Genomic DNA, 55958 nt, shown 5'->3' with positions numbered 1-55958 from the left:
CTGACGATGTTCGAGGAGATCCGGATGGGTGTGCTGGCCTACATGGCCTACCACCAGTCCAACCCGGAGGCCGCCTGGGCCGCGTACGTCGGCCTGGGCCGGTCCGACCCGGTCCTGCTCGGCATCGACGACGAGGCCAAGAACCGCCAGATGGAACACATCATGTCCCGCATCGCCGAGGTCGTCAGCGGGATGCCGGACACCAGCGCGCTGGAAGCGGACGTCGAGCGGGACCTGCGGGTGATCATCCAGGGCTGGCTCGCGTTCACCTTCGAGATCTGCCGGCAGCGGATCATGGACCCCACCACCGACGCCGACCGGCTCGCCGACGCCTGCGCGCACACGCTGCTCGACTCCATCGCCCGGGTGCCGGAGATCCCGGACGAGCTGGCGCACGCGATGGCCACCGCGAGGCTTTGAGAGAGCGCTCGGTAGAGCCGATGTCGGTGCCGGTTGGCACCATGGTTGGGTGAGCACTCGCCCCGATCCGCTAGGCCGGTTCAGCGCGGTCACCCGCGAGTGGTTCACCGGCACCTTCGCCGCCCCGACCACCGCGCAGGCCCAGGCCTGGGACGCGATCGCCGACGGCGACAACACCCTGGTCATCGCGCCGACCGGGTCCGGCAAGACCCTCGCGGCGTTCCTGTGGGCCTTGGACAGCCTCGCCGGCCAGGCCGGGTCGGCCGATCGGCCGGCCGGCACCCGCGTCCTCTACGTGTCCCCGCTCAAGGCGCTGGCGGTCGACGTCGAACGCAACCTGCGCACCCCGCTGGCGGGGCTCACCCGGATCGCCGAGCGGCACGGCCTGCCCCCACCCGGCATCACCGTCGGGGTGCGCTCCGGCGACACCCCGCCCGCGGCCCGCCGCCAGCTCATCGCGCACCCCCCCGACGTGCTGATCACCACCCCGGAATCGCTGTTCCTGATGCTGACCTCGGCGGCGCGCGAAACCCTCGCCGGCGTCCAGACGGTGATCGTCGACGAGATCCACGCCATCGCCGCGGGCAAGCGCGGCGCGCACCTGGCACTGTCCCTGGAGCGGCTGGACGACCTGCGCCACGGCTCTTCCGAAGGGCGGCCCGCTCAGCGCATCGGGCTGTCGGCGACCGTGCGCCCGCCCGAGGAGCTGGCGCGGTTCCTGTCCGGGCAAGCCCGCACGACGATCGTCGCGCCGCCGTCGGCCAAGACCATCGAGCTCACGGTGCAGGTGCCGGTGCCCGACATGGCCAACCTGGCGAACAACACCATCTGGCCCGACGTCGAGGCGCGCCTGGTGGACCTGATCGAGTCGCACGACTCGACCATCGTGTTCGCGAACTCGCGGCGGCTGGCCGAGCGGCTGACCTCCCGGCTCAACGAGATCCACGCCGAACGCGCCGGCGATCTCGGCGCCCGACGTCCCGATGTTGACGTTGGCGATGCCGCAGTCGGATTCGTCCAGGAAACGCTCGGCCTCCCGCAGGTCGGTGGTGAAGATGGCCGACGAAAGCCCCTGCGGCACCCCGTTGTTGAGGGCGATCGCCTCGTCCAGGTCGTCATAGGTCAGCACGTAGAGGATCGGCGCGAACGTCTCGGTGGCCACGATGTCGGTCTGTGCGGGCATGCGGACGACGGCAGGCGCGACGTAGTAGGCGCTGGGGTGGGTGTCGGGAACGCGCCCGCCGCCGAATACCTGGCCGCCGTCGGCGCGCGCCTGATCGCACGCCCCGACCATGTCGCGGTAGGCGGTCTCGTGGATCAGCGGCCCGACGAGCGTGTCCGGCGCCGACGGGTCGCCGATCGCGAGCCGCCCGCACGCCTCGACGACCCGGGCGACCACGTCGTCGGCCACCGACCGGTGCACGATGAGCCGGCGCAGGCTGGTGCAGCGCTGGCCGGCGGTGCCGGCGGCGGCGAACACGATGGCCCGCACGGCCAGGTCGAGGTCGGCCGACGGCGTCACGACGGCCGCGTTGTTGCCGCCCAGCTCCAGCAGGGCCCGCCCGAAGCGCGCGGCGACCCGCGGGCCGACGGCCCGGCCCATGCGCACCGAGCCGGTGGCGGACACCAACGCGATCCGGTCGTCGTCCACCAGCCGTTCGCCGAGGTCGCGCTCGCCCAGGATCAGGCCGCTGACCGCGCCGGGGGCGCCGACGTCCGCGGCGGCCCGGCCGATCAGCGCCTGGCAGGCCAGCGCCGTCAGCGGCGTCAGCTCCGAGGGCTTCCACACGACGGTGTCCCCGCACACCAGCGCCACGGCGGCGTTCCACGCCCACACGGCAACCGGGAAGTTGAACGCGGTGATGACGCCGACCACGCCGAGCGGGTGCCAGGTCTCGAGCAGGCGGTGCCCGGGGCGTTCGGATGCGATGGTGCGGCCGTACAGCTGGCGCGACAGGCCGACCGCGAACTGGCAGACGTCGATCATCTCCTGCACCTCGCCGAGCGCCTCGGAGCCGATCTTGCCCACCTCGACGGTCACCAACGTCGCCAGGTCGTCCTTGTGTTCGGTGAGCAGCTCGCCGAGCCGGGCCACCAGCGCGCCGCGCGCCGGCGCCGGGGTGGCGCGCCACGCCGGGAACGCGCCGGCGGCGTCGCCGATGATCGCCCCGGCCCGTTCGGGCGTGGTGTGGCCGACGGTGAAGAGCATCTCGCCGGTGATCGGCGTGCTGGCCGGCAGCCCGTGCCCGGCCGGGTCGCCGAGCTCCTCGGTGACGCCCATGGCGCCCAGCGCGTGCCGCGCCCGGTGCCGCAACTCCTCGGTGTTCATCGGGATGCCTCCTCGTAGAGCGCGTACGGGTCGCGGACGTCGCGGCCGATGGCGCCGGCCAGCCATTGCGCGTCGTAGCCCGAGTCGTCGGCGGCCGCCCGCGCCCGGGTTTCGCGGTCCAGGTTGGAGCGGAAGATGCCCGCCGCCGACGCCGGCAGGAAGTCCTCGTAGACGATCGGCGCCGACGGGTCGCCGCTGCGATAGTAGGCCAGCCCCTCGGCGGCCATGCCGGCGTCGGTCGGCGGGAAGTACCGGTGCCACACCGACGCCGGGTCGGGCGCGCCCATCGCGGCGTCATAGCGTTCGCGGCCCTTCGGGGTCAGCGCGACGCCGCGCGCCTCGACCTCGCCGAAGCGCACCCGCAGGCTGCCCGCGGTGACGCGGCCGTCGCGGCCGCGAAACAGGCACGGCTCGGCGAGCGCCCGAAAAGAGGTCTGGCGCAACAGGACCGCGGGCCCGCCGGTGCGGGGCGGCCCCTGGATGGCATCGATCATGGTGACCCCGCGCGCGGTCATCCGGCGATACAGCTCGTCGATGTCGAGCACCCGCGGCGTCAGGTGGTTGATGTGGGTGGAGCCCACCCCGGCGATGTCGGCGGCCACCGCCGACACCCGCGACAACTCGTCGTACCACGCCCTGTCGATGGGCTCGCGCGACAGCGCGAACGCCGCCACCGCCGCCGCCACGAAAGCCCCCGCCTCGTCGGCGCCGCAGCCGCCGTCGGCGGCGATGATCCGCGCCCGCGCGAGCAGCGCGGGGTCGAACAGCCGGCGGCGCGCCACGAAGGTCTGCACCCGGGCCCGCAGATCGGGGCCGAAATAGCGCGCGTCCCGGGTGGCCAGCATCGAGACGAACACCCGAAACGGGTTGCGCGCCAGCTCGTTCGCGTCGACGGGGCGAAATGCGGTCGACACCACCGGAATCGGTGACGCGGCGCGGCGCAGGTCGTAGTAGCCCACCGGATACATGCCGAAGGCGGCGAACAGGTCGGCGACGGCGGCCAGTTCGGCCGGGCTGCCCACCCGGATGGCGCCGTGCCGCTCGGCGGTGACCCGGTCCAGCGACCCGAGCCGTTCGGCGCCGGGATGCCGCGCCGCGTAGGCGGCGTTGACCTGCCCGCTCACCTCGACCAGGGTGCGGTACGCGGGCACCTCCGCGCCGTACATCGCGGACAGCCCGGCGGCGAACCGGGCGCGCAGCTGCCAGGGCGCCAGCCGCTCGGTGGGGGGACTCATGGCGCGCCCTCGAATCCGGCTTTGCTGCGATAGTCTCCGCCAATGGTTGACGCGCTCGACGACATTGACCGGACCCTGGTGCGCGAGCTGGTCGCCAACGGGCGCGCAACCCTGGCGGAGCTTGCCGGCAAGGCGGGCCTGTCGGTCTCGGCGGTGCAGTCGCGGGTGCGCCGGCTGGAGTCGCGCGGCGTGGTGACGGGGTATTCCGCGCGGGTCAACCCGGAGGCGGTCGGGCAGCTGCTCTCGGCGTTCGTGGCCATCACTCCCTTGGATCCCTCTCAACCCGATGATGCGCCCGCCCGCCTGGAACACATCGCGGAGATCGAGTCCTGTCATTCGGTGGCCGGCGAGGAGAGCTACGTCCTGCTGGTTCGCGTCGAGTCCGCGCGGGCGCTCGAGGACCTGCTGCAGCGGATCCGCACGGCGGCCGACGTCCAGACCCGGAGCACCATCATCCTCAATACGTTTTACTGTGATCGGCAATACATACCATAATATTTCCTGCTGTTTCGCCAAAGCGCCGTAAAAACTACGATAGGATGGGCGGCATGACGGCCGCCGTTACCGACCGGGTCCAGGAGACGTTGTCGCGCAGCATGCTGGTCGACGGTTTCGACCTGGTGCTGGATCTGGCGCAATCGGCCGGCTCCTACCTGGTCGACGCCCGGGACGGCCGCCGCTACCTAGACATGTTCACGTTCGTCGCCTCGTCGGCGCTGGGCATGAACCACCCGGCGCTGGCCGGCGACGACGTCTTTCGAGCCGAGCTGCTGCAGGCCGCGCTGAACAAGCCGAGCAACCCCGACGTGGCCTCGGCGGCGATGGCCGGCTTCGTCGAGACCTTCGTCCGGGTGCTGGGCGACCCCGCGCTGCCGCACCTGTTCTTCGTCGAGGGCGGTGCGCTGGCGGTGGAGAACGCGCTCAAGGTCGCCTTCGACTGGAAGAGCCGGCACAACGAGGCGCGCGGCATCGACCCGGCGCTGGGCACCCGGGTGCTGCACCTGCGCGGCGCGTTCCACGGCCGCAGCGGCTACACCCTGTCGCTGACCAACACCAAGCCGGTCACCGTGGCCCGCTTCCCGAAGTTCGACTGGCCGCGCATCGACGCGCCGTACCTCCGGCCCGGTCCGGACATGGACGCGCTCGAGGCGGAGTCGCTGCGGCAGGCGCGGGCGGCGTTCGACGCGCACCCGCACGACATCGCGTGCTTCGTGGCCGAACCCATCCAGGGGGAGGGCGGCGACCGCCACTTCCGTCCCGCGTTCTTCGCCGCGATGCGAAGGCTATGCGACGAACGCGACGCCCTGTTGATCTTCGACGAGGTCCAGACCGGCTGCGGGATGACCGGAACCCCTTGGGCCTACCAGCAATTGGGTGTGCGGCCCGATGTGGTGGCGTTCGGCAAGAAGACGCAGGTGTGCGGGATCATGGCCGGCCGCCGGGTCGACGAGATCGCCGAGAACGTGTTCGCCGTCGCCTCCCGGCTCAGCTCGACGTGGGGCGGCAACCTGGCCGACATGGTGCGGGCCCGCCGCATCCTGGAGGTGATCGAGGACGACGGGTTGTTCGAGCGTGCCGCCGAACACGGGCGCTACCTGCTGGGCCGGCTGGTCGAGCTGGCCCACGACTTTCCGGCGCTGGTTCGCGACCCCCGCGGCCGCGGCCTGATGTGCGCGTTCAGCCTGCCGACCGCCGGTGACCGCGAGGAGGTGATCGATCAGCTGTGGCAACGCCGCGTGATCGCGCTGCGCTGCGGGGAGGACGGCGTCCGGTTCCGGCCCGCGCTGACGGTTTCCCGGGCGGAAATCGACGCGCTGGTGTGCGCCCTGAGCGGGGCGTTGACGGCGGTGACGGGGGGCTGACCGGGGTTTACCGTGGATCGGCGCAGGGTATCCAGATTTTCACCATCGTGGCGCGTAACCAATGCGACGCAGCGAACGATGGACAAAGAGCTAATCAGAATCACGACTCGGGGGATCAGGATGCAGACAGCGGATCAGCGGTCGCCCGGTGACCGCCTGGGGCAGGAGGACCGGGAGGTGCACGCCGCCATCCGGTTCGCCGCCCTGGCCGCTGCCGCGGGCATCGGCTTCGTAGTGCTTGCCGCGCTGTGGGTCAGCACGTGTCCCGGCACGGGCGTCGACACGGCGGCCTGCGGCACGCCCCAGCGGACGATGCTGGCCTTGGGCGGTCCCCTGATTTTGCTGGCCGGGGGCGTCTGGGCGTTCCTGCGCACCTACCGGGTATGGAAGGCCAGCGGCACTTGGTGGGGATGGCACGGCGCGGGCTGGTTCCTGCTGACGCTGATGGTGGTGGCGCTGGGCCTGGGAGTTTCGCCGATCGCCGGCCCGGTGCTGGCGCTCTGACCCCCCGCTAGACGCGGGTGTCCCGGGCGCTTTCGGGTCGCGGGGCGGGCCGCCATTGCTCGTCGATGCGGCTCACGCGGCGATGCTCCATGACGAACCACAGCGCCCCGGCGATCGTCCCGAGCACGGCGACCAGCACCGTCGTGGCGATCCACTCGTAGTGGCCGTAGGCGGCCGCGGCCGTGGTGCTGATCATTCCCCCGATGGCCACGAGGAGCAGGATGAACCCGGGCCAGTAGAGGTTGTCCTTCATCGTGAAGCCGGCGTGCGGTTGCGTGGTCCGGTAATGGTCCGTCGGATCGCGATGCCTGTCGCTCATCACCCCTCCTTCGGTGGTTTACGCTGCCGAGCCGGCCGGTTCGCGGACGGACCCCTCGGGCAGCGAGATCGCCCCGATCGTGGTCACCAGCCACACGACGATCGTGGCGGCGAGCCAGGAGGCGGCCCCGCGAATGGTGAGCCCGTGCGTGAACGCCGCGGCCAGGCTCAACGCGACCAGCGTCAGCACCAGGCCGCTGCCCCCGAGGAGCAGCGACGCATAGGCCCGCGGCAACTTCACGATCAGCAACGACAGCCCGGCCTGCGCCGCCGCGAACAACACCACGGCGACGATGAACCCCGACGCCGACACCGAAACACCCGGCACGACCCAGGCCGCCGCCAGCAGGCCGACGGCCCACGACGTCAGAAGCACAACCGCCCGAAGCAGAGCCTGCTTCATGCCCATAAGTGTAGGTCGCGGGGTACGCGGTGTTAAGGCTCCGCCGACGGGGTTATTCGCTGCTGCAAATGGGTATCAGCTGTAAACCATGATGAGTGCCGGAAGGGTTGCGTCAGCGACACCGACATCGATGCCCACTGCCACAACGATCGACATGACTAGCGGCGGCGATTGTGACTAATCGGTTGGAGCCCACGGTCGATGGCGGGCTGCGCGGCAATAGTAATGTCAAGCAGACATTGCCGGGAGACCATATGACCACCGATCCGGGATTGCGCGTGAACAAGCGTCAACGCGGCCACCGCGCCGTCGAACTGCACGTCGCGGCACGCCTCGAGAACCTGGCGATGCTGCGCACGCTGGTGGGTGCGATCGGCACCTTCGAGGACCTGGATTTCGACGCGGTCGCCGACTTGCGGCTCGCCGTCGACGAGGTGTGCACCCGCCTGATCCGCTCGGCCACGCCGGACGCGACGCTGGTCGTCGTCGTCGACCCGCACGACGACGAGCTGGTGGTGGAGGCCTCCGCCGCGTGCGACACCCACGACGTGGTGGCGCCCGGCAGCTTCAGCTGGCATGTCCTGACCTCCCTGGCCGACGAAGTCCAGACCTTCCACGACGGTCGCGAACCCAACGAAACCGGCAGCGTTTTCGGTATCACGCTGACCGCGCGACGGGCGGCCTCTAGCAGGTGACAGCGCGAGCTGCCGGCGGTTCGGTTTCGCGGCCGAACGAGTATGCGGACGTCCCGGACATGTTCCGGGAGTTGGCCGGCGTCGCCCCCGACTCGATGGAGTTCCAGCGCCAGCGGGACAAGATCGTGGAGCGGTGCCTGCCGCTGGCCGACCACATCGCCCGCCGGTTCGAGGGCCGGGGCGAACCGCGCGACGACCTGGTTCAGGTGGCGCGGGTGGGCCTGGTCAACGCGGTCGTGCGCTTCGACGTCGAAACCGGGTCGGACTTCGTCTCGTTCGCGGTGCCCACGATCATGGGCGAGGTCCGCCGCCACTTCCGCGACAACAGCTGGTCGGTCAAGGTCCCGCGGCGCCTGAAGGAACTACACCTGCGGCTGGGCACCGCCACCGCCGACCTGTCCCAGCGGCTCGGCCGGGCGCCCACCGCGACCGAACTCGCCGCCGAGCTCGGCATGGAGCGCGACGAGGTGGTCGAGGGCCTGGTGGCGGGCAGCTCCTACAACACGCTGTCCATCGACACCGGCGGCGGCAGCGACGACGACGACGCCCGCGCCATCGCCGACACCCTGGGCGACGTGGACGCCGGCCTCGACCGCATCGAGGACCGCGAGGCGCTGCGCCCCCTGCTCGAGGCGCTGCCCGAGCGCGAACGAATGGTGTTGGTGCTCAGGTTTTTTGAGTCGATGACGCAGACGCAGATCGCCGAGCGGGTCGGCATCTCACAGATGCACGTGTCCCGACTGCTGGCCAAGTCGCTAACGCGGCTGCGGGACCAGCTGAAGTAACGGCCGGGACCCGTCGCGGTCGGCCCGCGTCGACCTCAGCAGCGGCTCGGCCTGCGGCGTCGTCACCGGCAGGGTGGCGTCGGGGTCGCAGATCCTCAACAACCGCGCCACGGCCGGGCTCGGCACCATGGCCCACTGCACCTGGGCGCCCGAGCACACGACGTTGACTCGGTGCAGCGCCGAAAAGCCAGCGGTGCCAATGAATTCCAGGCCGCGCAGGTCGACGATGATCCGGCGGGCACGCCGGACGCTGCGTTGCGCGTAGACGGCGAGCTGGTCGGCGTTGGCGGCGTCGAGTTCACCGGCGACGGTGATCAGCGCCCCCTGCGCACTCCAGCGGGAGGTGAACTGTGCGGTGCGGCTTTGTTGCCACGATTGAGCCACAGACATGCTTGTCTCCATCATTTGGAGGGTCTTGCTGCGGATGACGCCGGGTGGCTGTGACGCTCGGACGGGGAGTTCGCATCCCGCGTGCCCGACGCGATCCGGGCGGCTGTGAACTCAACCTGACCCGACCCTACCCGGGGCGGGCAGGGTCGGACAACATTTACTTGATCTGGGATTTAATTGATCCCGGATCTATTTGATTTCGGCGAGGACCGTGCCCTGGGTGATGGCCGCGCCGGGCTCGACGGCAAGCCCGGTGATGGTGCCGTCCTTGTGCGCGGTGACCGGGTTTTCCATCTTCATGGCCTCGAGGACCACGACCAGGTCCCCGGCGGCGACCTCCTGGCCCTCCTCGACCGCGACCTTGACCACGGTGCCCTGCATGGGCGCCGTCACCGCGTCACCGGAGGCGGCCACCCCCGCGTGCGATCCGCGCTTGCGTGGCTTGGGCTTCTTGCGGATGACCCCGGCCGGGTCGGCGGAGCCGTTGGCCAGCGCCAAGTCGCCGGGCAACGACACCTCGAGCCGGCGCCCGCCGACCTCGACGACCACCGTCTGGCGGGGCCGCGCGTCCTCCTCGTCGATGGGCTCGCCGCCGGTGAACGGCTCGATGGTGTTGTCCCACTCGGTCTCGATCCAGCGGGTGTGCACCGAGAAACCCTTGTCATCGCCGATGAACGCCGGGTCGGACACCACGGCGCGGTGGAACGGGATGACGGTGGCCAGGCCCTCGACCTCGAACTCGGCCAGGGCGCGCCGCGCGCGCGCCAGCGCCTCGTGGCGGTCGGCGCCGTACACGATCAGCTTGGCCAGCATCGAGTCGAACTGGCCGCCGATCACCGAGCCGCTCTCCACGCCGGAGTCCATCCGCACGCCGGGGCCGGCGGGCGGGTTGAACTTGGTCACCGGGCCGGGGGCGGGCAGGAACCCGCGGCCGGCGTCCTCGCCGTTGATCCGGAACTCGATGGCGTGCCCGCGCGGGGTGGGGTCCTCGGTGATGTCGAGCTTCTCGCCGTTGGCGATCTTGAACTGCTGCAACACCAGGTCGATGCCCGCGGTCTCCTCGGTGACGGGGTGCTCGACCTGCAGGCGAGTGTTGACCTCCAGGAACGAGATCAGGCCGTCCTGGCCGACCAGGTATTCGACGGTCCCGGCGCCGTAGTAGTGCGCCTCCTTGCAGATCCGCTTGGCGGACTCGTGGATCTCCTTGCGCTGGGCGTCGGTCAGGAACGGCGCCGGCGCCTCCTCGACCAGCTTCTGGAAGCGGCGCTGCAGCGAGCAGTCGCGGGTGCCGGCGACGACGACGTTGCCGTGCTGGTCGGCGATCACCTGCGCCTCGACGTGGCGGGGCTTGTCCAGGTAGCGCTCGACGAAGCACTCGCCGCGGCCGAACGCCGCGACGGCCTCGCGGGTGGCCGACTCGAACAGCTCGGGGATCTCCTCGAGGGTGCGGGCGACCTTCATGCCGCGCCCGCCGCCGCCGAAGGCGGCCTTGATCGCGATCGGCACGCCGTACTCCTTGGCGAAGGCCACCACTTCGTCGGCGTCCTTGACCGGGTCGGGGGTGCCGGGCACCAGCGGGGCCTGGGCGCGCGCGGCGATGTGGCGGGCGGTGACCTTGTCGCCGAGGTCGCGGATCGACTGCGGGCTGGGGCCGATCCAGATCAGGCCCGCGTCGATGACCGCCTGCGCGAAGTCGGCGTTCTCGCTCAGGAAGCCGTAGCCGGGGTGGACGGCGTTGGCGCCGGACTTCTCCGCCGCGTCGAGGAGCTTGCCGAAGTCCAGGTAGGACTCCGCGGACGTCTGACCACCGAGGGCGAACGCCTCGTCGGCCAGGCGCACGTGCGGAGCGTCGGCGTCCGGCTCGGCATACACCGCCACGCTGGGCAGGCCCGCGTCGCGGGCCGCGCGGATCACCCGGACGGCGATCTCACCGCGATTGGCGACGAGCACCTTGGCGATCCTCGAGCTGGCGTGATTAGCCACTTCGCCTCCTGTTCGGCTGGACGTCTGTTCGTCTCTAAGAGAATTTCTTACAAGTCTTGTCCGGGGAAGTTTATGCGCCGCGCCGCGGGCGCCGTCACCCGGTCTCCAAATCCGTTCCTGATCAGGCCGTCTCGCGCAATCGCCGCTTGATGCGGGCCAGCATCGCCGACATGCCGCGCAGCCGCAACGGGCTGATCAGAGCGGCCAGGCCCAGCTCGGTGTAGAAGTCCTCGGGCACCGCGAGGATGTCGGCGGCGGGTTGCTCGTCCAGGCCGGCGGCCAGGATCGACGCGAACCCGCGGGTGGTGGGCGCCTCGGCGGGCGCGCTGAAGTGCAGCCGCACCCGGTCGCGGTCGCTGGCGTCGACGTGCAGGAACAGCGGCGACTGGCATTCGGGCACCGGCTCCATCGCCGCCTCTTCGAGGTCGGACGGCAGCGCGGGCAGGTCGTTGGCGAACTCCAGCAGCAGCGTCAGCTTGTCCTGGCCCTGGACTTCGGCGAAGTCGGACACCACCTCAGCAAGCGGGGCGGGCATGCTCATCAGACCGGTACGGCTCCCGGCTGCTCGCCCGCGACGATCGGCACGCGCACGGTGTTGCCCCACTCGGTCCACGATCCGTCGTAGTTGCGGACCCCGGGCTTGCCCAGCAGGTGCGTGAGCACGAACCAGGTGTGGCTGGACCGCTCGCCGATGCGGCAGTACACGACGGTCTTGTCCTCCGGCCGCAGGAAGCCGTAGAGCTCCTCGAGCTCGGCGCGGCTGCGGAAGCGGCCGGTGTCGTCGACGGCCTTCCCCCACGGGATCGACACCGCCGTGGGGATGTGCCCGGCACGCAGCGCCCCCTCCTCGGGGTAGTCGGGCATGTGGGTGCGCTTGCCGGTGTATTCGTCGGGCGAGCGCACGTCGATGAGCGGCTGGGCGCCCAGGATCGCCAGCACGTCGTCCTTGTACGCGCGGATGGGCTCGTCGTTGCGCTGCACGACGGGGTAGCCGCTCGACGTCGTGGTCGGGACGTCCAGCGTGGTGTCGCGGCGCTCGGCCAGCCACAGGTCGCGCCCGCCGTTGAGCAGGCGCACGTCGGGGTGGCCGAACAGCGTGAAGACCCACAGCGCGTACGCCGCCCACCAGTTGCTCTTGTCGCCGTAGATCACCACCGTGTCGTCGCGGGCGATGCCCTTGCGGTCCATCAGCTCGGCGAACTGCTCGCCGTTGATGTAGTCGCGGACCCGCGGATCGTTGAGGTCGGTGTGCCAGTCGATCTTGACCGCGCCGGGAATGTGGCCGACGTCGTAGAGCAGCACGTCCTCGTCGGACTCCACGATCGCCAGGCCCGGGGCACCCATGTTGGCGGACAGCCAGTCGGCGGTGACCAGTCGTTCGGGGTGGGCGTATTCGGTCAGGGACGGGTGAGGATCGGGGGGTAATGACACAACTTCGAGCCTACTCACCGCCGCGCCGCCCACAGCGAGGCCACCGAGAGCCCGGCCCGCTCGAGCAGCGCGCGCAGCAGCGGCAGGCTCACGCCGATCACGTTCGAGGGATCGCCCTCGATGCCCTCGAGGAACCAGCCGCCCAGCCCGTCCAGGGTGAACCCGCCGGCCACCCCCAGGGGTTCGCCGTTGGCGACGTACGCCTGCAGATCCGCTTCCGTCGGCTCGGCGAAATGCACTGTGGTGCAAGCGGATTGGACATCGCGGTGGACGACGCCGCCGTCGCGCAGCCGCACCAGGCAGTGCCCGGTGTGCAGCCGGCCCGACCGCCCGCCCATCAGCCGCCACTGGCGCACCGCGGCGTCGGCCGAGCCGGGCTTGCCGCACAGCCGGCCGTCGATGGCCAGCATCGAATCACAGCCCAGGACAACGCAATCCGCCGCGGTGGTGGCGTCGAGCCGGCCGGCGACGTCGTCGGCCTTGGCCGCGGCCAGCGCGCACACCACGTCGTCCGGCGGGGCGCCGGGCGCCAGGCCCGCGGCGACCAGATCCTCGTCGACGCCGGACACCACGACGGCCGGGTCGACGCCGGCCTGGCGCAGCACCTTGAGGCGGCCGGCCGAGGCCGACCCCAGCACCAGCCGGGTCAATGCCTCATGTGCGTCATTTGCTGCAGGGTTAGCCGCTGGTAGTTCGACATCGCGTAGCGCAGCCGGTCGACCGCGAGCCCCCAGCGGGTGCTCTCGGGCTGGGTGGGCTCGGGGGAGGCGGCGCCCACGCCGCCGAGCACGGCCACCAGCGCGGCCAGCTCGGCGTCGGTGGGATTCCCCTTGAGTACCTGGATGTGCGGCTCGTGCTCGCTCATAGCGGAATGTTCCCGTGCTTCTTCGGCGGCAGGTGGCTGATCTTGCGTTCCAGCAGGCGCAGCGCCGTGCCGATGTAGCCGCGGGTGTACGACGGCGGGATCACCGCGTCGACGTACCCGCGCTCGGCCGCGACGTAGGGGTTGACCAGCGTGTCCTCGTACTCCTGCTGCAACTGCAGCCGTAGCGCGTCGACGTCCTCGCCGTTGCGCGCGGCCTCGGCCAGCTGCTGGCGGTACACGAAGCCGACCGCTCCGGAGGCGCCCATCACCGCGATCTGGGCCGTCGGCCAGGCCAGGTTGACGTCGCAGCCCATGTCCTTGGAGCCCATCACGCAGTAGGCGCCGCCGTAGGCCTTGCGGGTGATGACGGTGATCTTCGGCACGGTCGCCTCGCCGTAGGCGAACAGCAGCTTGGCCCCGCGCCGGATTATGCCGTTGTACTCCTGGCCGGTGCCCGGCAGGAACCCCGGGACGTCGACCAGCATGACGATCGGGATGTTGAAGCAGTCGCAGGTCCGCACGAAGCGGGCCGCCTTCTCCGAGGCGTTGATGTCCAGGCAGCCGGCGAACTGGGTCGGCTGGTTGGCCACGATCCCGACCGGCCGGCCGTCGATGCGGCCGAACCCGACGACGATGTTCTGCGCGTAACCGCCCTGGATCTCCAGGAACTCGTCGTCGTCGAGGATGCGGGTGATCACCTCGTGCATGTCGTAGGGCTGGTTGGGCGAGTCCGGGATCAGGGTGTCCAGCTCGAGGTCCTCCTCGGTGAGGTCCTCCTCGATGGGGCCCGCGGGGGCGGGCTCGGCGTAGCGCGGCGGGTCGGTGGCGTTGTTCGGCGGCAGGTAGCTCAGCAGGTCGCGGACCCAGTCGAAGGCGTCCTGCTCGCCGGAGGCGACGTAGTGCAGCGTGCCCGACTTGGCCATGTGGGTGTGGGCGCCGCCCAGCTCCTCCATGGTGACGTCCTCGCCGGTGACGGTCTTGATGACGTCGGGGCCGGTGATGAACATCTGGCTGGTCTGGTCGACCATGACCACGAAGTCGGTCAGGGCGGGCGAGTAGACGTGGCCGCCCGCGGCCGCGCCCATTATCAGCGAGATCTGCGGGATGACGCCCGAAGCGATGATGTTGTTGCGGAAGATCCGGCTGTACAGGCCCAGCGAGACGACGCCCTCCTGGATGCGCGCGCCGGCGCCGTCGTTGATGCCGATGAGCGGGCGGCCGGTCTTGATCGCCAGCTCCTGCACCTTGACGATCTTCTCGCCGTACACCTCGCCGAGGCTGCCGCCGAACACCGTGGCGTCCTGGCTGAAGATGCACACGTCGCGGCCGTCGATGGTGCCGTAGCCGGTGATCACGCCGTCGCCCAGCGGGCGGTTCTTGTCCAGGCCGAAGTTGGTGCTGCGGTGCTTGGCCAGCGCGTCGAGCTCGACGAACGAGTCCTCGTCGAGCAGGGCCAGGATGCGCTCGCGGGCGGTCAGCTTGCCCTTGGCGTGCACCTTCTCGACGGCCTCTTCGCCGACCGGGTGCAGCGACTCCTCCCGCCGCTTGTGCAGCTCGGCCAGCTTGCCCGCGGTGGTGTGGATGTCGATGGTGTGCTCGGAAGCGGGCTCGGCGGTGTGGTTGGTAACGCTCGTCATGGGACTCGATGGTATCGGCAGTCCTAAGCTGGGCGGTGATGGACCGGGATCAGCTGAGGACGCCGCTGGACGCCGCGGCCTTGCGCGCCGAGCTGATCGGCACCGGGCTGGGCTGGCGCCGGCTCGACGTCGTCGAGCAGACCGGCTCCACCAACGCCGACCTCCTGGCGCGCGCGGCGGCGGGGAACGACGTCGCCGGGGCGGTGCTGATCGCCGAGCACCAGACGGCCGGCCGGGGCCGCCACGGGCGCGGCTGGACGGCCAGCCCGCGGGCCCAGATCACGATGTCGGTGGGCGTCAGCGTCGTCGACGTGCCGACCGAGGGCTGGGGCTGGCTGTCGCTGGCCACCGGGGTGGCGATCGTCGACGCGGTGCTGGCCGTCACCGGGGTGCAGGCCGGCCTCAAGTGGCCCAACGACGTGCTGGCCGGCCCGCCGGAGTCCCCGGGCAAGCTGGCCGGCATCCTCGCCGAGGTGGCCCGCCCGGTGGTGGTGATTGGCTTGGGGCTCAACGTGACTCAGGCCCCCGACGAGGTCGACGGGCCCGGCGCCACGTCGCTGTTCGACCTCGGCGTGCCCGAGCCCGACCGCGGCAGGCTGGTGGGCGCGGTGCTGACCGAGCTGGGCCGGCGGATCGTGGGCTGGCGCGCCGCGCGCGGCGCCGACTGGGCGCTGGCGGCCGACTACCGGGCGCGCAGCCTGACCATCGGGCGCGCGGTGCGCGCGCAGCTGCCGGGCGGCAAGGAGGTCGTCGGCACCGCGACCGCCGTCGACGACCAGGGCCGGCTGTGTCTGGAGGCCGGCGGCCAAACCGTCACGGTTTCCGCCGGTGACGTCGTGCATTTGCGGTAACTTCGGCTCGTGAGCTATCCGGACAACGCCCTGGCCGCCGGCGAGCAGGTCGTCCTGCACCGCCACCCGCACTGGAAGCGCCTGATCTGGCCGGTCGTGGTTCTCGTGCTGGCGACCGCGCTGGCCGCCTTCGGCTCCGGCTACCTCAACTCGACGCACTGGGAGCAGCTCGCCAAGAACGTCCTCTACGGGGTCATCTGGGGGATCTGGCTGGTGATCGTCGGCTGGCTCACGCTCTGGCCGTTCCTGGGCTGGCTGACCACACATTTCGTCGTCACCAACCGCCGGGTGATGTTTCGGCACGGGGTGCTGACCCGCAGCGGGATCGACATCCCGCTGGCGCGCATCAACAGCGTGGAGTTCCGGGACCGCTTGTCGGAGCGCATGTTTCGCACCGGCACGCTGATCATCGAGTCGGCGTCACAAGATCCGTTGGAGTTCTACGACATTCCGCGGCTGCGCGAGGTGCACGCGCTGCTGTATCACGAAGTCTTCGACACCCTGGGTTCCGAGGAGTCGCCGAGCTGACCGAACCGGCTCGCCTTCTTCCGCCAGGACCGCAGCAGGGTGACGTTGCCGCCCTCGAGCTCGTCCTCCAGCACCTCGGCGAAACCGCCTGCGGTAAGCGCGGATTCGATCGCCTTGTCGGGGTTGCGGGCGAACTCCTCGGGGAACACCCAGCGCCGGAACGCCCAGAAGCGGAACGCCATCTGCAACAGGTTGCCGATGATGTAGGCCGAGATGAAGTCGGTGATGTTCTCCAGCGTCAGCGACACCTCGGGCACCCGCAGCTGCAGCACGTAGTGCGAGAACCACAGCGGCGCCATGGACAGCAGCACCCCCACGCCGCTGAAGGCGAAGAACAGCAGCGCCTCGTGGTGGCGCTCGCGGCCGCCGCGGTCGCGGAAGCTCCACTCCCGGTTCAAGACGTAGGAGGCGATCACCGCGACGATGCCCGCGATCACCTTGGCCGTCACCGGCTTGGGTTCGAGGACGGTCAGCTTGAGGGTGTAGAAAATCGCCGAGTCGATGACGAATGTGGTGCCGCCGACGATCGCGAATTTGATCAGCTCGTGATGGCGCAGCAAATACGGCTGAACGGCCTCGGGCAGGCGCGTAATGACGGCATCGGCGAAGGACACAACACGTCAGTGTACGGACGGACGCGAAATCGACGCAAAATGTGTCTCGCCGCGGGCCGTGACACCATGAGGGCCGTGCCCAACACGCGCTCACCGAAGGCCACCCCCGTGGTTGCGATGGTCGGCGGGGGTCAGCTCGCCCGCATGACCCACCAGGCCGCGATCGCCCTGGGCCAGACGCTGCGGGTGCTGGCCACCGCCCCCGACGAGCCGGCCGCGCAGGTCACCCCCGAAGTGGTGATCGGCTCGCACACCGAGCTCGAGGACGTGCGCCGGGTGGCGGCCGGGGCCGACGTGCTCACCTTCGACCACGAGCACGTCCCGTCCGAGCTGCTGGAAAAGCTGGTCGCGGAGGGCGTCAACGTGGCGCCGCCCCCGCACGCCCTGCTGCACGCGCAGGACAAGCTGGTGATGCGGCGGCGGCTGGAGGCGCTGGGCGCACCGGTGCCGCGTTATGCCGGGATAGAGAACCTGGACGAGCTCGACGAGTTCGCCGCGCGGGTGGGCGGCCCCGTCGTGGTCAAGGCGGTCCGCGGCGGCTACGACGGGCGCGGGGTGCGGATGGCCCGCGACCCCTCGCACGCCCGCGAAATCGCGGCCAGCTTCCTGTCCGATGGGGTGCCGGTGATGGCCGAGGAGCTGGTGGACCTGCGCCGCGAACTGTCGGCCCTGGTGGCGCGCTCCCCGTTCGGGCAGGGCGCGGCCTGGCCCGTCGTGGAGACGGTGCAGCGGGACGGGATCTGCGTGCAGGTGATCGCGCCCGCGCCGGACCTGGACGACGACGTGGCCTCCGGGGCCCAGCAGCTGGCGCTGCGGCTGGGCGCCGAGCTCGGTGTCGTCGGCGTGCTGGCGGTCGAGCTGTTCCAGACCACCGACGGCGCGCTGCTGGTCAACGAGCTCGCGATGCGGCCACACAACTCCGGGCACTGGACCATGGACGGGGCGCGCACCAGCCAGTTCGAACAGCACCTGCGCGCGGTGCTGGACTATCCGCTCGGCGACACCGACGCCATCGTGCCGGTGACCGTGATGGCCAACGTGCTGGGCGCGCCGCAGCGCCCGGCGATGAGCGTGGACGAGCGGCTGCACCACCTGTTCGCGCGGATGCCCGACGCCCGGGTTCACCTCTACGGCAAGGAGGAACGGCCCGGCCGCAAGGTCGGGCACGTCAACTTCCTGGGCACCGATCCCGGCGGGCTGGTCCAGCTGCGGGAGCGCGCCGAGCTGGCGGCACACTGGTTGTCACACGGGCAGTGGACGGACGGATGGGATCCACATGGGTGAGCGGGCGCGCGTCGGCGTCATCATGGGCAGCGACAGCGACTGGTCGGTGATGCAAGACGCCGCCGAGGCGCTGGCCGAATTCGACGTCCCGGCCGAGGTCCGGGTGGTCTCGGCGCACCGCACGCCGCAGCTGATGTTCGACTACGCCCGCACGGCGGCCGACCGCGGCCTGCAGGTGATCGTCGCCGGCGCCGGGGGCGCCGCGCACCTGCCCGGAATGGTCGCCTCGGCCACGCCGCTGCCGGTGATCGGGGTGCCGGTGCCGCTGGCCCGGCTGGACGGGCTCGACTCCCTGCTGTCGATCGTGCAGATGCCGGCCGGCGTCCCGGTCGCCACGGTCTCCATCGGCGGCGCCCGCAACGCGGGCCTGCTCGCGGTGCGCATCCTGGCCTCGTCCGACGCGGCGCTGCGGGCGCGGCTCGTCGCCTTCCAAGACCAGCTGGCCGAGAGCGTGCAGGCCAAGGATGCGGCGCTGCAACAGCGCCAGGGTAAAGTTACCGGCGAGTAGCTATAGGAGGCCAAGATGGCTCAGTGGGCCGGAAACCCCACCTTTGATCTGTTCCAGCTGCCCGAGGAGCACCGGGAGCTGCGGGCGGCGATCCGCGCGCTGGCGGAGAAGGAGATCGCGCCCCACGCGGCCGACGTGGACGAGAACGCGCGGTTCCCGCAGGAGGCGCTGGAGGCGCTGAACGCCTCGGGCTTCAACGCCGTGCACGTTCCCGAGGAGTACGGCGGGCAGGGCGCGGACTCGGTCGCCGCGTGCATCGTGATCGAAGAGGTAGCCCGCGTGGACGCGTCGGCCTCGCTGATTCCCGCCGTCAACAAGCTGGGCACCATGGGCCTGATCCTGCGCGGCTCGGAGGAGCTGAAGAAGCAGGTGCTGCCCCAGCTCGCGGAGGGCGGGTTGCTGGCGTCCTACGCGCTGAGTGAGCGGGAGGCCGGCAGCGACGCGGCGTCGATGCGCACCCGGGCCAAGGCCGACGGCGACGACTGGATCCTCAACGGCGCCAAGTGCTGGATCACCAACGGCGGCAAGTCGACCTGGTACACCGTGATGGCGGTGACGGACCCGGACAAGGGCGCCAACGGCATCTCGTCGTTCATGGTGCACTCCGACGACGAGGGCTTCACCGTCGGGCCCAAGGAGAAGAAGCTGGGCATCAAGGGCTCGCCGACCACCGAGCTCTACTTCGAGAACTGCCGCATCCCGGGCGACCGGATCATCGGCGAGCCGGGCACCGGCTTCAAGACCGCGCTGGCCACGCTGGACCACACCCGGCCCACCATCGGCGCGCAGGCCGTCGGCATCGCGCAGGGCGCGGTGGACGCCGCGATCGCCTACACCAAGGACCGCAAGCAGTTCGGCGAGTCGATCAGCAGCTTCCAGGCCGTGCAGTTCATGCTGGCCGACATGGCGATGAAGGTCGAGGCCGCGCGAATGTTGGTGTACCAGGCGGCCGCCCGCGCCGAGCGCGGCGAATCCGACCTCGGCTTCATCTCCGCCGCGTCGAAGTGCTTCGCCTCGGACGTCGCGATGGAGGTGACCACCGACGCCGTGCAGCTGTTCGGCGGCGCCGGCTACACCACCGACTTCCCCGTCGAGCGGATGATGCGCGACGCCAAGATCACCCAGATCTACGAGGGCACCAATCAGATTCAGCGCGTGGTGATGTCGCGGGCGTTGCTGCGCTGACCGCGGGCACCCCATAAGATCGGCAGTTGATGCCCGCTCCCGCCCCCTCCGCCCCGGCGGCGCAGTGGCAGTCGTTGTCGTTGCTGCTGGTCGAGGACGACCGTGCCGACGCGGTGCTGGTGGAGGAGCTGATCGCCGACGCGGTCGTCGACATCCGGGTGACCTGGGCGCAGTCGATGGCGCAGGCGGAACGGGAGCTGGCGGCGGCCCGGCCCGACTGCGTGCTGCTGGACCTGAACCTGCCCGACGCCACCGGGATGGACGCGCTGGACCGCATCGCCAAACGCGACGCCACCGTGCCCGTCGTCGTGTTGACCGGGTTGAACGACGAATACTTCGGGGCGTCGGCGGTCGCGGCCGGCGCGCAGGACTATCTCGTCAAGGGGCGCGTCGAACCCGAGATGCTGCGGCGCGCGCTGCTCTACGCGATCGAGCGCAAGCGGGCCGAGCTGATCGCCGCCGACCTGCGCGCCACCCGGCTGCGGGCGCGCGAGAACGCGCTGCTGGAACGCGGCCTGCTGCCGTCCCCGCTGCTGCTCGACGAGCCCGGCGTCGACATCGTCGCCCGGTACCGCCCGAGCCGCGAGGACGCGCTGTTGTGCGGGGACTTCTACGACGTCGTCCAGACGCCCGACCGCGTCGTGCACGTCCTCATCGGTGACGTGGCCGGCCACGGACCGCACGAGGCGGCGCTGGGCGCGGCGCTGCGCATCGCGTTTCGCGCGCTCACCTTCGCCGGCGTGCACGGTGTCGAGCTGCTGCGGCAACTCGAGCGGGTCCTGCAGTCCGAGCGCACCGGCATAGGCATCTTCGCGACGGTGCTCAGCCTGGAAATCCAGCCCGACGGCACCGGCGTCACCGCCGTCCGCGCGGGCCACCCCGGGATGTTGCTGCACAGCGACGAGGGCGTGGAATGGCTGGAACCGCCGGCCGGGCCGGCGCTGGGCCTGGGCAACGACGACTGGCCGCGGCACGAACTGGAACTGCCCCCGGGTCGGGGGCTGCTGCTGCTGACCGACGGGCTCTTCGAGGGCTACTCCGGGCACGGCCCGCGGCGCCTGGGCGAGGACGGCCTGCTGGCGCTGGCCCGCACGCACGCGCGGCTGCCGGGTCCGCAGTTCGTCGACGCGCTCATCGACGGCGCGCAGGAACTCGCCCAGCCGCGCGGCGGGCTCACCGACGACATCGCGGTGCTGCGCATCGAGCGGACGGCGCGGTGAGCGCCGCCGTCCGCGCGCCGCGCCTGGACCAGCTCACCGTGCGCGGATGGCAGGCGCTGCTGCTGTCCACCATGGGCGTGATGGTGCTGGCGGGCGCCGTGGTCGGGGGGCTGTTGCTGCACCGCACCGACGACATGTCGCGGGGGCTGACCGACGACATCCAGCCCGCGCGGGTGGCGGCGTTTCAGCTGCAGTCGGCGCTGCGCGACCAGGAAACCGGCGTGCGCGGCTACCTGATCACCGCGGACCGGCAGTTCCTCACCCCGTACTACGACGGCCAGCACGCCGAACGGGAGGCGGCCGAAGACATCCGGCGGCGGCTGGGGCAGCGCGCGGACCTGGTGGGCGACCTGGACGCGATCGAGAAGGCCGCGGCGAACTGGCGGGCGAACTATGCCGAGCCGGCGATCGCCAGCGTGGCCCCGGACTCGAGGAACGTCACGAATCGGCCCGCGGCCGAACGGGGCAAAGCCGAATTCGACCATCTGCGAGCGCTTTTCGACCGGCAAAACGCCAGCCTGGCCGCGGCCACCGCGAGCGCGGCCGCCGATCTCCAGGGTATCGATGCCTGGCGGGACAGGGTGCTGGGGGCGATGGTGTTGGTGTTCTTCGCGACCGCCGCCGCGCTCGGCCTGTTGATGCGCGACGCGGTCACCGTGCCGCTGGCGGCGCTGGCCGCGGCGTGCCGGCGGATCACCTTGGGCAGCTTCGGTGAGACCATCGCGGCCCCGAAGCGGCCCAAGGACATTCGGCGCATGGCGATCGACGTGGAGAACATGCGCAAGCGCATCGTCGAGGAGCTCGAGGTATCGCATTCGGCCCGAGCGCTTTTGGACGAGCAGGCGCTCGAATTGCGGCGTTCCAACGCCGAACTCGAGCAGTTCGCCTACGTCGCGTCCCACGACCTGCAGGAGCCGCTGCGCAAGGTCGCCTCGTTCTGCCAGCTGCTCGAAAGGCGCTACGGCGACCAGCTCGACGAGCGCGGGATTGAATACATCGGCTTCGCCGTCGACGGGGCCAAGCGCATGCAGGTGCTGATCAACGACCTGCTCACCTTCTCCCGCGTCGGCCGGCTTTCCACCATGCAGACCGAGGTCGATCTCGGCACGGCGCTGGACGCCGGCCTGGCCAACCTCGCCGCCGCCATCGAGGAGGCGGACGCCGAGATCGTGGGGCCCGGCCAGCCGCTGCCGCGGATCATCGGCGATCCGACGCTGCTGACCATGCTGTGGCAGAACCTGATCGGCAACGCGGTGAAGTTCCGGCACAAGGACCGCAGGCCCCGCGTCGCCATCGCCTGCGAACGGCGCACCGGCGATCACGATGACGAGTGGCTATTGTCCGTGTCGGACAACGGGATCGGCATCGGGGAAGAGTTCGCCGAGAAGGTCTTCGTGATCTTCCAGCGGCTGCACGGCCGGGAGGTGTACTCGGGAACGGGCGTCGGCCTGGCGCTGTGCAAGAAGATCGTCGAGCAGCACGGCGGCACCATCTGGGTCGACACGACCTACACCGACGGGACCAGGCTGCAGTTCACCCTGCCCGTTACCACTTCGGAAGGAGCCCGCGATGACGTCGTCGCCGACGGAGGGTAGAGCGATCGAAATCCTGCTCGTCGAGGACGACCCGGGCGACGAGCTGATCACCCGAGAAGCGTTCGAGCACAACAAGCTCAAGAACAACCTGCACGTGGCGCACGACGGGGAGGAGGGGCTTGACTTCCTCTACCGCCGCGGCCAGTTCGCGGACGCGCCGCGCCCGGATCTCATCCTGCTCGACCTGAACCTGCCCAAATACGACGGCCGCCAGCTGCTGGAGAAGGTCAAGTCCGACCCGGACCTGGCCCGCATCCCGGTCGTCGTGCTCACCACCTCCTCGGCGGAGGAGGACATCCTGCGCAGCTACCAGCTGCACGCCAACGCCTACGTCACCAAGCCGGTGGACCTCGACCAGTTCATGAGCGCCGTCCGCCAGATCGACGAGTTCTTCGTCCAGGTGGTGCGGCTCCCCGGTCTCTAACGGGTGAGGAACTCCTCGTTGTGCTGCCCGGGCGCGGGCGGGGGATCGGTGGCCGCGGCCTCGAAGCTCTGGTAGCGCGCCGGCATGCGCACGACCGTGATGGCGTCCTCGCCGCCGCCCACCCGCAGGGCGAGCTCGTTCTCGGCGAACAGCGGGGTGCCGACCACCTGCTTCCAGGTATAGGCGTGGCAGGCCATCAGGCCGCCTTCCTGCAGCAGCTCCACCCATTCGGCCGCGGTCTTGGCGGCCAGCGCCGCCTCCAGCTCCTCGGTCAGCTCCGGGTAGTTGAGCGCCCGCGCGCGCTGGTCGATGAACCGCTCGTCGGTCAAGAGCTCCGGGCGGCCGATGATCTCGCACAGCTTTGCCCAGTGCTTGGGCACGTACGCGCTGATCACCAGGTAGCCGTCGGCGGCCCTGAACGCGTCCGAGGGCTGGGTGGCGAAGCCAACTCCCTTGCGCTTCTTGGCTTTCGGCTCCGAATCGGGTTTCGGCTCGCTGGGCTGGTTGAGGTGGATGGTGAGCTGGCTGGCCTGCAGGTTGACCGCGACGTCGTACATCGCCACGCGCACGACGTCGGCCACCCCGTGGCGCTCGCGGTTGAGCAGCGCGGCCAGCACCGCCTGCGCCAGCACGTGACCGCTCGCAGCGTCGACGAGCTGGAACGGGATGATCTGCGGCTTGCCGGTCGGCGTGGGCATCCCGGTGCTCATGCCCGATTCGGCGGCGACCATCAGGTCGACGCCCGGCCGGTTGCCCTCCGGGCCGTTGCCGCCGTAGGCCGACAGCCGGGCGTAGATCAGCCTGGGGTTGCGCGCCCGCAGGTCGTCGGGGCCCAGGCCCATCCGTTCCATCACCCCGGGCCGAAACCCTTCCAGCACAACGTCGGCGGTGTCGACGAGCCGCAGGATCTGCTGCTTGTTCTCCTCGGACGTCAGGTCCACCGCGATCGATTTCTTGCCGCGATTGTGGGGCAGGAACAGGGTGGGCAGCGGCGGGCGTCCGGGCAGGACGGCGGTGATCTGCCGGGCCGCCTCGCCGCCGGGCGCCTCGACCTTGATCACCTCGGCGCCCAGGTCGGCCAGCACCTGCCCGGCCAGCGGTCCGGCGATGTTCTGGGTGAAGTCGAGTACCCGGTACCCGTCAAGCGGCTTGGCGGGCTTGCTGTTTGGCATGTGCGGCCTTCCTCTAGGCTGCCCGGTGCAGCACCGCGGTGCAGTAGTAGTTGCGCGCGAAGGGCGCGTCGGGGCCTTCGGGCTGCAGCGGCAACCCGGCGTCGGCCAGCAGCCGATTCAGCGGTGTGCGAGTCGGCCGCCAGCCGCGATCGGCCAGGTAGGTCGCCACGTCGCTGCGCTCGTCGGGGAAACCCAGGTCGCCGAGGGCGATGTCGAGGCCGTTCTCCCGCCACTTCTCGCTCGCGGCGTTGAGCGCGTCCCCGCTGACGCCCGTGTTGAAGAAGACCTCGGCCACCAGCCGGCTGCCGTCGGCGGACAGCGCGGTGATCTGGTCCAGCAGCCGGTCCTGGGCGTCGCCCGGCAGGAAACCGAGCAGGCCCTCGGCGAGCCATGCGGCCGGCCGGCCGGTGTCGAACCCGGCCGCGCGCAACGCCGTCGGCCAGTCGTGGCGCAGGTCGATCGGCACGGCCCGCACGTCCGCGGTGGGCTTGGCGCCGAGTTCGGCGATGGTGGCGGTCTTGAATTCGATGACCTCCGGCTGGTCGATCTCGAACACGGTCGTGCCGGCCGCCCACGGCAGCCGGTACGCGCGCGCGTCCAGGCCCGAGGCCAGGATGACGACCTGTCGGATCCCGACGTCGGCCGAGTGGTCGAAGAACGCGTCGATGTAGCGGGTGCGGGCGGCCATCATGTCGGTCATGCGCTGCATGCCCCAAGGCGCGCCGGGCACGTCGACGTCCTCGGTGCTCAATTCGCCGGCGGCCCACCGGGTCATGAAGTCGACGCCGACGGCGCGCACCAGCGGCTCGGCGAACGGGTCGTCGATCAGCGCGTCCCGGGTCGCCCGGGCCCGCCCCGCGGCCACCATGGTGGCGGTGGCTCCCACGCTGGTCGCCAGGTCCCAGGTGTCGTTGTCGGTGCGCGCCATGTCGTCCCTTCTCCCGCTACTGGTTAGCCACAATAACGACCGGCCTCGGGTGCCGATCGCCCGCGGGTGCGCTGTGTAAGAACCCGGACACGGTTGTGTTACGTGCGCGTGTGCGGGCTCGCACGCCCACCGCGCCGTCGCTAGCCTCGACGCAATGACCACTTCGCCCGCCGTCGTCGGCGCATGCCCCGTCGCCGGGGGCAGGGACGCGGGCTGGCGGGCCGGCGCCCGGTGGGCGCGCCAGTTGGCCTGGGTCGGCCTGGTCGTGGTGCTCCTCGAGGGCGCGGTCGGCTTGTGGCAGGGAATGGCGGTCGGGTCGATCGCGCTGACCGGGTGGGCGCTCGGCGGCGGGGCCGAGGCGCTGGCCAGCGCGATGGTGATCTGGCGGTTCAGCGGCGCGCGGGCGTTCTCCGAGGCGGCCGAGCGGCGGGCCCGGCGCGGTGTGGCGGTGTCGTTCTGGCTGACCGCCCCCTACATCGCCGCCGAATCCATCCGGGACCTGACCGAGGGGCACCACGCCGAGACGTCGGTGATCGGCATCGCGCTGGCCGCCCTGGCCCTGGTGCTGATGCCGCTCCTCGGCCGGGCCAACCACCGGCTGGGCGTGCGGCTCGGTTCGGAGGCCACCGAGGGCGAGGGCACGCAGAACTACCTGTGCGCCGTTCAGGCCGCCGGGGTGCTGATCACGCTGGCGCTGACGGGACTGTGGTCGGGCGCGTGGTGGGTCGACCCCGCGGTGGGGCTCGGGGTCGCCGGCGCCGCGGCCTGGCAGGGCGTGCGGACCTGGCGCGGCCACGCCTGCGGCTGCTGATCCGGGGCGCGTTACGGCAGCAGCCGGCTCAGGCTGAAGAGCCCGGACAAGAGGGTGCCGAAGTTCAGCAGGCCGGAGATCTGGCCGCTGCTGCCGGGGCCCACCAGGCTGCCCGGGATGCCGACGTTGAAGAAGCCCGAGTTCTGCCCGTTGACGATGGCCCCGCCGGTGGCCGAGTTGAAGAAGCCCGAGGTCTCGGTCCCGGTGTTGCCGAAGCCCGAATTCACCGCGCCGCTGTCGGTGCTGATCCCGAATCCGGTGTTGACGTTGCCCGAGTTCCAGTTATCGCTGTCCAGACTTCTCATCCTGCGAGTTCCCGATGCTCCGAAATGGCGCGCTTGGAGCAGAACATACGTGGTTTGCCGCAGTCCGGCTGCTGATTCAGTCCAAGCGGTAGCGGATCAGCCGGGAGCTGTTGGCCACCACCGCGACCGACGACGCGTTGTGCAGGATCGCGGCCAGCACCGGGGACAGCGCGCCGCCCGCGCCGATGATCAGCCCGGCCGCGTTGACGGCGATGGACATGCCGTAGTTCTCCCGGATCACGTCGACCGCGCGGGCGCCCAGGTCGCGCACGTCGAGCAGGCGATGCAGGTCGTCATTGGCCAGCGCCACGTCGGCGGTCTCGACGGCCACGTCGGTTCCGGCCAGGCCCATGGCGATGCCGATGTCGGCGGCGGCCAGCGCCGGGGCGTCGTTGATGCCGTCGCCGACCATGCCCACGACGAAGCCGTCGCCCTGCAGCTCGCGCACCACCTCGAGCTTGTCCTCCGGCATCACCTCGGCTCGCCATTCGTCGATCCCGAGCTCGCCGGCCACCACCTCGGCGATCTCGGGATGATCGCCGGTGAGCATGACGATCCGGCGAATCCCGCTGGCGCGCAACTTCTTCAGCACCGCGGCGGCCTCGGGCCGCACCTCGTCGCGCAGGCTGATCAGCCCGACCAGGGTGCCGTCCACCGCGAGCAGCAGCGGCGTCTCCGCCTGGCGGCGCAGCCGGTCGACCCACTCCTTCGCCTTCTTCGACACCCTGACCTTCTCGGACTGCAACAGCGAGGGGCTGCCCAGCAGCAGGGTCCGGCCGTCGGCCCAGGTCCGCATCCCCATGCCCACCAGCACCTCGCACTCCTCGTGCGGCGGGATGCTGATGTGGCGTTCCTCGGTGGAGCGGATCACCGCCTCGGCCAGCGGATGGCGGGAGTGGATCTCCGAGCTGGCCGCATACGCCAGCACCTGCTCCGGCTGCCAATCCTTGTGCATCGCAACAATGTTGGTGACCACGGGGCGCCCCACGGTCAGCGTGCCGGTTTTGTCGAACACGATCGCGTCGACCTGGCCCGCCTGTTCGAGGTGCGAGCCGCCCTTGATCAGGATGCCGCGGCGCGCGCCGTTGCCGATCGCTGCGCTGATGGCGGTCGGGGTGGCCAGGCCCACCGCGCACGGGCACGCGATCAGCAGCATGGTCATCGCCCGGCGGACGTCGCCGGTGACGGCCAGGGTGAGGGCCGAGACGATGAACGAGGTGGGAACGAAACGGCGGGAGAAGTTTTCGCCGACCGTCTGGATCGGCGCCCGGTCGTGCTGCGCCTCCTCGACCCGGGCGATGATGCGCCCGATGGTGGTCTGGTTGCCGACGGCGTGGGCGCGCACCACCAGCCGCCCGCGCACCACGACCGAGCCGGCATGCACGTGGGCGCCGACGATGACGCTGACGGGCAGGTTCTCGCCGGTGATCGCCGACTGGTCGACGATCGCCTCGCCCTCGACCACCTCGCCGTCCACCGGTATCGCGACGTGGTCGTGCACGATCACCTCGTCGCCGATTTCGACGCTGTCGATCGGCACCTGAATCTCGCCGTCCGCCAAGCGGATCCAGGCTGTGTCCTGGTTGCCGCGCAGCAATTCGGAGATGGCGCGGCGGGTCCGTCGCAGCGTCAGGTCCTGCAGGTACTCGCCGATGTTGAGCAGCCACAGCACGGTCAGCGCGACCACGTTCTCGCGCAGCACCAGGCTGGCCACGGTGGCCGCGGAGACCAGCGCGTCGGTGCCGGCCCGGCCGGAGCGCAGCGAGCGCAGCGCGCCGCGCAGGAAGGGATAGCCGGTGAAGACGGTGACGCCGGTGGCGAACAGCCGGCCGCTGGGGCCGAGCAGCGGCGGCCGCGCGAACACGTAGCGGCGCACGCCGAGCAGGGCCAGCGCCGCGCCGCCGATGACCATGCGAAGCACGTCGGTGTTGCGGATCTCCGACGAGTGCGGCGCGCGCGCCGGGATCAGCTCCGCCGCGACGCGGGCGGCGCCGGCGATCGCGCCGAGCACCGCGGCGCGCTCGGCGCGCCGGGGCGAATACCAGACGACCACCGAGCCGGTGCGCGGGTAGGCGTGCACCGCGCGCACGCCCGGCACCTTGCCGACGGCCTCCTCGACCGCCACGGCGCGCCGGGAGTCGGCGCGCACCCAGCCGACCGAGACCCGCATGCGACCGGCCGCATCCGAAATCACGTCCAGGGCAGGGTCTTTCGCCTGCGGCAAGCGGTCAGTGGTCGTGCTCATGGGTGTCGGTGACGGACGGCGTGGGCGCCTCCTCACCGATGCGCTCGCGGGCCTCGGCCATGACGTCGGCGAGCTTGAGGCGCGCGGACTCGGCCGCCTCCTCGGCCTTGCGGGTGCCCCGCAACCCCAGCTCCGCGGCCGACACGGCGGTCTCGTGCAGCGGCGCCTTGGCCATGGCCTTGCGTACCACCTCGTAGGCCGTCACGCCGACCAGGCCGGTGACCACCGTGCCCGCCGCCTTTGCCAGGAGCCCGTAGACCGCCATCGCCGCACCCTTCCTGTCGTCACAGCGTTGGTTGATGCTTGCACGACGTTAACATTGAAATATTGCGATATCAATATGTGTCGCGGGGCCCGTCGGGCTCCCAGGTATTGGGCAGCATCGGCATCGTCGGGCCGCCGCCGAACTCGTCGCCTGAGATCGCGGTCAGCCCCGTCGGGCGGGCCCCGCCTTTCGAGACCGTCCCGGCGAAGCCGATGGTTCCCGCATCACGATCCGAGGCCCCGGCCCACTCCGGATCGACCTCGACGTCCATGTCCATGTACTCGTCGCTGTGCGCGGGTTGCTTCGCGCGCCGGCGCCGAAGCTCCCGCGCCGCCGCCGCGGATACCGCCGCGGCGCTATCCGGCTGCGGTGCTTGCCTTTTGGCGGTGGCACCGGCTCCGGTGGGCAGCCCCTCGCCGACGTCGATGCCGGGCGGCGCCAGGGCATAGGGGGGCGCGAAACCCGCGACCCCCGCGGTCGGGGTCGCCGGCGGCGGCGCGGGATTGGCGACGGTGCTCGCCGTGGGCGCGGGCGCGGGTGCCGCGCCGGACGCGATGGTCGTGCCGGGCGCGGGCGTCGCCGTCCCGACGACCGGCAACAGCGCGGGTCCGTGCGCCGCCGGCGCCGGCGCCGGCGCGACGGCGGGTTCGGGAAGGCCGGCCAACCCGGTCGCCTGGGCCAGGCCCGCGACGCCGCCCAGCGCGCCGGCGGGGGCGGCCGCGGCGGGTATGAACGGGGAAAAAGTGCTGTAGCCGATGGAGGCGAAATCGTCGGGGGACAGGACCAGGAGGAACGGATTGCTCAGCGCCGTAACCGGATCCGCGAGGAACTTGTTGACGATGTTCTCCACGAACCCGACCGGATTCTCGACGAACTCGAAGAGGTGGTCGCCGCCGAACCCGAAATAGAGGTCCGACAGCAGCGGGAACTGGCCCACGAACGACTCGACGGTCTGCTGGGTGTACCCGGCCGGATTCGCCATGAACGCCGCGATGCTGAAGTTCTGGATCGCGTTCAGGAACGCCGACTGCAGGGCGGTCAGGTTCAGGGTGGACGCGTCCTGGGCCAGCTGCCCGGCGGTCTGGATGGCGCTGGTTACCGAGTCGACCCACGTCGACACGGGGTTGACCAGCACCGGCGCCGGGGTGATTTGTGGCGTTGCGGCCACCGCCGCGCTGGAGGTGGCGTCGTAGGCGCTCATCGTGGCGGCGGCCTGGAGCCACATCCGCACGTAGTCCGCCTCGTTGAGCGCGATCGGGATGGTGTTGAGCCCGAAGAAATTGGTCGCCACCAACACGGCGTGGACGACGTGGTTGGTGGCGAGTTCGGCCAGTGTCGGCATGGCGGCCAGCGCGGCGGTGTAGGCCGCGGCCGCGGTTTCGTGCAGGGCCGCGGTCGTGGTGCTGTCGGCGCTCGCCTGCGTCAGCCACGCCAGGTAGGGCGCGTGGGCGGCCACGTACGACTCCGCGCTCGGGCCCTGCCACAGCCCGGACTGGACGCCGGCCAGGACCGCGATGAGTTCGGTTGCGACAGAGTCATATTCGGCGCTCAGGGTGTGCCACGCGCCGGCCGCCGCCAGCAACGACGCCGGGCCGGGCCCGCTGCTGAGTGCCGCCGAATGCACCTCCGGCGGGGCGGCGATCCAGATGGGCGCCGTCATGGGCCGCGCGCCTCGCTGGCCGCGATGCGAGCGGCACGCATGCCGATGTCCCTGTCAGCCAAGCCCTCTGCCCCACCTGCGCTGAGTTAACCCCGTAAACTTAGCGCAGGGTAAGCTAACTTGTCGACAGCACCCGGGTGACCTTTTCGGTCACGATCCTGCGCTCCAGCGCCGACGGGTCGGGGTTGGCGACCTGCACCAGCGACGCGCCGACGGCCAGGATCGACAGCAGGCCGTCCACCAGTTGGTCGGGACCGGACCAGGCGGCGGTGGAGAGCACCCGGTCGCCGGACGTCAATTCCCTTGCGGTGGACGACCTTTCGCAATCGGCCAGCACCTCGTCGACCGATCGGCCGGCCAGCGCCGGGCCGGGGTGGCGTTCGGGGACGATCTGGTCGCCGTGCACCCGGACGGCGGTGGCGTAGTCGGTGACGCCGATCGGCAGGTCGAGCGCCGGGCGGCCGAACGCGTCCAGCGAGAGGACGGCGACCTCGCCGCCCGCCACGGCGGCGTCGGCCTCGTCGAGCCGCTCGGCGGTGCACAGCGCCACGTCCGCGGGGGCGCCCGCTTCGAGCACCGCCTCGGCGCCGATCCACCACACCCCGAACAGGACCGCCGCCGTCTGCCAGTGCGCCGGCAGCAGGATCGCGACCCGGCCGGCCGGCCCGGCGCCCAGCTCGTCGCGCAACAGGTTGCCGGTCTTGGCCGCCCAGTTGGCCAGCGTCACGGCGGACAGTTCGATGCGCTCGCCGGTCGCGTCGTCGTAATAGGTGATGCGCGGGCCGACCGGGTCGGCCCGCAGCATCGGATCCAGGATGGCGCCGGCGAGCGTGCTCAGTTGATGCACTCGGGTTTGTCGGAGCCGGCGGTCAGGATCGGCGACGGCGGCGGGGTATTGGGGCCGCCGGCGGCGCCCGCGTTGGACGCCCGGGCGGGCAGCACCTGGGCGTCCGGGCCGCCGGAGAGGCCGGAGCCCGGGCCGGTGTAGTCGTTGGCGAGCACCACCCGGACGGATCCGGCCGGCAGCGCCGGGTCGGCGACGACGGGCAGCCCGCCCAGTTCCTTGCCGACCTGCTGGGCGCCCAGGTCGTCGGTCTTGGCGGCGCGCACCTGGCTGCCCTTCACGTGGCCGCCGTCGTTGTTGCCGACGGTTCCGGAGCTGAATCCCTTGGTGCTCAACACGTTCGACACCGCCGCCGCCAGCCCGTTGATGTCGGTGTCGTTGACCACGTCGACGGTGGTCTTGGCCGGGGTGTATGCCAGTTCCTCGGTCTTGCCCTGGGCCTGGTCTTGCAGCAGGCTCGCCACCCAGTCGGCGACCTGGTGGGCGTCCACCCGGACCACGCTCTGCATGCCGTCGTCGCTCCAGCCGGCCCCGTCGAGCACCGGGATGGTGGCGAAGGCGACCTTACCGCCGGCCAGCTGTTGCAGCTGCTGGACGAAATCCATGACGTCCCAACCCGAGGAGATCACCACCGAGCGCTGCACAGCCGCCTCCAGCCGCTTCAGCGTCGTGGGGCTGGACAGCGTGTGCCCGGAGATGATCCGGTGCGCGAGCGAGGCCATCACCACCTGCTGGCGCACCACCCGGTCCAGGTCGCCGCGCGGCAGGTCGTGGCGCTGGCGGACGAAGCTCAGCGCCTGCGGGCCGTCGAGCTTCTGCCGGCCGGCCGGGAAGTCGGCGCCCGAAAGCGGTTCGTACACCGGCTCTTTCAGGCAGACCTCGACGCCGCCGAGCGCGTCGGTGATCAGCGCGAAGCCCAGCAGCCCGATCTCGGCGTAGTGGTCGACGGTGACCCCGGTCAGGTCGGCGACGGTCTTGATCAGGGCCTCGCGGCCGGCCTCGGTGCCCTGCGCCTCGGCCTCGGCGGCCGACGCGCCGGCCTTGACCAGGGTGGCCCGCTTCGCCTCCCGGGTCTGGCCGTAGACGCCGTTGATCTTCGTCTTGCCCAGCCCGGGGGCCGAGACGTAGGAGTCGCGCGGGATCGAGATGGCGGTCGCCGACTTCCCGTTGTTCGGGATCCGCACCAGGATGATCGTGTCGGTGTTGGTCGCCTCCTCGTCGCCGGCCCGCAGCGTCGCCAGCTCCTCGGCCGACAGCGGGTTGCCGTGCGCGTCCGTGCGGCTGTCGAGGCCGACCAGCAGGATGTCGATCGCGCCGTCGTCGCCGCCCTTGCCCAGCGACGGCGCGGACATGTGGAAGATGCCGTCCTCGAAGGACCGGACGTTGCTCCAGGCGATCCCGGTGCCGAAAACGACGGCGACGGTCAGCACAGTGGCAACCACACGAACCACACGTTGCACAGGCATCACAACAGATTACTTGTGACACAGCCGCTTCTCGGGTAGCTGAAAGCGGCGTGCCTGTGCCATGCCAGACTCGACACATGTCGGAAAGGCTTGTGATCAGCGGCGGGGGCGGGCAATTGGGCACTTCTCTGACGGCGCTGGCCGCAGATGGGGGCCGAGACGTGCTGGCGCTGACGTCGTCGCAGTGGGACATCACCGACCCGGCCGCGGCCGAACGGATCATCCGGGCCGGCGACGTGGTCGTCAACTGCGCCGCGTACACCAACGTCGACGCGGCGGAGAGCGACGAGGCGCGTGCCTACGCGGTCAACGAGACCGGTCCGGAGCTCCTGGCGCGCGCCTGCGCCAAGGTCGGCGCCCGGCTCATCCACGTCTCCACCGACTACATGTTCACCGGGCCGCCCCCCGAGGACGGGGCGCGCCCGTACGAGCCCAGCGACAAGTGTGACGCGCGCGGCGTGTACGCGCTGTCCAAGCTGGCCGGCGAGGAGGCGGTGCTGGCGGCGCTGCCGGACGCGGTCGTGGTGCGGACCGCGTGGCTGTACACCGGCGGGACCGGCAAGGACTTCGTCGCCGTCATGCGCCGCCTGGCGGCCGGGGACGGCCCGGTGGACGTGGTCGACGACCAGGTCGGATCGCCGACCTACGTCGCCGACCTGGCCGTCGCGCTGCTGCAGGTCGCCGACGAGCGGGTGCGCGGGCCGATCCTGCACGCCGCCAACGAGGGTGCGGTGTCGCGCTTCGAGCAGGCCCGCGCGGTGTTCTCCGAGTGCGGCGCCGACCCGGACCGGGTGCGACCGGTCAAGACCGAGGACTTCCCGCGCCCCGCGCCGCGCCCGAGCTATTCCGCGCTGGGCAGCCGCGAGTCCGCGGCGGCCGGCCTGACACCGTTACGGCCGTGGCGCCCTGCGCTTGTCGCGGCGGTGGCCGCGGCTGCCGGCGATCGACCGTTACCCTCGACGCGTGACTGACGTCCTGCCGGTCGTGACGGTGACCTACTCACCGGGCCCGCACCTGGAGAGGTTCCTGGCCTCCCTGTCGATCGCCACCGAGCGCCCGGTCAGCGTGCTGCTGGCCGACAACGGGTCCACCGACGGGGCCCCGCAGGCGGCCGTCGAGCGCTTCCCGAACGTCCGGTTCTTCGACACCGGCGCCAACCTCGGATACGGGACCGCGGTGAACCGCGCGGTCGCGCACCTGTCCGAGGGCGGGGGAGTGGACGACGACTGGCTGATCGTGGCCAACCCCGACGTGCAGTGGGGGCCGGGCAGCATCGACGCCCTGCTGGACGCGGCCGCCCGCTGGCCGCACGCCGGCGCCCTGGGGCCGCTGATCCGCGACCCCGACGGATCGGTGTATCCGTCGGCGCGGCACCTGCCCAGCCTGGTCCGCGGCGGCATGCACGCGGTGGTCGGGCCGTTCTGGAAGCGCAACCCGTGGACGGCGGCCTACCGCCAGGAACGGCTGGAGCCCAGCGAGCGGGCGGTCGGCTGGTTGTCGGGGTCGTGCCTGCTGGTGCGGCGGTCGGCGTTCAGCCAGGTCGGGGGGTTCGACGAGCGCTACTTCATGTACATGGAGGACGTCGACCTCGGTGACCGGCTGGGCAAGGCCGGCTGGCTGAACGTCTACGTGCCGACGGCCGAGGTGCTGCACGACAAGGGCCACTCCACCGGCCACGACCCGGAACGCCACCTGGCCGCTCATCACAAAAGCACCTACTTGTTCCTTGCCGACCGGCATTCTGGTTGGTGGCGTGCGCCGCTGCGCTGGACGCTGCGGGCCTCGCTGGTGGCGCGTTCGCGGCTGATGGTGCGCAGCGCGCGTCGCCTGAGTAGAAGGAACGCGGCGGGAGGGCGGCACTGAGATGGGAACCTCACAGGTCGATGCGGTGGTCCTGGTCGGCGGCAAGGGCACCCGGCTGCGGCCGCTGACGCTGTCCGCGCCCAAGCCGATGCTGCCGACCGCCGGGCTGCCGTTCCTGACCCACCTGCTGTCGCGGATCGCCGCGGCCGGCATCGAGCACGTCATCCTGAGCACGTCGTATCAGGCCCAGGTCTTCGAGGCCGAGTTCGGCGACGGCTCCAAGCTCGGCCTGCAGCTCGAATACGTCACCGAGGAGCAGCCGCTCGGCACGGGCGGCGGCATCGCCAACGTCGCCGACCACCTGCGCCACGACACCGCGATGGTGTTCAACGGCGACGTGCTGTCCGGCGCCGACCTGGGCCAGCTGCTGGAATTCCACCAGAGCGAGCACGCCGACGTCACCCTGCACCTGGTGCGGGTGGGCGACCCGCGGGCGTTCGGCTGCGTGCCCACCGAAAACGGCCGCGTCACGGCGTTTTTGGAGAAGACCCAGGATCCGCCGACCGACCAGATCAACGCCGGCTGCTATGTCTTCGCGCGCGGCATCATCGACCGGATCCCGCGGGGCCGCGAGGTCTCGGTGGAGCGCGAGGCGTTCCCCGCCCTGCTGTCCGATCCCGACGTGAAGGTCTGCGGCTACGTCGACGCCACCTACTGGCGAGACATGGGCACCCCCGAGGACTTCGTGCGCGGGTCGGCGGACCTGGTCCGCGGGATCGCCCCGTCGCCGGCGCTGCACGGTCACCGCGGCGAGCAGCTTGTGCACGACGGCGCGGCGGTGTCCCCGGGCGCGGTGCTGATCGGCGGGACGGTCGTCGGGCGCGGCGCCGAGATCGGCCCGGGCGTCCGGCTGGACGGCGCGGTGGTCTTCGACGGCGTGAAGGTGGAGGCCGGCAGCGTGATCGAGCGGTCGATCGTCGGCTTCGGCGCGCGCATCGGCCCGCGGGCGCTGATCCGCGACGGGGTGATCGGCGACGGCGCCGACATCGGCGCGCGCTGCGAGCTGCTGCGCGGCGCCCGGGTGTGGCCCGGCGTTTCGATTCCCGACGGCGGGATTCGCTACTCGTCCGACGTGTGAGGCGGCATCATCTCGAACGTCACGCTGGCGCACCGCTCGACGCCGACAGCCACGCTAGCGTGACGCTCGGCCCGTCGCGCGCGCGACGAGGTACTCCAGCGCGTGATCGGTGCCGTCCGGCAGGGCGTCGGCGGGCCACCACCGCAGGTCGTCCGACTCGTCGCTGATGGCGATCCGCGCGCCGGCCGGTGCGTGCGCGACGAATTGCAGGTCCAGGTGCCGCGTCGGCACGCCCAGCGAGCAGGTGACCGGGTGCACGTGCACGGCGGCCAGCCCGGGCTCGATGCGCAGGCCGTCGACGCCGGATTCCTCGGTCGCCTCGCGCAACGCGGCGGCGAGGACGTCGGCGTCGTCCTCGTCGCAGTGCCCGCCCAGCTGCACCCAGCGGCCCAGGCGGGGGTGCAGCGTCAGCAGCACCTGCGAACCGGTGTGGTCGAGCACCAGCGCCGACGCGGTGACGTGCCCGGGCACGCACTCGCGGCGGCAGGCGTCGGGCCGGGCGTGCACGAAGGCCAGCACGGCGTGGCGCAACGAGTCCTGCTCCGGGTCCGGGGCGCGCCAGTCGCCGAGGATCGAGACCGCCGAGTCCCACAGGCTCACCGCGACCCCCGCCTCGTTCGGCGATCCCGCAGCGAGACCCAGGCGGCGCGGCATCCGGCGACGACGTCGGGGGACAGGCCGAGCCCGTCGATCAGCACGCGCCGGTCGACGAGGTCGAGCGCCTTCTCGGTTTCGCCCGCCTTCAGCAACAGGTCGACGTCGCCAGCAAGTTCGGCATACGCCGGCGGGGGAATGGGCAGCTGCTCGGCTTCGCGGGGTTCCAGCTCCAAGATGCCCCCACCGTAGCTGCGGCCGAGGATCTCGGCGAAGGCGAACGTCATGCTGTTGTGAAACACGGCGGCCAGCGCGCTCGCGTCGACACCGGGCGCGAGCCGGACCCGGTGCACGGTGTCGGTGCTCGTCGCCCCGGCGGCGTTGACGGTCAGCCGCGGCGACCGGTGGACCTGGCGCAGCAGGAACAGGTCGGGTGTCCACAGCGACGGGGTGATCCACCACGGCTGGCGGATCGAGCACTTGTAGCCGCGGTGCACGCCGGCGGCCTCGCCGGCGCGGACGTGCGCGACGACGGCGGCGTCGGCCGGCTCGGGCGGCGCGTTGAGCAGCCAGGTCCGGTGTCCGGCGGCGAGATCGCTTGCGCGGCAGTCACTGTCGTAGACCAGCCCGGACAGCTGCGCGCTGCGCGAGACGAGCGGGACGCAGTGCGGCCGCAGCCCGAGCTCGTCGGCCTGCGCGTCGGTGAACGTGAAGAAGCTGTTGCGGCCCGTCACGATCCCGACGTCCACGTCGGCGAGCGAGCCGAGCCGGGTCATGGCCGGCGACGCCTTGAGCGTGCGCAGCAGCCGGATCGCGGCGGGGTCCAGGAAGTACTTGGTCCACTTCTCCTTTTCGTGCCGCAGCGCGGGGGCCCACGCGGCATCGAGTTCCGCGCCCGCCAGAGCGTCGGCGTCCGTCAGGTGCACGGTGCGCATGCGCGCCGGACCCGGCCCGGCCACGCCGCAGAACAGCACGACCTCCTGCAGGACGCCGTCGAACACCAACCGCTCGAACGTCACCAGCGTGATCTCCCGGAACCGGCTGAGCAGAAACTCGCGCAGCCGCGCGGCGTAGCCGACCTGGAGCAACTCCGCGGGCAGCACCAGCCCCACCCGTCCGCCGTCGCGCACCAGGGCCGCGCCGGCGACGACGAACGGCACCCAGGCGTTGGTCAGCCGGCTGGGGCGCAGCCCCTCGCGGCGCATGAGCTCCAGCGCCGGGTCGCGCTGATCGGGGGCCCAGTTGCCGAAGCGGATGTAGGGCGGGTTACCGGCGACGCCGTCCCAGCCGCCGGGGTTGGCCCGCGCCATCCAGGCGAACAGGCTCTCGGCGTCGACGGGCGCGAACCGCCGGGCCTTGGCCGCCTCGTCGGGGATCAGCTCCACGCCGTGCGCCCGGTCGCTCAGCGCGGCCAGCTCGCGCAGGATGCGGCCGTCGCCGCAGGACGGCTCGACGATGCGCGGGCCGGCCTCGCGGACCCAGCGGGCCAGGAACCGCGCCACCGGGGGCGGGGTGTAGTAGCCGCCGCGGACCTTGTCGGCCGACGCCGCCGCCTTGCCCGCGAAACGCATGGGCTCAGTATTACTTGCGGAGCAGCAAATCCCCGGGGTCCGGCGCGGCGCGCGGCCCGGGCGGCACCCCGGCGGCCTCCGAGGCGTAGCCGATCGCGATGGCGCCCAAGGGCTCCCAGTCGGCGGGCAGCTCGAGCTCGGCGCGGACCAGGTCGGCGGCGAAGATCGTCGAGCCGATCCAGCAGCTGCCCACCCCCCGCACCGCCAGCGCGACCAGCAGCGCCTGCACGGCCGCCCCGACCGCGACCGTGAACATGGTGCGCTCGGCGGCGGTGCGGGCGGCGTCGGGATAGGCGTGGGCGCCCTCGGGGACCAGGAACGGGATGACGACCTCGGGCGCGTCGTAGAGGATCTGCCCGCGCGCCACCCGCCGCTCGACCGAGTCGGCGGGCCGGCCGTCCCCCGCGAGGTCGGAGCGCCACTTGTCCTTCATGCGGTCCAGCAGCCGGGTCCGGGTGGCCGGGGTCCGCAGCCACACGAACCGCACCGGCCGGGTGTGGTGGGGGGCCGGCGCGGTGAGCGCCTCGGCGACGGCGGCCTCGATCAGCTCGGGCGGCACCGGCTCGGCGCTGAACCGGCGCACCGACCGGCGCAGCAGCTGGGCCTGCCGGCGGCCCATGTCGATGGCCTCGGCGGTGCCGAGCCAGAACAGGTCCTCCTCGCCGGGCCGCAGCAGCTGCCGCGCGGTCGAGCCGTCGTCGGTCACGGCGAGCCCGCGCACCACGGCCACCGGCATCGCGGTCAGCTTGCCCTTGACCAGATCGGCGGCGGCCGCGACCTCGTCGGCGATCGCGATCTCGGTGACCAGCAGCTCGTTGCCGTGCCGGTCGACGGCGCCCGAATAGCCGTGCAGCACACGGAGACCCGCCGCGCCGACGGCCGCGTCGGTCTGGCCGTTGCGCCACGCGCGGCCCATCGTGTCGGTGATGACCACGGCGACCTCGACGCCGAGGCGCTCGCGCAGCCCGGCGCGCAGCGCCGCGGCGCTGGCGTCGGGGTCGACCGGCAGCAGCGCCAGCTCGTCGCGGCCGACGTTGGATCCGTCCACCCCGGCGGCCGCCTGGACGAGGCCGAGCCGGTTCTCGGTGATCAGCGTCTGGCCCTTGCGCGCCAGCACGCGCACCGCCTCGTCGTCGACCAGCTTGCGGCGCAGCCGGTCGCGCTCCTCGGCGTCCCGCGGCGCCGGCACCAGGCGGCCCTCGCACTTGGACACCACCTTGCTGGTCACCACCACGACGTCGCCGTCGCGCAGCCAGGGTGCGGCCGCGGCGACGGCCGCGCCGAGGTCGTCGCCGGGCCGGAACTCGGGGAGCCCGGTGACGGGGACGATCTCGATCGCCGAGCCGGTCCCGTGTTCGGTCATTGGTTCACGCCCGCGAGCTCCAGCCCCGAGGCGACCATTTCGGCCGTCGCCTTCGGGTCGCTCATCAACAGGGGCACGGCGCGCACCGCGACCCCCTCGATGTCGGCCCGGTCGCCCTCGTGGACCAGCCAGCAATCCAGTATCCCGGTGCCCCGCCGCGCCCCGTAGTGCCGGCCGACCGCCTCCGCGGTGGACTCGACCCCGATCACGGACAGGCACGCATCGGCCATGCCGCGCAACGGCTTTCCGCCGATGATCGGTGAGTAGCCGACGACCGGGGCCTTGGCCGCGCGCAGCGCGCCGCGGATGCCGGGCACCGCCAGGATGGCGCCGACGCTGACCACCGGGTTGGACGGCGCCAGCAGGATCGCGTCGGCCTCGCCGATGGCCGCCACCGCTTCGGCTGTGGCGCTGGCCTTTTCGGCGCCGACGAACGCGAAGCTGTGCGTGGGCACCTGCGCCCGGTGGCGCACCCACCACTCCTGGAAGTGGATCGCCCGGCGGCTGTCGTCGGCGGGATCGGTGATCACCACGTGCGTCTCGCAGCGGTCGTCGGTGGCCGGCAGCAGCCGCGCGCCCGGTTGCCAGCGGTCGCACAGCGCGGCGGTGATCTGTGACAGCGGGTAGCCCGCGTTGAGCATCTGGGTGCGCACCAGATGCGTGCCCAGGTCTCGGTCGCCGAGCTGGAACCAGTCCGGCTGCACGCCGTAGCGCGCCAATTCCTCTTTGGCGTGCCAGGTTTCGTCGCGGTGACCCCACCCTCGCTCCGGGTCGACACCTCCACCTAAGGTGTACATGCAGGTGTCCAAATCCGGACAGACGCGCAGCCCGTGGATCCACGCATCGTCACCGACGTTGACGACCGCGGTCAGTTCGTGTCCGCCGGCGTCCGGGCCCTGTTGCGAAAACTGACCGAGCCCGAGCAGCTGTTGAACCCCCAGCAGGAACCGGGCGCCGCCCACCCCGCCGACCAGAACCGTGACCTTCACTTGACCTTCACAGGGCTCGACAGTACTGCCCGCGGGAGGACTGTGATCGACACGCCGAAGGCCGCAAAACAACGGAAACGCCGGAATTTGGTCACGAGATGATATGGAAATTCGCCATTACGCTTGACCAGGCAGGTTAACAAGTGTCTAATCACATCAGTGTCATTTCCCGGTTGGCCGGCCGATTCCGGTGTCGCAGACCGAGATTCGATCACATGTTCGAATTGTCTGTACATCAGAACAGTGGGAACTCACTCACTCTCTCAAATCAAACCTGAGGAGGCGGACGAAGCATGTCTTATGAGCACCTTCGGGGCGTTATGACAGGCACACCGCACAGCACGATCGGCGCGATGCCGGCGGCACCCGTCCGCCCGCACCTGACTGTGGTTCCCGACGCCCCAGTCGTTTTCGAGCCCGAGCCCGAACCGCTGCCGACCCCGGACCAGTGGCAGGACCGCGCCCTGTGCGCGCAGACGGACCCGGAGGCCTTCTTCCCGGAGAAGGGCGGATCCACCCGCGAGGCCAAGAAGATCTGCCTCGGTTGCGAGGTGCGCCACGAGTGCCTCGAGTACGCCCTGGCCCATGACGAGCGCTTCGGCATCTGGGGCGGCCTCTCCGAGCGCGAGCGCCGCCGCCTCAAGCGCGGCATCATCTGACGCAGGCGCGCGCCCGCAACGTCATTCGTCGTCGATCGTGGGATCGATGACCGAGGGCTCGACGTCCAGGTAGATGGCCACCTGGGCCACCAGGATCTCGTGCAGCAACTCAGAAAGTTCTTCCGTGTCCTTGGCCCGTCTCTCAATCGGCTTGCGGAACAAGACGATTCGTGCCCGCGTGGAGTTACCGCGGACGTCGACGCCGGCCGGAATCAGGCGGGCCAGCGCGATCGGCCCGTCGGCGATCACCTCGGGCGGCCACTGCACGCTCTCGGGGTCCTTGGCGGCGATGCGCGGAATTTCGTCGACCGCCACGTCGAGCTCGGACACGCGGTCCTGCCAGCGCCGCTCGATCGGTTCGTAGGCCTCCAGCACCGCCATGTCGAACCGCTCGGCCCGGCTGCGCCAGCCCGGCACCGTCGGCGGCAGCAGCGGGCCCCGCATGTCGCGGCCCCGGCGCGACGCACGGTAGGAAGCCGAACGGCGCCGCGACCGATCGCTTTGCGGGGAGCCGCGGGAATCGCCGCGGGAATCACTCATCGGGCCGATGGTAACGGTTGGGAATCGCGGGTCGTGCGGATGCGCGTGTCCGGCGCTTCCGCGGCGTTTGCGCACGATAGCCTTTCGATCGTGAACGTTCCCCGTCGCTGTTGCCGGCCCGGGTGTCCGCACTATGCCGTGGCGACCTTGACGTTCGTCTACTCGGACTCGACGGCAGTGGTGGGCCCGCTGGCCACCGCGCGCGAACCGCACTCGTGGGACCTGTGCGTCGGCCATGCCGGCCGGATCACCGCCCCCCGCGGCTGGGAGTTGGTGCGCCACGCCGGCCCCCTCCTCTCCGAGCCCACCCATCCGGACGAGGACGACCTGGTCGCCCTGGCCGACGCGGTGCGTGAGGGTCGCCCGGGCCAGGCGGCGATGCCCTACGGGGCCGCGCCGGTGAACGGCTTTGCCGATCCCCACATTCACGCCGGGGCCCAGGCCACCGCGCCGAGCAGCGGGCTGCTCGCGCCGCCCGAGCACCGTTCCGGCCGGCGCCGGGGGCACCTGCGGGTGCTGCCCGACCCCTCTGACTAAAGCGCCGCGGGTTTTTCCCGGGCCGATAGGCTGGCGCCAAGAGCCCCACTGTCAGGAGCGTCAGGAGGTCCCCGCATGTCCCGGTCCGCCGCGACCGTTCGCCGTGTCGTCAAGGCATACGACGTGCGCGGGCTGGTCGGCGAGGAGCTCGACGAGTCGCTGGTCACCGACCTGGGCGCCGCGTTCGCCAGGCTGATGCGCGGCGAGGGTGCCAACCGGGTGGCGATCGGCCACGACATGCGGGACAGTTCGCCGGGGCTGGCCGCCGCGTTCGCGGGCGGGGTGCAAAGCCAGGGCCTGGACGTGGTGCGCATCGGGCTGGCGTCCACCGACCAGCTCTATTTCGCGTCGGGGTTGCTGGACTGCCCCGGCGCCATGTTCACCGCGAGCCACAACCCGGCGGCCTACAACGGCATCAAACTGTGCCGCGCCGGCGCCAAACCGGTGGGCGCCGAGACCGGCCTGGGCGTCATCACCGACGACGTGATCGCCGGGGTCGCGGCGCATGACGGGCCGCCCGGCACGGTCACCGATCAGGACGTGCTCGCCGAGTACGGGACGTTCCTGCGTTCGCTGGTGAACACCTCCGGGCTGCGCCCGCTGCGGGTGGCCGTGGACGCCGGCAACGGCATGGCCGGCCACACCGCCCCGGCGGTGCTCGGCGCGATCGACTCGATCACCGTGGCGCCGTTGTACTTCGAACTCGACGGCTCGTTCCCCAACCACGAGGCCAACCCGCTCGACCCGGCCAACCTGGTGGACCTGCAAAAGTTCGTTGGCGCCGTCGGTGCTGATATAGGGCTGGCCTTCGACGGCGACGCCGACCGGTGCTTCGTGGTCGACGAACGCGGCCACCTGGTTTCGCCGTCCACGGTGACCAGCCTGGTGGCGGCCCGCGAGCTGGGCCGCGAGATCGGCGCCACGATCATCCACAACGTGATCACCTCCCGCGCGGTGCCCGAGTTGGTCACCGAGCGCGGCGGCACACCGCTGCGCTCGCGGGTCGGCCACTCCTATATCAAGGCGCTGATGGCCGACACCGGTGCGATCTTCGGCGGCGAGCATTCCGCGCACTACTACTTCCGCGACTTCTGGGGCGCCGACTCGGGGATGCTGGCGGCGCTGTACGTGCTGGCCGCCCTCGGCGAGCAGGACCGGCCGCTGTCGGAATTGACCGCGGACTACCAGCGCTACGAATCGTCCGGCGAGATCAACTTCAAGGTGGCCGACGCGTCGTATTGTGTGGACGCGGTGCTGAAGTCGTTCGGCACCCGGATTCAGTCCATCGATCATCTGGACGGGGTGACGGTCGATTTGGGCGACGGCAGCTGGTTCAACCTGCGCAGCTCCAACACCGAGCCGCTGCTGCGGCTCAACGTGGAGGGCCGCACCGCCGAGGACGTCGACGCGCTGGTCGCCGCCATCAGCACCCAGATCGCGGGCCAAGAGGCCGCCCCGTGAGCGCCACCCGGGCGATCGACCTGGAAGACACCGACGGACTGCTGGAAGCCGACCGGCTGGGCCTGCTGCGGGCGGCCTCGTCGGCGGGCGCGCAGGTCCGCGCGATCGGCGCGGCGGCCGACGAGGGCGCGCTCGACGGGCTGACGGCCGACGACCGCGCGCGCAGCGTGATCTGGGTGGCCGGCCGCGGGAGCGCCGAGACCGCCGGGGCCCTGCTGGCCGCGACGCTGGGCGGGTCGGCCTCCCAGCCGATCACGGTCGTCGGCGAGGCGCCGCCGTGGGTCGGCCCGCTGGACGTGCTGATCGTCGCCGGCGACGACCCCGGCGATCCCGCGCTGGTCAGCTCGGCCGCGACCGGGGTGCGCCGGGGGGCGCGGGTCGTCGTGGCGGCGCCGTACGAGGGTCCGCTGCGCGACTCCACCGCCGGGCGGGCCGCGGTGCTCGAGCCGCGGGTCCAGGTGCCCGCCGAGTTCGGGCTGTGCCGCTACCTGGCCGCCGGCCTGGCCGTGCTGCGAACCGTCGACCCGCGGCCCGGCGTCGAGCTGGGGTCGCTCGCCGACGAGCTGGACGCCGAGGCGCTGCGCAACAGCGCCGGCCGCGAGCTGTTCACCAATCCGGCCAAGACGATCGCCGAGCGGCTGGCCGGTCGCCGGGCGGCGCTGGCCGGCGACTGCGCCGCGACGCTGGCGCTGGCCCGGCACGCCAGTTCGGTGCTGCTGCGGGTCGCCCACGAGGTCGTCGCCGCCACCGGGCTGGCCGACGCGGTGGTGGCGCTGCGGGCGGCGGGGGGTCCCGGGGGCGCCGCCGCGTCCTCGGTCGAGGACCTCTTCCACGACGAGGAGATCGACGGGCCGCGGCCGGACCGGCTTCGGGTGCTGGCCCTGACGCTGCGCGACGAGCAGACGGTGGTGGCCGCCCGCACCGCCGGGCTCGAAAACGTCTACCTGCTCGCCGCCGAGGACGTGCCCGACGGGCCCGGCGGCTCGGCCGGCTCCACGGTCGCGCCGGCGTTGGGGGGCGCCATCAGCGCCGAGCAGCAACTGGCAGTATTGGCCGTCCGGCTGGAGATGGCCGCGGTTTACATGCGACTGGTGCGGGGATAAAGAGACAAGTGGAACTGCTTCGCGGGGCCTTGCGGACGTACGCCTGGGGATCGCGGACCGCCCTGGCGGAATTCACCGGGCGGGCGGTCCCGGCGGCCCATCCGGAGGCGGAGCTGTGGTTCGGGGCGCACCCGGGCGACCCGGCCTGGCTGGAGACGGGCAAGGGCGAGGTCTCGTTGCTGGAGGCGCTGGTCGCCGACCCGGAGGGGCAGCTCGGCCCGGGGTCGCGGGCCCGCTTCGGGGACGTGCTGCCGTTCCTGGTCAAGGTGCTGGCCGCCGACGAGCCGCTGTCGCTGCAGGCCCACCCGAGCGCCGAGCAGGCGGTCGAGGGTTACCTGCGCGAGGAGCGCCTGGGCATCCCGGTGTCCTCGCCGGTGCGCAACTACCGCGACACCTCCCACAAGCCGGAGTTGTTGGTGGCGCTGCAGTCGTTCGAGGCGCTGGCCGGGTTTCGCCAGGCGTCGCGGACCGTCGAGCTGCTCCGCGCGCTGGCCGTCTCCGACCTCGACCCCTACATCGACCTGCTGAACGACCAGTCCGACGCCGACGGCCTGCGCGCGCTGTTCACCACCTGGATCACCGCGCCCCAGCCCGACATCGACGTGCTGGTGCCCGCCGTGCTGGACGGCGCGATTCAGTACGTCAGTTCCGGGGCAACGGAATTCGCGGCCGAAGCCAAGACGGTGCTGGAACTGGGCGAACGCTATCCCGGGGACGCCGGGGTGCTGGCCGCGTTGTTGCTCAACCGCATCACCCTGGCCCCGGGCGAGGCCATCTTCGTGGCGGCCGGCAACCTGCACACCTATCTGCGCGGTTTCGCCGTCGAGGTGATGGCCAACTCCGACAACGTGTTACGCGGCGGGCTCACCCCCAAGCACGTCGACGTGCCCGAGCTGCTGCGGGTGCTGGACTTCGCGCCCACCACCGAGGCGCAGCTGCGTCCGCCCATCCGCCGCGAGGGGTTCGGCCAGATCTACGAGACGCCGACCGACGAGTTCGCCGTCGCGCTGCTGGCGCTCGACGGCGAGTACCTCGGCCACGAGGTCGACGCGGGGTGCGCCCACGAGGGCCCGCAGATCCTGCTGGGCACCCAGGGCTGCACGACGGTGCACGCCAAGTCCGGGTCGCTCACGCTGGAGCGCGGGATGGCGGCCTGGGTCGCGGCCGACGACGGACCGATCCGCCTCGTCGCGCGCGAACCCTCCAAATTGTTCAGGGCGACCGTAGGGCTGTGACGGCCCCGCGCCGGCGGTCTTATAGTGGCGACCCGCATCGCCCGGCTTCGCCGCGCTCGCGATCGCCACGGGCGGCCTCCCGGCGCTCGCGCAGCCACAGCCGCATGTTGTGCGCCATGGCGCGGCCGACGATCCGCGGCGGCGGGACCATGTACAGGCTGTCCAGCAACGAGAACCGGCGCAAAAACCATTCGGCCAGAACGGGATCGGTCTCGGCGGCCCCGAGGAACTGGTCGAACAACGCGCCCGACGGCCGCCACCACCACGGAACGGGTCCCTTGGGTTCGGCGTGGTGAAAGGTGATGTCGCCGATGGCGTTCATCATCCACACCGGGTAGGTCGTCTTGGCGGTGGCCCGATTCAGTTCGCGGGCAAGGTCATTCGACTGCAGCGCCCGGCGCAGGTGGCCGGCCTGCAGCACCGCCATGGTCATGCCCTGCCCGAAGGTGGGGTTGAAGCTGGCGACGGCGTCGCCGAGCGGGACGATGCCGGCGGGGAAGCGGTCCAGCCGGTGGTAGCGGCGCCACCGGCTGGCCGGAAACGCGTGATATGCCGGCTCGCCGACCGGCTCGGCCCGCGCCAGCGCGGCGTTGAAGTGCGCGGGCAGCAGCTTGCCGGCCAGCGCCAGCATGTCGGGGAACGTCGCGGGCGGCTTGGCGCCCGCCACGCCGAACGTCGTCAGCACCCACACGCCGTCCTCGTAGTGCAGCATGCCCAGCCCGAGCGACTCGTCGTGGGAGGCCCCGGCGACCACCACCTTTTCGGCGATCAGGCCCTCGGGCATGCGGAACTGCTGGGTGGCGTAGTTGATGCCGATGTCGATGGTGGCCTCGACGGGGCGCCGATATCCCCACTGCTCCAACCAAACCGGCAACCGGGTGCCCCGGCCGGCGGCGTCGACGACGAGATCGGCCGGCACCGGTTCCGGCTCGCCGCCGTCTTGCGGGTCCAGCAGCACGCCGGTCACGCGCTGGCGCGCGCGGTCGAACCGCGGCTCGGCGACCGACCGGCGGATGATCTCGACGTTGTCGATGTCCCGGACGCGCCGGCGCAGCTGCCACTCCAGGTGCGGGCGGCTGGGCACGTAGGCGGTGAACTCGTCGCGCAGCGTGTGCCCCGTGCCCAGGACGTGCCCCGCGGCGCCCAGGTGGATGCAGTCCGGCCGGTTCTCCAGCATGGGCACGCCCGCGTCGACCATGTCGTCCAGCAGGCCGGGGAACAGGCTCTCGAACTCCGCCGCGCCCCGGGCCATCAGCATGTGCAGGTGCCGGTCCTGCGGGACCGTCGCGCGGTGCGCCGGCGCGCCCGGCAACTCGTCGCGCTCGTAGACGCTGACTCGCGCATAACAGTCCGACAGCACCCGCGCGGCGCACAGGCCGGCGATGCTTCCCCCGATGACCACGGCGTGGTCCCTCATGTCTCCCCCGCTCTCCCGCATGCCCGCAGACTACCCAGTACTGTGCGGTCCAACGGGGATCCAGCGGGTACCAGCACGTCCCGAAAGGCGGGCCAGATGGCAAATCGATGGCGCACGAAGTCGGTCGAGCAATCGATCGCCGACACCGACGAGCCGGAGACCCGGCTGCGCAAGGAGCTGACCTGGTGGGACCTGGTCGTGTTCGGCGTGGCGGTGGTGATCGGCGCCGGCATCTTCACCGTCACCGCGTCGACCACCGGCGACGTCACCGGGCCGGCCATCTGGATCTCGTTCGTGATCGCCGCGGTCACCTGCGCGCTGGCGGCCCTGTGCTACGCCGAATTCGCATCGACGCTGCCGGTGGCGGGCAGCGCCTACACCTTCTCCTACGCCACCTTCGGGGAGTTCCTGGCCTGGATCATCGGCTGGAACCTGGTGCTGGAGTTGGCAATCGGGGCCGCCGTCGTGTCCAAGGGCTGGTCGAGCTACCTGGGCAACGTGTTCGGATTCGCCGGGGGCACAGTGCAACTCGGGTCGATCGACCTCGACTGGGGCGCGCTGCTGATCGTCGCGGTGGTCGCCACCCTGGTCGCCCTGGGCACCAAGCTGTCGTCGCGATTCTCCGCCGTGATCACCGGAATCAAGGTGTCGGTGGTGATTTTCGTCGTGCTGGTCGGCGTCTTCTACATCAAGGGCTCCAACTACTCGCCGTTCATCCCGAAGCCGGAGGCCGGGCACGAGGCGTCGGGCATCAACCAGTCCGTGCTGTCGTTGCTGACCGGGGCGCACAGCAGCCACTACGGCTGGTACGGGGTGCTGGCTGGGGCGTCGATCGTGTTCTTCGCGTTCATCGGGTTCGACATCGTGGCCACCATGGCGGAGGAAACCAAGAAGCCGCAGCGCGACGTGCCCCGGGGCATCCTGGCGTCGCTGGCGATCGTGACCGTCCTGTACGTCGCGGTGTCGGTGGTGCTGTCCGGCATGGTCTCCTACACCCAGCTCAAGACCGTGCCCGGTGGCAAGCCGGCCAACCTCGCCACGGCCTTCGCGGCCAACGGGATCGACTGGGCCAGCAAGATCATCGCGATCGGGGCGCTGGCGGGGCTGACCACGGTGGTGATGGTGCTGGTGCTCGGGCAGTGCCGGGTGCTGTTCGCGATGGCGCGCGACGGGCTGCTGCCGCGGTCGCTGGCCAAGACCGGCGCGCGCGGGACGCCCGTGCGGATCACCGTGCTGGTCGCCGTCGTGATCGCGGCGACGGCCTCGGTCTTCCCGATCGCCAAGCTCGAGGAGATGGTCAACGTCGGCACGCTGTTCGCCTTCGTCCTGGTGTCCGCGGGCGTGATGGTCCTGCGGCGCACCCGGCCCGACCTGGAGCGGGGCTTCCGGGCGCCCTGGGTGCCGCTGCTGCCCGTCGCCTCGATCGCCGCCTGCGCGTGGCTGATGCTGAACCTCAGCGCGCTGACCTGGGTGCGCTTCGGCGTCTGGCTGGTGGTGGGCACCGCGATCTACGCCGGTTACGGCTATCGGCACTCGGTTCAGGGGCGTCGGCAATCGGGGGAGCTCTCCTCGGTGGGCTGAGCGCCTTGTTTACAAAATAGCGGTCTGTGTCTAGACACAAGACGCAAGCTGTCGTATTGTCAACCGAGAAATGCGACTCGGTTCGCCGAGCCTGTAATTCGGCAGGCCCTTACTCGCACTTTGTCTGCGGATTTACAGGTTCGGCGAAACTCCAACACAAGGAGGCTTGGCACATGACGACACTGCGGCCCGACGACGCGCCGGTCTGGCGGGACAAGAAGCGCCATCTGTGGCTGATGGGGCTGATCGCGCCGACGGCGCTGTTCGTGATGCTGCCGATCGTCTGGGCGCTGAACCGGCTCGGCTGGCACGCCGCCGCGCAGGCGCCGCTGTGGATCGGGCCGATCCTGCTCTACGTCCTGCTGCCGATCCTCGACCTGCGTTTCGGTCCCGACGGGCAGAACCCGCCCGACGAGGTGATGGAGCGGCTGGAGAACGACAAGTACTACCGCTACTGCACCTACGTCTACATCCCGTTCCAGTACCTCAGCGTGGTGATGGGCGCCTACCTGTTCACCGCGGGGAACCTGAGCTGGCTCGGGTTTGACGGCGCGCTGGGCTGGGCGGGCAAGCTGGGCGTGGCGCTGTCGGTCGGGGTCCTCGGCGGGGTGGGGATCAACACGGCCCACGAGATGGGGCACAAGAAGGACGCGCTGGAGCGGTGGCTGTCCAAGGTCACCCTGGCGCAGTCCTGCTACGGCCACTTCTACATCGAGCACAACCGCGGCCACCACGTGCGCGTCTCGACGCCCGAAGACCCGGCGTCGGCGCGGTTCGGCGAGACGTTCTGGGAGTTCTTGCCGCGCAGCGTGTTCGGCAGCCTGCGCTCGGCGCTGGGGCTGGAGGCGCAGCGGCTGCGCCGGCTGGGCAAGAGCCCGTGGGACCCCCGGACCTACCCGTCCAACGACGTGCTCAACGCGTGGGCGATGTCGGTGGTGCTGTGGGGCGCGCTGATCGCGATCTTCGGCCCGGGCCTGATCCCGTTCGTCATCATCCAGGCGGTCTTCGGGTTCAGCCTGCTGGAGGCGGTCAACTACCTCGAGCACTACGGGCTGCTGCGCCAGCAGGGCGCCAACGGTCGCTACGAGCGCTGCGCGCCGGTGCACAGCTGGAACTCCGACCACCTCGTGACCAACCTGTTCCTGTATCACCTGCAGCGGCACAGCGATCACCACGCCAACCCGACCCGTCGCTACCAGACGCTGCGCAGCATCGACGGCTCGCCCAACCTGCCGAGCGGGTATGCGTCGATGATCTCGCTGACCTACTTCCCGCCGCTGTGGCGCCGGGTGATGGACCACCGCGTGCTGGCGCACTACGACGGCGACATCACCCGGGTCAACGTGCATCCGCGGCTGCGCCAAAAGCTGCTGGCGCGGCACGGGGTGGCGGCATGATCGCCTACCGCTGCCCGGGCTGCGACTACGTTTATGACGAAGCGAAAGGCGCTCCGCGGGAAGGCTTTCCCGCGGGCACGCGGTGGGAGGATATTCCCGACGACTGGTGCTGCCCGGACTGCGCGGTGCGCGAGAAGGTCGACTTCGAGAGGCAAGGAGCTAGGGCATGAGCGACTACAAACTGTTCCGCTGCATCCAGTGCGGCTTCGAATACGACGAGGCGCTGGGCTGGCCGGAGGACGGGATCGCGCCCGGCACCCGCTGGGACGACATCCCCGAGGACTGGAGCTGCCCCGACTGCGGCGCCGCGAAATCGGACTTCGAAATGATAGAAGTGGCGAGACCGTGAACGCCTCAACCACTACTGTCGCGCCTGTGAAGCGGATGCCCTACGCCGAGGCGTCACGCGTCCTGTTGCGCGACTCGGTGCTCGACGCGATGCGCGACCTGCTGCTGACGCGGGACTGGTCCGCGATCACGTTGTCGGACGTGGCCCGCGCCGCGGGCATCAGCCGGCAGACGATTTACAACGAGTTCGGCTCGCGCCAGGGCCTGGCGCAGGGTTACGCGCTGCGCCTGGCCGATCGCCTGGTCGACGCGGTCGGATCGGCGATCGACGCCAACGTCGGGCACATCCACGAGGCGTTCTTGCAGGGTTTTGGTTCCTTCTTCGCCGAGTCGGCGGCCGACCCGCTGGTGATCTCGCTGCTCACCGGCGTCGCCAAGCCCGACCTGCTGCAGCTCATCACCACCGACAGCGGGCCCATCATCACCCGGGCGTCGGCGCGCCTGACCACGGCGCTGACCCAGAGCTGGGTGGCGACCAGCGACGAGGACGCCGGGGTGCTGGCGCGCGCGATCGTGCGGCTGGCGCTCAGCTACGTGTCCATGCCGCCGGAGGCCGATCACGACGTGGCGGCGGACCTGGCCCGGCTGATGACGCCGTTCGCGGAGCGACATGGGGTCGCGGCTACAGTGGCGGAAGAACATACCTAAGCTAAGTACCGCTTGGATTCCATAAGCCCCTATGAAGGATGAATGACGCCATGACGACGACCGAAAGCAAGCTCACCGCCGACGTCCGCAACGGCATCGATTTCAAGGTCGCCGACCTGTCGCTGGCGGATTACGGCCGGCGGGACATCGAGCTCTCCGAGCAGGAGATGCCGGGTCTGATGTCGCTGCGCCGCGAGTACGCCGACGTGCAACCGCTCAAGGGCGCGCGGATCTCGGGCTCGCTGCACATGACCGTGCAGACCGCGGTGCTCATCGAGACCCTCGTCTCGCTCGGCGCGCAGGTCCGGTGGGCGTCGTGCAACATCTTCTCCACCCAGGACCACGCCGCCGCCGCGGTGGTCGTCGGCCCGCACGGCACCCCGGAGGAGCCCAAGGGTGTCCCGGTGTTCGCCTGGAAGGGCGAGACGCTGGAGGAGTACTGGTGGGCCGCCGAGCAGATGCTGACCTGGCCCGACGAGCCGGCCAACATGATCCTCGATGACGGCGGCGACGCCACCATGCTGGTGCTGCGCGGCGCGCAGTACGAGAAGGCCGGCGTGGTGCCGCCCGCCGAGGACGACGACCCCACCGAGTGGAAGGTCTTCCTGGAGCTGCTGCGCAACCGCTTCGAGACCGACAAGGACAAGTGGACCAAGATCTCCGAGTCGGTCAAGGGCGTCACCGAGGAGACCACCACCGGCGTGCTGCGGCTCTACCAGTTCGCCGCGGCCGGTGACCTGGCATTCCCGGCCATCAACGTCAACGACTCGGTCACCAAGAGCAAGTTCGACAACAAGTACGGCTGCCGGCACTCCCTGATCGACGGCATCAACCGCGGCACCGACGTGCTGATCGGCGGCAAGAAGGTGCTGATCTGCGGGTACGGCGACGTCGGCAAGGGCTGCGCCGACTCGGTCAAGGGCCAGGGCGCGCGCGTCGTCGTCACCGAGATCGACCCGATCAACGCGCTGCAGGCGCTGATGGAGGGCTACGACGTCAAGACCGTCGAGGACGCGATCGGCGAGGCGGACATCGTCATCACCGCCACCGGCAACAAGGACATCATCACGCTCGAGCACATGAAGGCGATGAAGGACCACGCGGTGCTGGGCAACATCGGGCACTTCGACAACGAGATCCAGGTCGCCCAGCTCGAGAAGTCCGGCGCCACCAAGGTGAACATCCGCCCGCAGGTCGACGTGTGGACGTTCGGTGACAGCGGCAAGTCGATCATCCTGCTCTCCGAGGGCCGGCTGCTGAACCTCGGCAACGCCACCGGGCACCCGTCGTTCGTGATGAGCAACAGCTTCTCCAACCAGGTGATCGCGCAGATCGAGCTGTGGACCAAGAACGATGAGTACGACAACGAGGTGTACCGGCTGCCCAAGCACCTCGACGAGAAGGTGGCCCGCATCCACGTCGAGGCGCTCGGCGGCCAGCTGACCAAGCTGACCAAGGAGCAGGCCGAGTACATCGGCGTCGACGTCGACGGTCCCTACAAGGCCGACCACTACCGCTACTGAGCCGTTGCTCGCTCGCCGAGCGTGCGGCCAGCCGCACGTTCGGCCGCGAGTGTGCGGCCAGCCGCACGTTCGCGCGCCGGGATAGGCTCGCGCCGTGCTGATCGCGATCGAAGGGGTCGACGGCTCCGGCAAGCGGACGCTGTCCGACGGCCTGCGCAAGGCCTTCGAACGCGCCGGGAAGTCGGTTGCCACGCTGGCGTTCCCGCGTTACGGGCAGTCGGTGACCGCCGACATCGCGGCCGAGGCGCTGCACGGCGGGCACGGTGACCTGGCGTCGTCGGTGTACGCGATGGCCACGCTGTTCGCGCTCGACCGCGCCGGCGCGATCGGGGAGATCGCGGCGCTGGGCCGTGACCACGACGTGGTGATCCTGGATCGCTACGTCGCGTCCAACGCGGCCTACAGCGCGGCGCGCCTGCACCAGGACGCGGCGGGCGAGGTAGCGGCCTGGGTGCACCGGCTCGAATACGAGCGGTTGGGCTTGCCCACCCCCGACTGGCAGGTCCTGCTGGCGGTGCCCGCCGAGCTCGCCGCGCGGCGGGCCCGCCGCCGGGCCGAGCACGAGCCGGGCCGCGCGCGCGACAGCTACGAACGCGACGACGGACTGCAGCAGCGCACCGGCGCGGTCTACGCCGAGCTGGCCGCCGCCGGCTGGGGCGGGCGATGGCTGGTCGTCGACGCCGACGTCGATCCGGGGCGGTTGGCCGCCGATTTGACGGCCGAATAGCACAGATTTGTCACGATTCGCCCGTATCGAAGAAGAAACGCCCGTGTGGTGCGCCGAATTTGTCCCGATCTGGTGACACCATGGACTCCATGAGGCAAAGGATTTTGGTCGTCGACGACGACGCTTCGCTGGCCGAGATGCTCACCATCGTGCTGCGTGGGGAGGGCTTCGACACGGCGGTCATCGGCGACGGGACCCAGGCCCTGACCGCGGTGCGCGAGTTGCGCCCGGATCTGGTGCTGCTGGACCTGATGCTGCCGGGCATGAACGGCATCGACGTGTGCCGGGTGTTGCGCGCCGACTCCGGCGTGCCCATCGTGATGCTGACCGCCAAGACCGACACCGTGGACGTGGTGCTCGGCCTGGAGTCGGGCGCCGACGACTACATCATGAAGCCGTTCAAGCCCAAGGAGCTGGTCGCCCGGGTGCGCGCGCGGCTGCGGCGCAACGACGACGAGCCCGCCGAGATGCTTTCCATCGCCGACGTCGACATCGACGTGCCGGCGCACAAGGTCACCCGCAACGGCGAGCAGATCTCCCTCACACCGCTCGAGTTCGACCTTTTGGTCGCGCTGGCACGCAAACCGCGCCAGGTGTTTACTCGTGATGTGCTGCTCGAACAGGTGTGGGGGTATCGGCACCCGGCGGACACCCGCCTGGTGAACGTGCACGTCCAGCGTCTGCGGGCCAAGGTCGAGAAAGACCCTGAGAACCCGACCGTGGTGTTGACCGTTCGAGGAGTGGGATACAAGGCCGGACCTCCGTGATCCGGGAGGTTCTTTGATCTGGGGCTCGCGGCAACGCACTAGGAGTCGCTGGGGGCGTTCTGGCCCCATGACGCGTGGCATGGGTGCGGTGAGCCGGGCCGTGGGCGCTGCGTGGCGCCGATCGCTGCAATTGCGGGTCGTCGCGCTGACCCTCGGCCTGTCGCTCGCCGTCATCCTGGCGCTCGGTTTCGTGCTGACCAGCCAGGTCACCAACCGCGTGCTGGACGTGAAGGTCCGGGCCGCCATGGAACAGATCGAGCGGGCGCGCACGACGGTCGCCGGCATCGTCAACGGCGAGGAGACCCGCTCGCTGGACAGCAGCCTGCAGCTGGCCCGCAACACGTTGACGTCCAAGACCGATCCCGCCTCGGGCGCCGGCCTGGCCGGCGCGTTCGACGCGGTGCTGATGGTTCCCGGCGACGGCCCGCGCGCCGCCAGCGCGGCCGGGCCCGTCGACCAGGTGCCCAACGCGTTGCGCGGCTTCGTCAAGGCCGGGCAGGCGGCCTACCAGTACGCCACCGTGCACACCGACGGCTTCTCGGGGCCGGCGCTGGTCATCGGCACGCCGACGTCGTCGCAGGTGGCCAACCTCGAGCTGTACCTGATCTTTCCGCTGAAGAATGAGCAGGCCACCATCCAGCTGGTGCGCGGCACGATGATCACCGGCGGCGCGGTGCTGCTGGTGCTGCTCGCCGGGATCGCGCTGCTGGTGTCCCGCCAGGTGGTGGTGCCGGTCCGGTCGGCGTCGCGGATCGCCGAGCGGTTCGCCGAAGGCCATCTGTCCGAGCGGATGCCGGTGCGCGGGGAGGACGACATGGCGCGGCTGGCCGTGTCGTTCAACGACATGGCCGAGAGCCTGTCCCGCCAGATCGCCCAGCTCGAGGAGTTCGGCAACCTGCAGCGCCGGTTCACCTCCGACGTCAGCCACGAGCTTCGCACCCCGCTGACCACCGTGCGGATGGCCGCCGACCTGATCTACGACCACAGCGCCGACCTCGATCCCACCCTGGCCCGGTCCACCGAGCTGATGGTCAACGAGCTGGACCGGTTCGAGACGCTGCTCAACGACCTGCTCGAGATCTCCCGGCACGACGCCGGTGTGGCCGAGCTGTCCGTCGAGGCGGTGGACCTGCGCGCCACGGTGCAAAGCGCGCTGGGCAACGTGGGCCACCTGGCCGAGGAGGCCGGCATCGAGCTGCTCGTCGACCTGCCCGACGAGGAGGTGATCGCCGAGGTCGACGCCCGACGGGTGGAGCGGATCCTGCGCAACCTGATCGCCAACGCCATCGACCACGCCGAGCACAAGCCGGTGCAGATCCGGATGGGCGTCGACGAGGACACCGTCGCGGTCACCGTCCGCGACTATGGGGTGGGGCTGCGGCCCGGCGAGGGCGAACGCCAGCGAGACAAGCGCGAGCAACCGCCGCATCAGACGCTCCGCTCGGCGTGCTCACGTGGGCGCGGCGCGTCCGGGCGCGGCGGCGCCGGCGGCTCCGGGATGGGCTTCAACGGCAGCGGGCTGGTGGTGACCTTGTGGCCGCGGACCAGGGGCAGCGTCAGCCGGAAGCAGGCGCCCTGGCCGGGCTCGCCCCACGCCTCCAGCCGGCCCTGGTGCAGCCGCGCGTCCTCGATGCTGATCGCCAGGCCCAGCCCGGTGCCGCCGGAGCGCCGCACCCGCGACGGGTCTGAGCGCCAGAACCGGCTGAACACCAGCTTCTCCTCGCCGGGCCGCAGCCCCACCCCATAGTCGCGGACGGTGACCGCGACGGTGTCCTCGTCGACGCCCATCCGGATC

56 protein-coding genes and 4 pseudogenes are annotated in these 55958 nt (G+C 71.0%); 33 read left to right on the top strand and 27 right to left on the bottom strand.

Features of this window, described 5'->3' with window-relative positions:
• A pseudogene (locus A5655_RS12540) lies at window positions 1-420 on the top strand (TetR/AcrR family transcriptional regulator); the annotation flags it as partial.
• A 49-nt stretch (window positions 421-469) separates the two neighbouring features.
• A pseudogene (locus A5655_RS27130) lies at window positions 470-1382 on the top strand (DEAD/DEAH box helicase); the annotation flags it as partial.
• Here A5655_RS27130 and A5655_RS12535 read toward each other — a convergent pair.
• A pseudogene (locus A5655_RS12535) lies at window positions 1331-2749 on the bottom strand (aldehyde dehydrogenase family protein); the annotation flags it as partial. The pseudogenes A5655_RS27130 and A5655_RS12535 overlap by 52 nt on opposite strands.
• Window positions 2746-3984 carry a VOC family protein gene (locus A5655_RS12530; protein ID WP_067010381.1) on the bottom strand — a complete coding sequence of 413 codons (1239 nt, stop codon included), beginning with the start codon at window positions 3982-3984 and terminating at the stop codon, window positions 2746-2748. The gene A5655_RS12530 and the pseudogene A5655_RS12535, both read right to left, overlap by 4 nt.
• A 42-nt stretch (window positions 3985-4026) precedes the next feature.
• Between A5655_RS12530 and A5655_RS12525 the strand changes: the two genes are divergently transcribed.
• The 3 genes from A5655_RS12525 (at window position 4027) to A5655_RS12515 (ending at window position 6350) form a co-directional block, all read left to right on the top strand.
• Window positions 4027-4479 (top strand): Lrp/AsnC family transcriptional regulator, encoded by a 453-nt coding sequence (locus A5655_RS12525; RefSeq protein ID WP_067010379.1) that lies wholly within the window; start codon window positions 4027-4029, stop codon window positions 4477-4479.
• 44 nt (window positions 4480-4523) lie between these two features.
• Window positions 4524-5846 (top strand): L-lysine 6-transaminase, encoded by a 1323-nt coding sequence (gene lat / locus A5655_RS12520; RefSeq protein ID WP_067010377.1) that lies wholly within the window; start codon window positions 4524-4526, stop codon window positions 5844-5846.
• Window positions 5847-5966: 120 nt separating this feature from the next.
• Complete coding sequence (locus tag A5655_RS12515) at window positions 5967-6350, top strand: hypothetical protein (protein ID WP_067010405.1); 384 nt, start codon at window positions 5967-5969, stop codon at window positions 6348-6350.
• Window positions 6351-6357: 7 nt separating this feature from the next.
• Here A5655_RS12515 and usfY read toward each other — a convergent pair whose 3' ends face one another.
• Both usfY and A5655_RS12505 read right to left on the bottom strand, forming a co-directional pair.
• Window positions 6358-6669 carry a protein UsfY gene (usfY, locus tag A5655_RS12510; protein ID WP_197508677.1) on the bottom strand — a complete coding sequence of 104 codons (312 nt, stop codon included), beginning with the start codon at window positions 6667-6669 and terminating at the stop codon, window positions 6358-6360.
• 18 nt (window positions 6670-6687) lie between these two features.
• Window positions 6688-7071 carry a phage holin family protein gene (locus A5655_RS12505; protein WP_067010399.1) on the bottom strand — a complete coding sequence of 128 codons (384 nt, stop codon included), beginning with the start codon at window positions 7069-7071 and terminating at the stop codon, window positions 6688-6690.
• Window positions 7072-7325: 254 nt separating this feature from the next.
• Here A5655_RS12505 and A5655_RS12500 point away from each other — a divergent pair, with 254 nt between their 5' ends.
• Window positions 7326-7766, top strand: a complete 441-nt coding sequence (locus tag A5655_RS12500) for an ATP-binding protein (protein WP_067010374.1) — start codon at window positions 7326-7328, stop codon at window positions 7764-7766.
• On the top strand, window positions 7763-8551 hold the full coding sequence (locus tag A5655_RS12495) for an RNA polymerase sigma factor SigF (RefSeq protein WP_067010372.1): 789 nt from the start codon (window positions 7763-7765) through the stop codon (window positions 8549-8551). Before A5655_RS12500 ends, A5655_RS12495 begins: the two co-directional genes overlap by 4 nt.
• Here the strand turns inward: A5655_RS12495 and A5655_RS12490 are convergent.
• From A5655_RS12490 to A5655_RS12460, 7 genes are all read right to left on the bottom strand, one after another.
• The gene (locus tag A5655_RS12490) at window positions 8522-8953 is read right to left on the bottom strand and encodes an STAS domain-containing protein (protein WP_067010396.1); all 432 of its coding nucleotides are present in this window, start codon (window positions 8951-8953) and stop codon (window positions 8522-8524) included. The genes A5655_RS12495 and A5655_RS12490 overlap by 30 nt on opposite strands.
• 177 nt (window positions 8954-9130) lie before the next feature.
• Window positions 9131-10924, bottom strand: coding sequence for an acetyl/propionyl/methylcrotonyl-CoA carboxylase subunit alpha (locus tag A5655_RS12485; protein WP_067010369.1), 1794 nt, complete (start codon window positions 10922-10924; stop codon window positions 9131-9133).
• A gap of 121 nt (window positions 10925-11045) precedes the next feature.
• Window positions 11046-11465, bottom strand: coding sequence for a SufE family protein (locus tag A5655_RS12480; protein ID WP_067010367.1), 420 nt, complete (start codon window positions 11463-11465; stop codon window positions 11046-11048).
• Entirely contained in the window at window positions 11465-12355 is an 891-nt protein-coding gene (locus tag A5655_RS12475; protein ID WP_067010393.1) for a sulfurtransferase, read from the bottom strand. The genes A5655_RS12480 and A5655_RS12475 overlap by 1 nt, the downstream gene beginning before the upstream one ends.
• Before the next feature lie 14 nt (window positions 12356-12369).
• Window positions 12370-13005, bottom strand: coding sequence for a nucleoside triphosphate pyrophosphatase (locus A5655_RS12470; protein WP_067010365.1), 636 nt, complete (start codon window positions 13003-13005; stop codon window positions 12370-12372).
• Window positions 13002-13220: an acyl-CoA carboxylase subunit epsilon gene (locus A5655_RS12465; RefSeq protein ID WP_067010363.1), complete on the bottom strand. Its 219-nt coding sequence runs from the start codon at window positions 13218-13220 to the stop codon at window positions 13002-13004. Before A5655_RS12465 ends, A5655_RS12470 begins: the two co-directional genes overlap by 4 nt.
• Entirely contained in the window at window positions 13217-14857 is a 1641-nt protein-coding gene (locus A5655_RS12460) for an acyl-CoA carboxylase subunit beta (protein ID WP_067010361.1), read from the bottom strand. Before A5655_RS12460 ends, A5655_RS12465 begins: the two co-directional genes overlap by 4 nt.
• A 35-nt stretch (window positions 14858-14892) precedes the next feature.
• Between A5655_RS12460 and A5655_RS12455 the strand changes: the two genes are divergently transcribed.
• Both A5655_RS12455 and A5655_RS12450 read left to right on the top strand, forming a co-directional pair.
• Complete coding sequence (locus A5655_RS12455; protein WP_067010359.1) at window positions 14893-15708, top strand: biotin--[acetyl-CoA-carboxylase] ligase; 816 nt, start codon at window positions 14893-14895, stop codon at window positions 15706-15708.
• Window positions 15709-15717: 9 nt separating this feature from the next.
• The gene (locus A5655_RS12450; protein ID WP_067010357.1) at window positions 15718-16236 is read left to right on the top strand and encodes a PH domain-containing protein; all 519 of its coding nucleotides are present in this window, start codon (window positions 15718-15720) and stop codon (window positions 16234-16236) included.
• Here A5655_RS12450 and A5655_RS12445 read toward each other — a convergent pair.
• The gene (locus tag A5655_RS12445) at window positions 16191-16850 is read right to left on the bottom strand and encodes a GtrA family protein (RefSeq protein WP_067010354.1); all 660 of its coding nucleotides are present in this window, start codon (window positions 16848-16850) and stop codon (window positions 16191-16193) included. The genes A5655_RS12450 and A5655_RS12445 overlap by 46 nt on opposite strands.
• A gap of 66 nt (window positions 16851-16916) precedes the next feature.
• On the opposite strand from A5655_RS12445, the gene A5655_RS12440 reads away from it, so the two are divergent.
• From A5655_RS12440 to A5655_RS12415, 6 genes are all read left to right on the top strand, one after another.
• Entirely contained in the window at window positions 16917-18134 is a 1218-nt protein-coding gene (locus A5655_RS12440; RefSeq protein ID WP_197508676.1) for a 5-(carboxyamino)imidazole ribonucleotide synthase, read from the top strand.
• Window positions 18127-18642 carry a 5-(carboxyamino)imidazole ribonucleotide mutase gene (purE, locus tag A5655_RS12435; protein WP_067010351.1) on the top strand — a complete coding sequence of 172 codons (516 nt, stop codon included), beginning with the start codon at window positions 18127-18129 and terminating at the stop codon, window positions 18640-18642. Before A5655_RS12440 ends, purE begins: the two co-directional genes overlap by 8 nt.
• Before the next feature lie 15 nt (window positions 18643-18657).
• Complete coding sequence (locus A5655_RS12430; RefSeq protein ID WP_067010349.1) at window positions 18658-19827, top strand: acyl-CoA dehydrogenase; 1170 nt, start codon at window positions 18658-18660, stop codon at window positions 19825-19827.
• Between the two features lie 29 nt (window positions 19828-19856).
• Window positions 19857-21047 (top strand): PP2C family protein-serine/threonine phosphatase, encoded by a 1191-nt coding sequence (locus tag A5655_RS12425; RefSeq protein ID WP_067010346.1) that lies wholly within the window; start codon window positions 19857-19859, stop codon window positions 21045-21047.
• A gap of 71 nt (window positions 21048-21118) precedes the next feature.
• Complete coding sequence (locus tag A5655_RS12420) at window positions 21119-22642, top strand: CHASE3 domain-containing protein (RefSeq protein ID WP_082978619.1); 1524 nt, start codon at window positions 21119-21121, stop codon at window positions 22640-22642.
• A complete protein-coding gene (locus A5655_RS12415; RefSeq protein ID WP_067010339.1) occupies window positions 22617-23066 on the top strand; it encodes a response regulator in 450 nt (149 codons plus the stop codon). The genes A5655_RS12420 and A5655_RS12415 overlap by 26 nt, the downstream gene beginning before the upstream one ends.
• Here the strand turns inward: A5655_RS12415 and A5655_RS12410 are convergent.
• A complete protein-coding gene (locus A5655_RS12410) occupies window positions 23063-24238 on the bottom strand; it encodes a CoA transferase (protein ID WP_067010336.1) in 1176 nt (391 codons plus the stop codon). The genes A5655_RS12415 and A5655_RS12410 overlap by 4 nt on opposite strands.
• Before the next feature lie 13 nt (window positions 24239-24251).
• Window positions 24252-25166, bottom strand: a complete 915-nt coding sequence (locus A5655_RS12405; RefSeq protein WP_067010333.1) for a class I SAM-dependent methyltransferase — start codon at window positions 25164-25166, stop codon at window positions 24252-24254.
• Window positions 25167-25320: 154 nt separating this feature from the next.
• On the opposite strand from A5655_RS12405, the gene A5655_RS12400 reads away from it, so the two are divergent.
• Window positions 25321-25977 carry a cation transporter gene (locus A5655_RS12400; RefSeq protein ID WP_067010330.1) on the top strand — a complete coding sequence of 219 codons (657 nt, stop codon included), beginning with the start codon at window positions 25321-25323 and terminating at the stop codon, window positions 25975-25977.
• 11 nt (window positions 25978-25988) lie between these two features.
• Here A5655_RS12400 and A5655_RS12395 read toward each other — a convergent pair whose 3' ends face one another.
• From A5655_RS12395 to A5655_RS12370, 6 genes are all read right to left on the bottom strand, one after another.
• Window positions 25989-26282 (bottom strand): hypothetical protein, encoded by a 294-nt coding sequence (locus tag A5655_RS12395; RefSeq protein WP_067010327.1) that lies wholly within the window; start codon window positions 26280-26282, stop codon window positions 25989-25991.
• A gap of 76 nt (window positions 26283-26358) precedes the next feature.
• Window positions 26359-28527, bottom strand: coding sequence for a manganese-exporting P-type ATPase CtpC (gene ctpC, locus A5655_RS12390; RefSeq protein ID WP_067010324.1), 2169 nt, complete (start codon window positions 28525-28527; stop codon window positions 26359-26361).
• Complete coding sequence (locus tag A5655_RS12385; protein ID WP_067010321.1) at window positions 28511-28792, bottom strand: DUF1490 family protein; 282 nt, start codon at window positions 28790-28792, stop codon at window positions 28511-28513. Before A5655_RS12385 ends, ctpC begins: the two co-directional genes overlap by 17 nt.
• Before the next feature lie 70 nt (window positions 28793-28862).
• The gene (locus tag A5655_RS12380; protein WP_067010318.1) at window positions 28863-30452 is read right to left on the bottom strand and encodes a PPE family protein; all 1590 of its coding nucleotides are present in this window, start codon (window positions 30450-30452) and stop codon (window positions 28863-28865) included.
• A 115-nt stretch (window positions 30453-30567) separates the two neighbouring features.
• On the bottom strand, window positions 30568-31299 hold the full coding sequence (locus A5655_RS12375; protein ID WP_197508675.1) for a TIGR03089 family protein: 732 nt from the start codon (window positions 31297-31299) through the stop codon (window positions 30568-30570).
• Window positions 31287-32765: an LCP family protein gene (locus A5655_RS12370; RefSeq protein ID WP_369807209.1), complete on the bottom strand. Its 1479-nt coding sequence runs from the start codon at window positions 32763-32765 to the stop codon at window positions 31287-31289. The genes A5655_RS12375 and A5655_RS12370 overlap by 13 nt, the downstream gene beginning before the upstream one ends.
• Before the next feature lie 74 nt (window positions 32766-32839).
• Between A5655_RS12370 and rfbD the strand changes: the two genes are divergently transcribed.
• From rfbD to A5655_RS12355, 3 genes are read left to right on the top strand one after another with little or no spacing between them, the layout of a single operon-like run.
• A complete protein-coding gene (rfbD, locus tag A5655_RS12365; RefSeq protein WP_067010312.1) occupies window positions 32840-33733 on the top strand; it encodes a dTDP-4-dehydrorhamnose reductase in 894 nt (297 codons plus the stop codon).
• On the top strand, window positions 33726-34625 hold the full coding sequence (locus A5655_RS12360; protein ID WP_067010309.1) for a glycosyltransferase family 2 protein: 900 nt from the start codon (window positions 33726-33728) through the stop codon (window positions 34623-34625). The genes rfbD and A5655_RS12360 overlap by 8 nt, the downstream gene beginning before the upstream one ends.
• A 1-nt stretch (window position 34626) precedes the next feature.
• Window positions 34627-35703 carry a sugar phosphate nucleotidyltransferase gene (locus tag A5655_RS12355; protein ID WP_067010306.1) on the top strand — a complete coding sequence of 359 codons (1077 nt, stop codon included), beginning with the start codon at window positions 34627-34629 and terminating at the stop codon, window positions 35701-35703.
• Between the two features lie 54 nt (window positions 35704-35757).
• Here A5655_RS12355 and A5655_RS12350 read toward each other — a convergent pair whose 3' ends face one another.
• Genes A5655_RS12350 through cofD form a run of 4 tightly spaced genes read right to left on the bottom strand, consistent with a single transcriptional unit; the run spans window position 35758 to window position 40220 of the window.
• Window positions 35758-36357, bottom strand: a complete 600-nt coding sequence (locus A5655_RS12350) for an NUDIX hydrolase (protein WP_067010303.1) — start codon at window positions 36355-36357, stop codon at window positions 35758-35760.
• A complete protein-coding gene (locus tag A5655_RS12345) occupies window positions 36300-37868 on the bottom strand; it encodes a class I SAM-dependent methyltransferase (RefSeq protein ID WP_067010300.1) in 1569 nt (522 codons plus the stop codon). The genes A5655_RS12350 and A5655_RS12345 overlap by 58 nt, the downstream gene beginning before the upstream one ends.
• Before the next feature lie 10 nt (window positions 37869-37878).
• Window positions 37879-39231, bottom strand: a complete 1353-nt coding sequence (locus A5655_RS12340; protein WP_067010298.1) for a coenzyme F420-0:L-glutamate ligase — start codon at window positions 39229-39231, stop codon at window positions 37879-37881.
• On the bottom strand, window positions 39228-40220 hold the full coding sequence (cofD, locus tag A5655_RS12335; RefSeq protein ID WP_067010296.1) for a 2-phospho-L-lactate transferase: 993 nt from the start codon (window positions 40218-40220) through the stop codon (window positions 39228-39230). Before cofD ends, A5655_RS12340 begins: the two co-directional genes overlap by 4 nt.
• Window positions 40221-40540: 320 nt before the next feature.
• On the opposite strand from cofD, the gene A5655_RS12330 reads away from it, so the two are divergent.
• Window positions 40541-40879, top strand: a complete 339-nt coding sequence (locus tag A5655_RS12330) for a WhiB family transcriptional regulator (protein WP_067010294.1) — start codon at window positions 40541-40543, stop codon at window positions 40877-40879.
• Between the two features lie 21 nt (window positions 40880-40900).
• Here A5655_RS12330 and A5655_RS12325 read toward each other — a convergent pair whose 3' ends face one another.
• A complete protein-coding gene (locus tag A5655_RS12325) occupies window positions 40901-41323 on the bottom strand; it encodes a metallopeptidase family protein (protein ID WP_067010292.1) in 423 nt (140 codons plus the stop codon).
• Between the two features lie 186 nt (window positions 41324-41509).
• Between A5655_RS12325 and A5655_RS12320 the strand changes: the two genes are divergently transcribed.
• The 4 genes from A5655_RS12320 (at window position 41510) to manA (ending at window position 45755) form a co-directional block, all read left to right on the top strand.
• Window positions 41510-41956 (top strand): DUF3499 domain-containing protein, encoded by a 447-nt coding sequence (locus tag A5655_RS12320; RefSeq protein WP_197508674.1) that lies wholly within the window; start codon window positions 41510-41512, stop codon window positions 41954-41956.
• A gap of 75 nt (window positions 41957-42031) precedes the next feature.
• Window positions 42032-43417: a phosphomannomutase/phosphoglucomutase gene (locus A5655_RS12315; RefSeq protein ID WP_067010285.1), complete on the top strand. Its 1386-nt coding sequence runs from the start codon at window positions 42032-42034 to the stop codon at window positions 43415-43417.
• A complete protein-coding gene (locus A5655_RS12310; protein WP_067010282.1) occupies window positions 43414-44520 on the top strand; it encodes a TobH protein in 1107 nt (368 codons plus the stop codon). The genes A5655_RS12315 and A5655_RS12310 overlap by 4 nt, the downstream gene beginning before the upstream one ends.
• 8 nt (window positions 44521-44528) lie before the next feature.
• Window positions 44529-45755, top strand: a complete 1227-nt coding sequence (gene manA / locus A5655_RS12305; protein ID WP_067010279.1) for a mannose-6-phosphate isomerase, class I — start codon at window positions 44529-44531, stop codon at window positions 45753-45755.
• Window positions 45756-45774: 19 nt separating this feature from the next.
• Here the strand turns inward: manA and A5655_RS12300 are convergent, their stop codons facing one another.
• A complete protein-coding gene (locus tag A5655_RS12300; protein ID WP_156764836.1) occupies window positions 45775-47157 on the bottom strand; it encodes an NAD(P)/FAD-dependent oxidoreductase in 1383 nt (460 codons plus the stop codon).
• A 111-nt stretch (window positions 47158-47268) separates the two neighbouring features.
• Between A5655_RS12300 and A5655_RS12295 the strand changes: the two genes are divergently transcribed.
• From A5655_RS12295 to mtrB, 9 genes and pseudogenes are all read left to right on the top strand, one after another.
• Window positions 47269-48753: an amino acid permease gene (locus A5655_RS12295; protein WP_067010273.1), complete on the top strand. Its 1485-nt coding sequence runs from the start codon at window positions 47269-47271 to the stop codon at window positions 48751-48753.
• 173 nt (window positions 48754-48926) lie between these two features.
• The gene (locus A5655_RS12290) at window positions 48927-50150 is read left to right on the top strand and encodes an alkane 1-monooxygenase (RefSeq protein ID WP_067010271.1); all 1224 of its coding nucleotides are present in this window, start codon (window positions 48927-48929) and stop codon (window positions 50148-50150) included.
• The gene (locus A5655_RS27120) at window positions 50147-50320 is read left to right on the top strand and encodes a rubredoxin (RefSeq protein ID WP_082978616.1); all 174 of its coding nucleotides are present in this window, start codon (window positions 50147-50149) and stop codon (window positions 50318-50320) included. The genes A5655_RS12290 and A5655_RS27120 overlap by 4 nt, the downstream gene beginning before the upstream one ends.
• On the top strand, window positions 50317-50499 hold the full coding sequence (locus A5655_RS12285; RefSeq protein ID WP_067010268.1) for a rubredoxin: 183 nt from the start codon (window positions 50317-50319) through the stop codon (window positions 50497-50499). Before A5655_RS27120 ends, A5655_RS12285 begins: the two co-directional genes overlap by 4 nt.
• A 35-nt stretch (window positions 50500-50534) precedes the next feature.
• Complete coding sequence (locus A5655_RS12280) at window positions 50535-51146, top strand: TetR family transcriptional regulator (protein WP_369807210.1); 612 nt, start codon at window positions 50535-50537, stop codon at window positions 51144-51146.
• Window positions 51147-51196: 50 nt separating this feature from the next.
• Complete coding sequence (ahcY, locus tag A5655_RS12275) at window positions 51197-52669, top strand: adenosylhomocysteinase (protein ID WP_067010384.1); 1473 nt, start codon at window positions 51197-51199, stop codon at window positions 52667-52669.
• Window positions 52670-52763: 94 nt separating this feature from the next.
• Window positions 52764-53396 (top strand): dTMP kinase, encoded by a 633-nt coding sequence (locus tag A5655_RS12270; protein ID WP_067010261.1) that lies wholly within the window; start codon window positions 52764-52766, stop codon window positions 53394-53396.
• An 80-nt stretch (window positions 53397-53476) separates the two neighbouring features.
• The gene (mtrA, locus tag A5655_RS12265) at window positions 53477-54163 is read left to right on the top strand and encodes a two-component system response regulator MtrA (protein WP_055576516.1); all 687 of its coding nucleotides are present in this window, start codon (window positions 53477-53479) and stop codon (window positions 54161-54163) included.
• 67 nt (window positions 54164-54230) lie between these two features.
• Window positions 54231-55634: pseudogene (gene mtrB / locus A5655_RS29125) on the top strand (MtrAB system histidine kinase MtrB); the annotation flags it as partial.
• Here the strand turns inward: mtrB and A5655_RS28275 are convergent.
• The coding region (locus A5655_RS28275; protein WP_197508596.1) for an ATP-binding protein at window positions 55592-55958 on the bottom strand (367 nt) is incomplete at its 5' end. The pseudogene mtrB and the gene A5655_RS28275 overlap by 43 nt on opposite strands.

The organism is Mycobacterium sp. 1081908.1 (assembly GCF_001673535.1).
Classification (GTDB): domain Bacteria; phylum Actinomycetota; class Actinomycetes; order Mycobacteriales; family Mycobacteriaceae; genus Mycobacterium.
Note: the sequence above shows the minus strand (reverse complement) of the source record. Positions and strands in the feature narration are given on the sequence as shown.

Bases quoted from the DNA above. Each gene is read 5' to 3' on its own strand.
- A5655_RS12530 (WP_067010381.1), bottom strand. From the start codon at position 3,984: ATGAGTCCCCCCACCGAGCGGCTGGCGCCCTGGCAGCTGCGCGCCCGG.
- A5655_RS12525 (WP_067010379.1), top strand. From the start codon at position 4,027: ATGGTTGACGCGCTCGACGACATTGACCGGACCCTGGTGCGCGAGCTG.
- lat (WP_067010377.1), top strand. From the start codon at position 4,524: ATGGGCGGCATGACGGCCGCCGTTACCGACCGGGTCCAGGAGACGTTG.
- A5655_RS12515 (WP_067010405.1), top strand. From the start codon at position 5,967: ATGCAGACAGCGGATCAGCGGTCGCCCGGTGACCGCCTGGGGCAGGAG.
- usfY (WP_197508677.1), bottom strand. From the start codon at position 6,669: ATGAGCGACAGGCATCGCGATCCGACGGACCATTACCGGACCACGCAA.
- A5655_RS12505 (WP_067010399.1), bottom strand. From the start codon at position 7,071: ATGAAGCAGGCTCTGCTTCGGGCGGTTGTGCTTCTGACGTCGTGGGCC.
- A5655_RS12500 (WP_067010374.1), top strand. From the start codon at position 7,326: ATGACCACCGATCCGGGATTGCGCGTGAACAAGCGTCAACGCGGCCAC.
- A5655_RS12490 (WP_067010396.1), bottom strand. From the start codon at position 8,953: ATGGAGACAAGCATGTCTGTGGCTCAATCGTGGCAACAAAGCCGCACC.
- A5655_RS12480 (WP_067010367.1), bottom strand. From the start codon at position 11,465: ATGAGCATGCCCGCCCCGCTTGCTGAGGTGGTGTCCGACTTCGCCGAA.
- A5655_RS12465 (WP_067010363.1), bottom strand. From the start codon at position 13,220: ATGAGCGAGCACGAGCCGCACATCCAGGTACTCAAGGGGAATCCCACC.
- A5655_RS12460 (WP_067010361.1), bottom strand. From the start codon at position 14,857: ATGACGAGCGTTACCAACCACACCGCCGAGCCCGCTTCCGAGCACACC.
- A5655_RS12440 (WP_197508676.1), top strand. From the start codon at position 16,917: ATGAGGGCCGTGCCCAACACGCGCTCACCGAAGGCCACCCCCGTGGTT.
- purE (WP_067010351.1), top strand. From the start codon at position 18,127: ATGGGTGAGCGGGCGCGCGTCGGCGTCATCATGGGCAGCGACAGCGAC.
- A5655_RS12430 (WP_067010349.1), top strand. From the start codon at position 18,658: ATGGCTCAGTGGGCCGGAAACCCCACCTTTGATCTGTTCCAGCTGCCC.
- A5655_RS12425 (WP_067010346.1), top strand. From the start codon at position 19,857: ATGCCCGCTCCCGCCCCCTCCGCCCCGGCGGCGCAGTGGCAGTCGTTG.
- A5655_RS12420 (WP_082978619.1), top strand. From the start codon at position 21,119: ATGGGCGTGATGGTGCTGGCGGGCGCCGTGGTCGGGGGGCTGTTGCTG.
- A5655_RS12415 (WP_067010339.1), top strand. From the start codon at position 22,617: ATGACGTCGTCGCCGACGGAGGGTAGAGCGATCGAAATCCTGCTCGTC.
- A5655_RS12410 (WP_067010336.1), bottom strand. From the start codon at position 24,238: ATGCCAAACAGCAAGCCCGCCAAGCCGCTTGACGGGTACCGGGTACTC.
- A5655_RS12405 (WP_067010333.1), bottom strand. From the start codon at position 25,166: ATGGCGCGCACCGACAACGACACCTGGGACCTGGCGACCAGCGTGGGA.
- A5655_RS12400 (WP_067010330.1), top strand. From the start codon at position 25,321: ATGACCACTTCGCCCGCCGTCGTCGGCGCATGCCCCGTCGCCGGGGGC.
- A5655_RS12395 (WP_067010327.1), bottom strand. From the start codon at position 26,282: ATGAGAAGTCTGGACAGCGATAACTGGAACTCGGGCAACGTCAACACC.
- ctpC (WP_067010324.1), bottom strand. From the start codon at position 28,527: ATGAGCACGACCACTGACCGCTTGCCGCAGGCGAAAGACCCTGCCCTG.
- A5655_RS12385 (WP_067010321.1), bottom strand. From the start codon at position 28,792: ATGGCGGTCTACGGGCTCCTGGCAAAGGCGGCGGGCACGGTGGTCACC.
- A5655_RS12380 (WP_067010318.1), bottom strand. From the start codon at position 30,452: ATGACGGCGCCCATCTGGATCGCCGCCCCGCCGGAGGTGCATTCGGCG.
- rfbD (WP_067010312.1), top strand. From the start codon at position 32,840: ATGTCGGAAAGGCTTGTGATCAGCGGCGGGGGCGGGCAATTGGGCACT.
- A5655_RS12355 (WP_067010306.1), top strand. From the start codon at position 34,627: ATGGGAACCTCACAGGTCGATGCGGTGGTCCTGGTCGGCGGCAAGGGC.
- A5655_RS12350 (WP_067010303.1), bottom strand. From the start codon at position 36,357: ATGCCGCGCCGCCTGGGTCTCGCTGCGGGATCGCCGAACGAGGCGGGG.
- A5655_RS12345 (WP_067010300.1), bottom strand. From the start codon at position 37,868: ATGCGTTTCGCGGGCAAGGCGGCGGCGTCGGCCGACAAGGTCCGCGGC.
- A5655_RS12340 (WP_067010298.1), bottom strand. From the start codon at position 39,231: ATGACCGAACACGGGACCGGCTCGGCGATCGAGATCGTCCCCGTCACC.
- A5655_RS12330 (WP_067010294.1), top strand. From the start codon at position 40,541: ATGACAGGCACACCGCACAGCACGATCGGCGCGATGCCGGCGGCACCC.
- A5655_RS12325 (WP_067010292.1), bottom strand. From the start codon at position 41,323: ATGCGGGGCCCGCTGCTGCCGCCGACGGTGCCGGGCTGGCGCAGCCGG.
- A5655_RS12315 (WP_067010285.1), top strand. From the start codon at position 42,032: ATGTCCCGGTCCGCCGCGACCGTTCGCCGTGTCGTCAAGGCATACGAC.
- A5655_RS12295 (WP_067010273.1), top strand. From the start codon at position 47,269: ATGGCAAATCGATGGCGCACGAAGTCGGTCGAGCAATCGATCGCCGAC.
- A5655_RS12290 (WP_067010271.1), top strand. From the start codon at position 48,927: ATGACGACACTGCGGCCCGACGACGCGCCGGTCTGGCGGGACAAGAAG.
- A5655_RS27120 (WP_082978616.1), top strand. From the start codon at position 50,147: ATGATCGCCTACCGCTGCCCGGGCTGCGACTACGTTTATGACGAAGCG.
- A5655_RS12285 (WP_067010268.1), top strand. From the start codon at position 50,317: ATGAGCGACTACAAACTGTTCCGCTGCATCCAGTGCGGCTTCGAATAC.
- A5655_RS12280 (WP_369807210.1), top strand. From the start codon at position 50,535: ATGCCCTACGCCGAGGCGTCACGCGTCCTGTTGCGCGACTCGGTGCTC.
- ahcY (WP_067010384.1), top strand. From the start codon at position 51,197: ATGACGACGACCGAAAGCAAGCTCACCGCCGACGTCCGCAACGGCATC.
- mtrA (WP_055576516.1), top strand. From the start codon at position 53,477: ATGGACTCCATGAGGCAAAGGATTTTGGTCGTCGACGACGACGCTTCG.